Source organism: Kitasatospora sp. NBC_01560 (assembly GCF_045208415.1).
Taxonomy (GTDB): Bacteria; Actinomycetota; Actinomycetes; order Streptomycetales; family Streptomycetaceae; genus Kitasatospora.
Genome location: NZ_CP109364.1, coordinates 2,235,199 through 2,292,869, shown reverse-complemented (window position 1 = coordinate 2,292,869; position 57,671 = coordinate 2,235,199). Strand labels below are relative to the sequence as shown.

Below are 57,671 nucleotides of genomic sequence, written 5' to 3'. Positions count from 1 at the left end.
ACCGGGCCGTCCGGCCGCCCCTCGGCGCGGAGCAGGATCGCGGCCTCGGCCGCCCACCGGTCGACGGCACAGTGCTGCAGCAGCGGCCCCAGCAGCGCGCGCACACCCGCCGGACTGTCCGGACCGTCCGGATCGTCCGGAGGCCGGGTGGCGGGGTCCGAAGGGCCGGTGTCGGCGGGCGGGAGGTCGGCCCCGGAGCGGACCCGCAGATCGGCGGACCGCTGCGCGTCCCACAGGTGGCGGTGCAGGTCGAGCCGGAACCGCCGGCTGGGGTGCGGGTGCGGGTGGTGGCGCAGGCCCGCGGTGGCGCGGGCCGCGTCCCAGAGCGCGAGGCTGACCCGCTGGCCGCCGTCGGCCCAGCCCGGGGGCGTGCGGGCCACCAGGTGCACCCGTCCGAGCCCATCGCCCGAACCGGTCGCGTACCGGGCCAGCGTGATGGTCAGGCCGGGGCGCAGCAGCCCGTCGGGAGCGATGCGTGGCAGGTGCCAGCGCAGCAGGTCGGGGGCCAGCCGGCGCAGGTCGGCCCGGACCCGCGAGGCGAGCTCCTGGCCGTACGTGCGCGCGGTGGTGCGCAGATCGAGGTCGACGTCGAAGCCTGCGGCGGCACACGCCCCCGCCCAGTCACCGACGGATCGGCGGGTGGTCGCAGTCTCGATCATGGAGGGCGGCACGGCGAACTCGCGCACGCGCTGCCAGAGGGAAAGGCGGGAGTCCCTGTTCGCGGTCTCAGTGAGCATCAGCACTCACCTTGCGCGGACAGAACCCCCGATCCGAGGAGGAGTTGAGTCGTCATCGCCGGCGAGCATAGCGGCGGTGGTGATCGACCGCCAGGTGTTTTCGCACCGGCCGGCACCGGCCGGCACCGGGTGAGCCCCGCCGGCCCCGGGCCGTACGGGCGGACGGGGTCGGTCCGGGCGCCCGCCGGTACGGGAGGATGGCCGGATGGCGTGTGCGAGGGACGAACCGGACGAACTGCTGGAGCGGGCGGGCCTGGAGCGGGTCGGGCACCGCGGGGTGCCGGGGACACGGCCGGCCGCGGCGGCCTGGCGGGCGGTCCTGGGCGGCGCCGGCGTGGTGGACGTGGTGCCGGCCGGTCACCCGGACGGGGTGGCCGAGGTGAACCGGCGGTGGCGGCGCCTCGCGGACGGGCTCGGAGTGCCGGACGGGGACGGGGTGTTCCTCGTCCAGGTGCCCGGTCGGGGCTGCGGGTGCGACCGCGGGTGGGCCCGGGTCCGGCTCGCGGAGGCCTGGGACCTCGCGGGGGCGCTCGGACCGGAGCCGGGTGCGCCCGAGTTCGTCACGATGTCCCTCGACGGCGAGCGGGTGGTCGGCTGCCGTACGGAGGCGGGCGTGGTCCGGCTGGTCGCCGTCGGCGGCCTGGGCGCCTGGCTGGAGGAGTCCGCCCGGGCTCGCGTCGCCGCCGCCACCGCCACGGACCTGACGGACGACGCGGCCGGCGCGGCCGGGTCGCCCGCCTGGGCCTCGCTGCTCCGGCGTTCCGATGCCGCACCGCGGCTGCGCACCGAGTGGCGCGACGGGCTCGCCCGGAACCCGTCCGCCGGCGCCGACGTCCTGGCCCGGCTCCTCGACGTCGGCGAGAACGAACGCCTGCCTCACAGCCTGCAGTACCGGGCACTGCCCGAGGAGGTCGTCGACGCCTGGATCACCCACCCCCACCTGCGGGTGCGCAAGCAGGTGGTGGAGCGGTCACTCACGCCCGCCCAGCGCGAGCGGCTCTTCCGGGCGGCGGACACCCGGCTCCGCTGGGTCGCACTGGTGTGCATGGTGGACGGCGGGCCGGAGTTCACCGACGCCACCTTCGACCTCCTTGCCGCCGATCCGGACACCGACGTCCGGGCCGAACTCGTACGCCACCCCGGCCTCCCCGCCCGGCACCTGGCCACGCTGGCCGGCGACCCGGAACCGATGGTCCGCCGGAGCGCGGTGCTCCGTGCCTGGCACCTCCTGGACGAACGGGCCCGGGCGGCGCTGCTCACCGACGCGGACGACACGGTCCGGACGAACGCGCTGCTCGGCCACCACCTGTCGACACCGCTCGCCGCGGCCGAATTCGACGGACTGCCCGCCGACGCGGACCGGCGGTGGGCCGCCGCGCGCTGCGTGCTGACCCGCGAACTCGCCGAGGCGCTCGCCCACGGCCCGGATGCCGAACTGCGCGCCGAGGCGGCCGACAACCCGACGTTGCCCGCCGATCTGGTGGCCCTGCTCGGACAGGACGCCGACCGCCACGTGCGGTTGCGGATCTCGCTGCGGCCCGAACTCGGCGAGGAGGAGCGCTCCCGGATCCCGGTGGAGATCGACCCCGCGGGCCGCCACCCGGTGCTGGACTGGGTCCGCGAGCAGCACGACGACCCCGACGCGATGCGCAGGCTCGCCGCCTCGGGGCACATCCTGGTGCGCCGCAGCGTCGCCTGCGCGAAGACCCTGCCGCAGGACGTGGCCGACCGGCTCGCCGGCGACGAGGACCGCGCCGTCCGGCTGCTGCTGGCCGAGCACTGCGACCGGGCCCCGGCCGGGCTGCTGCTGGAGATGTGGCAGACCTGGGACGGCTACTCCGTCGGCCGGATGCCCGAGCACCCCAACTTCCCGCGCGGGAACGCCGTACGGTACGCCGATCACCCGCACCCGCGGATGCGTCGGCTCGCGCTGGACGACCCGGAGTCGACCGTCGAACTGGTGGAGCGGTTCGGCCGGGACACCGACTACGGCGTCCGGTGGCGGGCGCTGCGGGATCCACGGCTGTCCGCCGCGTCGGTGGTCCGGCTGCTGGACGACCCCGACCGGGGCCTGGCCGCCGCGGCCGCCTCCGATCCGCGGTTGCCGGCGGGCATCCTCGCCGGGCTGCTGGCCGATCCGGCGGCGGCCGCGGCGGCCGCGACGAACCCGGCTCTCCCGGAGGCCCTGATGCACCACCTGCTGGACCTCCCGCCGGCGGACGGCTGACGACGAGCGGAGCCGCCGCCGCGTCGGCCGCGCAGTGCCGGGCGCGCAGTGCCGGGCGCCGCGCTGTGGTAGCACTTGCCGGTATGACGGAGAGGCCTGCCCGGCGGGGCAGTTATCACCACGGGGCGTTGCCGGAGGCGCTGGTCACGGCGGCGTTCGAGGTGCTGGACGAGGCGGGGCCGGGCGCGGTCGGCATGCGGGAGGTGGCGCGGCGCGCGGGGGTGTCGGCGGGCGCGCCGTTCCGCCATTTCGCCGACCGGCAGGCGTTGTTGACGGCCCTGGCGGACCGCGTCCTGGCGGATTTCGAGCAGTGGCAGCGGGCCGAGGTCGAGGGCAGTACCGGGGTGGCGCTGCGGGCGGTCGGGCTGGGGTTCGTCCGGTACGCGCTGCTTCACCCGCACCGGTTCGAGCTGGTCCGCTCGCGGGTGTTCACGGCGGACCGGCAGCCGGAGCTGGCGGAGCGGTTGTCCGGGATCGACGCGGCGTTCACCGGGTTCATCGTCGCCGACCAGGAGGCGGGCCGGCTGCGGCCGGGGGATCCGGCGCTGGTGGGGCTGGCCGGCCAGGCGCTGGTGTACGGACTCGCGCAGATGATCATCGACGGCTACCTGCCGCCCGAGCGGGCCGAGGAGCTGGCCGGGCAGGTGCTGGACACCTTCGGCCAAGGGATCGCCAATCCCGGTGGATCAGTGGGGAATTGAGCGCTGCGCGGAGTATTGACCGGCTTGTCGACCGCTGATGTAATCACCGATTACATGGGGCGAGGGGACAGCTGGAGGCAGACGTGTTCGCCAAACCGACACCGGGCTACACCACCGCGGGGGCCACGGGCGACACCGTGGTGCTGCTGATCGGCATGCGCATCAACCGCTTCTGGGCGGTGCACCACTGGGGGCCGGTGATGCTGGCCATGTTCCGGATGCTCCACGAGCTGGCCAAGGACCCGGCCCGCGGGCTGCGCGGACGCATCCTGCTCACCGCCTCGCCGCGCACCTACTACGTCGTCCAGTACTGGGAGTCGAAGGAGAAGCTCTACCAGTACGCCGCCGCGCCGGACGCCTTCCACCGCAAGGCCTGGGGCATGGTCAACCGCAAGCTCCGGAGCGGCCGGGTGCGCGGGCACGTCGGGCTCTGGCACGAGACGTACATCGTGCCGGAGGGCTCCTACGAGGCGATCTACTTCGACATGCCGCCGTTCGGGCTGGCGGGGGCCACCGGCTCGGTGCCGGTCGAGAACCGCGGGCGGAGCGCGGCTGACCGGCTCTCCTACCGCTCCGAGCCGAAGCCCGGCGCACAGCCCGAGTCGAAGCCCGAGTCGCAGCCCGCCTCGAAGGCAGGGTCGAAGGCGGGGCCCAAGCCGGGGCCCAAGCCGGAGCCCAAGTCGCAGCCCACGGCGGCCTCGGCGGCCGCCGAGCCCGTGCCGGGGAGCACCGGGGCCCCGTAGTGCCGGCCGGCGTGCGGGGGTGCCGGCAGGTCGGCGACGGGGGAGGGGTGTCGCAAAACGGCTGCGCCCGTCCGGCGTGAGAGCGTCGGGGGATGGGGACGGTGGAGCAGGACAGTGGCGGCGGCGCGGCCGTGGTGCACGAGGTGCCCTACTACGCGCAGTGGGAGTCGGCCGGGCTGGTGCGGGAGATCGTGGGCGGCGCGGTCGCCGCGGCGGACGATCCGCGCTGGGGCGAGTCGGGCGCGGCCTCCCCGGAGGAGTACGAGTACTGGTCGTGGCGGCTCTGCGGGGTGGCCTGCCTGCGGATGGCGCTGGACCACTGGTGGGGCGTGGCGCCGGCCGCGGTGCCGCTGGCCGGGGAGTGCCTGGCGGCCGGGGCGTACCAGCGGGACGGCGATCGGCTGCGCGGGCTGATCCACACGCCGTTCGCCGGGTACGTCCGTGAGCGGTGGGGGCTGGCCGCGGAGGCAAGGGAGTTGACGCCGGCGGAGGTGGCGGCGGCGGTGGCCGGCGGCGGGCTGGTGATGCTGTCGGTGCACCCGGCGATCCGTGACCCGGACGGGCCCGATCCGCAGCGGCGCGGCGGGCATCTGGTGCTGGCGGTGGGCACCACGGGCACCGCGCTGGTGATCCACAACCCGTCCGGTTTCGCGGGGGAGTCGCAGGCCTACGCGCACGTGCCGTGGCGGCAGTTCGAGCGGTTCTACGCGGGCCGGGGGATCGTGCTCGGGCCGCCCGGGAGCGACTCGGAGCCGGGCGGCCCCGGCCGGGCCGGGTGATCCGGCCCGGCTCCGACCGGGGGGTGCCGGGCTCCCGGCCCCGCCCCGGGCGCGGACGCCCGGGGCGTGCCGGCCGGCCGCCTACCCCGCGGTCGCGGGCAGCCCGATCGGGTTGATCGGCGGCAGCGCGCTGCGGCAGAGCGCCGAGATCGGCTTGAGCGCGGCGGCGAGCCGGTCGAGCCGTTCGCGCGGGTAGTTCTCCCAGACGCGGGCGGCCGCCAGGTCGGTGGCGGCCTCCAGGGACTGGTGGCGGATCCGCCCGCACTCGGTGATCGTGCCCTGCTCGGTCAGCCAGCCGCGCTCCACCAGCCGGGCGGCGGCCGCGTCCCACTCCTCGTCGGTCCAGCCGCGGAACGGTTGCAGCGCCTCGCGGCGGACGTCCAGGGCGCACCGCACCACCAGGGCCTCGCAGCCGTCCAGCCCGGCGGAGACCAGCGCGGCGACGTGGCCGTCACCCCGGTGCTCGCGCATGACCGTGGCGGTCTGCCAGAGCCGCCCGAAGAGACCGGCCGGGCGGGGGAGCGCGGCGTTGGCGGCGGACAGCACCCGGCCGGCGCAGTCCAGCCGGAGGACGGCCTGCTCCAGCTGGTCGGCGACCAGCTCGATCTGCTGCCGGTCGACGTGCTCCAGCAGCCGCTCCAGTGCCGCCGAGGAGCCCTCGATCCGGGCGGCCAGTGCGGCGTCCGGGTCGGCGTGCTTCCAGATCTCCGGCAGTGCGCGCTCCACCATGGCGGGGGCGAAGCTGAAGAACGCGGCGATCACCGGCGGTGCGTCCACCGCGCCCAGCGGCGCCGCCCGGCCGGCGAAGTAGCCGCGCCAGGCGCCGCGCAGCCCGGCCGCCTCGAAGGCGGCGCGCCCCTCGGGCGAGAAGTAGGTGACGGCGTGCACCGGCTCGAAGAGCCACCACAGGGCGCGGGCGGGATGGACCAGTTCGGCCAACGGAAGACCTTCCTCGGACGAGCACGGAATGCGGGGAGCACGGGGACGGGGCGGCGGTGCGTGGAACGGGGCGGTGCGTGGTGCGCGGCAGTGCGTGGAACGGGGCGGCGATGCGTGGTGCAGGGCGATGCGTGTGGTGCACATGGTGCGCGTGGTGCGGTGGGTCGGGCGGGCCGGCGAGCGGGCGGCCGGCGGAGCGGAAACCGGACGAACGACGGTGCTGCACAGGGCTGATGACCACGGCGGCGGTCACGATAACCCCGCCCGGGGTGTGATGAGGGTCACGGGGAGGTCTCACTGTCCGGAACCCGCCGGATTCGGCCGCGCCCGTTCCCCGCGAGATGATGGGGCGGAGGTGCCCGTACCCGGCACCGGACCCCTCGGACGAAGGCATCGGTAATGGCGCAGATCAACCCCAGCATCCTGTCCGCGGACTTCGCCCGGCTCGCCGACGAGGCCGAGGCCGTGCGGGGATCGGACTGGCTGCACGTCGACGTGATGGACAACCACTTCGTCCCGAACCTGACGCTGGGCGTCCCGATCGTCGAGTCGCTGGCCCGCGCCACCGACATCCCGCTCGACTGCCACCTGATGATCGAGGACCCGGACCGCTGGGCCCCGCAGTACGTCGAGGCCGGCGCCGGCTCCGTCACCTTCCACGTCGAGGCCGCCGCCGCGCCCGTCCGGCTCGCCCGCGAGATCCGGGCCAAGGGCGCCCGCGCCTCCATGGCGCTCAAGCCGGCCACCCCGATCGAGCCGTACGAGGACCTGCTGCCCGAGCTGGACATGCTGCTGATCATGACGGTGGAGCCGGGCTTCGGCGGTCAGGCGTTCCTGGACATCATGCTGCCGAAGATCCGCCGCACCCGGCAGCTGATCGACAAGCACGGCCTGGAGCTGTGGCTCCAGGTCGACGGCGGCGTCTCGGCGAGCACCATCGAGCGCTGCGCCGAGGCGGGCGCGGACGTCTTCGTGGCCGGTTCGGCGGTGTACGGGGCGGCGGATCCCGCCGAGGCGGTGGCCAAGCTGCGCGGCCTGGCGGACGCGGCGACGGCGGACGCCGGGTGGGCCTGCCGGCACTGACCGGCCGGGCGGCCCCGCCCGTCCGCCGGCTGTCCCGCCCGCGCGTCGGCGGTCGCACCGCGCGCCGGTCCGGGGCCGGATCCACGGCCGTGCGGACGACCGGTCATGATCGGTTGTTGATCAGCTGTGACGGATGCGGTGCGAACAGGCGGCCGGACCCGACGTACAGTGCTGGCTGACTGTCGGAGGGGAGAACCGTGGACCTGGACCACCGGGGGAGTGGGTACGCCGGAGTGGGCACCGGCCCGCGGGCGGCGGTGCCGCCACCGCCCGCAGCGCCGCCGCTGCCCCCGGCGCCGCCCGTGATCGGCGCGGCCGCGCCCGGGTCCGCGCTGTCCGGGCTGCTCGCCCGCCGCCGGCTGCTGAAGGCCGGCCTCGGGATCGGCGGGCTGGCCGCCGTCGGCGCCGGTGCCGTGCTGGCGCTGCGCGGCGGTTCGCCGGACGGCGGCGCGCCGGGCGGCGGCGCGCCGGGCGGCCCCGGCACCCCGGGCGCCTCCGCGGGGGACCAGACCGCGGCCGGCTCCGGTACGCCGTCGGCGAGCGCCTCCGCCGCGGTCGTCCCCTCGCTCCGCAACGAGGAGCAGCGTTCCGCGGCCCGCGGCGGCGTCCCGGTGAAGATGATCACGATCGTCCCCCAGGGCATCGCCCGCCCGGCCGACCTGCCGGTCTGCGTCGCCCTGCACGGCCGCGGCGCCACCGCCCAGGCCTGGACCGACCTGGGGCTGCCGCAGATCCTGGTCGCCGCCATCGCGGCCGGCGTCCCCCCGTTCGCGGTGGTCGCCGTCGACGGCGGCGACGCGACGTACTGGCGGCGCACGCCGTCCGGCGACGACCCGCAGAAGATGCTGCTGGAGGAGCTGCCCGGCTGGCTCGCCAAGCAGGGCCTGCGCGCACCCGAGGCCGCGATGGGCATCTCGATGGGCGGCTTCGGCTCGCTCCGCTACGCCCGCAACCGGGGCGCCGGCTTCGGCCCGGTCGCCGTGCTCAGCCCGGCCCTGTTCCGCAGCTGGGGGGACGCCAAGGCGGTCGGCGTCTTCAAGGACGAGGCGGACTGGCGCGAGAACGAGCCGCTGCTCCACCAGGACCAGCCGCACGGCCGCCCGATCGGCGTCTGGTGCGGCACCGAGGACCCTTTCTGCGACGCGGCGCGCAAGCTGACCGGCGACACCGTCCAGGCCCGCTTCACCCCGGGGGTGCACGACGCGGCGTACTGGCGCAAGGTCCTGCCGGACGCGGTCTCCTTCCTCGGCCACGCCCTGGCCGGCCGCGCCACCGGCTGACCGGCCACGTCACCGGCCGGCCGGGCGCCCGCTCCACGCGCCCGCTCCACGCGCCCGCCCGGCCCGTGCGTCCGCCGGCCTGCCCCGCGCGCCCGCCCCACGCGCCCGCCCGCCCCGCCGGGCCTGTCGTCGCCGGGGAACCGCGGCGGGTGGTGGATGATCGTGTCCGACTCCCCGGCCCCAGATCCGTACGGTGGTGGATCCGCGCATGAGCAACCTCGATCCCAGGCCCGCGCCGACCCGCTGCGGCGGCGAGGCCGGCACCGGACCGGTCCACGAGCTGCTGACCGCCCGTCAGGTGCCCCTCGGTGGCAGTACGGTGGTGCGGCGGCTGCTGCCGAATCTGGGACGGCGGATGGTCGGGGCGTGGTGCTTCGTCGACCACTACGGTCCGGACGACATCGCGGGTGAGCCGGGGATGCAGGTGCCGCCGCACCCGCACATGGGCCTGCAGACGGTCAGCTGGCTGCACGAGGGCGAGGTGCTGCACCGCGACAGCCTGGGCAGCCTGCGGACGGTGCGCCCGCGCGAGCTGGGCCTGATGACCTCCGGCCGGGCGATCTCCCACTCCGAGGAGTCCCCCCGTGAGCACGCCCGCCTGCTGCACGGCGCCCAGCTCTGGGTCGCCCTGCCCGACGCCCACCGGCACACCGACCCCGCCTTCGAGCACCACGCCGACCTGCCCGCCGTCACCGCCCCCGGCCTGCACGCCACCGTCATCCTGGGCACCCTCGACACCGCCACCTCGCCCGGCACCACCCACACCCCCCTGGTCGGCGCCGACCTCACCCTCACCCAGGGCGCCGACCTGCGCCTGCCCCTGGAGCCCGGCTTCGAGTACGCCGTCCTCACCATGTCCGGGCGCACCGACGTCGACGGCGCCCTCCTCGACCCCGGCTCGATGCTCTACCTCGGCACCGACCGCCGCGAACTCCCCCTCCACGCCCGCACCGGCAGCTCCCTGCTCCTGCTCGGCGGCGCCCCCTTCGAGGAACACCTCGTCATGTGGTGGAACTTCATCGGCCGCACCCACGACGAGATCCTCCGGGCCCGCACCGACTGGGAGACCACCACCCGCTTCGGCACCGTCCACGGCTACGCCGGCCCCCGCCTGCCCGCACCCCAACTCCCCGCCACCCCGCTCAAACCCCGCGGCCGCATCCGCTGACCCGCGGCGGGCCGGCCCGCGGAGGCCGGGACGCCGGTCAGGGCACCAGCACCAGCTTGCCGGTCACATGGCCCTGCTCGCCCAGGGCGTGGGCGCGGGCGGCCTCGGACAGCGGGACGACCTCCTGCACGTGGGCGCGCAGTACGCCCTTGCCGGCCAGCTCGGCGATGGCCGTCATGCCCGTGCGGTCGTGCTCCACCAGCATCGCGACGTAGCGGATGCCACGGCGGGCGGCCGCGGCGAGTTCGTCCTCGGTCGCGCCGGGCAGCAGGGCGACCAAGGTGCCCCCGGGGCGCAGCACGTCCACCGTGCGGATGCGGGTCTCGTCGATCAGCGGCACCAGCGCCGTGTCGACGTCCCGGACGGCGTCGCGGAAGTCCACCGTCCGGTAGTCGATCACGTCGTCCGCGCCGAGGGAGCGGACGAAGTCGTGCTTGGCGGCGCTGGCCGTGCCGGTGACGCGGGCACCGAGGTGCTTGGCCAGCTGGACGGCGAGGTGACCGACTCCGCCGGCGGCGGCGTGGACCAGCACGTGCTGTCCGGGCCGGACGTCGGCGGTGTCGACCAGGGCCTGGTAGGCCGTGAGGGCGGCCAGCGGCAGGGCGGCCGCCTGGATGTGGTCGATCCCGGCCGGCTTGCGGGCGAAGGCACGGGCCGGGCCGACGGCGTACTCGGCGTGCGACCCCACCCCGTGCGGGTACGGCAGCATGCCGAACACCTCGTCGCCGGGCTGGAAGAGCGCGACCCCGAAGCCCACCTCCTCCACCGTGCCGGAGAGGTCCCAGCCGAGGACCCGCGGGGGCCGCTCGAACCACCCCTTCCGGGCCCGGCCCTTCCAGTCGGTGGGGTTGACGCCCGCGGCCCGTACGCGGACGAGGACCTGGCCGGGACCGGGCTTCGGCACCGGCAGTTCGACCTCCGCGAGGACCTCCGGGCCTCCGTAGACGTCCTGCTGGCTGATCGCGCGCATGGTGCTCCTGTCGTGGTCGGAAGAAACGCGGGAAGGCAACAGTTGCTCAACGTAGGTCCTCGGCGGAGCGCCTGGCTGGTGGCCGTGACACCAGGACCAGCGCCCACCTTTCTGGCCCGTCGGGGCGGCTTCATGATCGCTGCATGAGCCAGTTACTGACAGAGGCGCTGCGGTCGCACGGTGACCGAGAGGCGATCGTCTTCCATGGTCGGACCACGAGTTACCGGACTCTGCTGACCGCCGTCGAGCAGTGGCGGGCCCGACTCGACGAGCACGGGATCCGTGCGGGGCGGGTCGTCGCACTGGAGTCGGCCTACTCCCCGCAGGCCTGCGCCGCGCTCGTCGCCCTCATCGAGGCGGGCGCGATCATCGTGCCGCTGGTCGCGCTGCCGGACGCCAAGCGGGCCGAGTTCCACGAGATCGCCGAGGTCGAGACGGTCATCACCCTCGACGGGGCGGACGCGGGGGTGAGCATCACCGCGACGGGGCGCTCGGCGAGCCACGAGCTCTTCGCCGCGCTGCGCCGTGAGGAGCGGCCCGGGCTCGTCCTCTTCAGTTCGGGCACCACGGGGCGCAGCAAGGCATCCGTCCTGGACTTCACCAAGGTCCTCGCCCGCTACAAGGGCGGCCGCGCGGCGCGCACGCTCTCCTTCCTCAACCTCGACCACATCGGCGGCATCAACACCCTGCTGCACACCATCGTGCACGGCGGTGCGGTCGTCACCGTGGCCGAGCGCACCCCGGACAGCGTCTTCGCGGCCGTCGCGGCGCACCGGGTGGAGGTGCTGCCGACCACGCCGACCTTCCTCACCATGGCCCTGGTCTCCGGAGCCTGCCGCAACCACGACGCCTCCTCGCTGCGCCTGGTCTCGTACGGGACGGAGCCGATGCCCGAGCAGACCCTGCGGGCCTTCCACGAGGCCCTCCCCGACGTGCGTCTCAAGCAGACCTACGGCCTGTCCGAACTGGGCATCCTGCCGACCAAGTCGAAGGACGACTCCTCCCTCTGGGTCAAGCTCGGCAGCGGCAACGGCTTCGACTACAAGGTCGTCGACGGGGTGCTGCGGGTCCGCTCGGAGATGGCCATGCTCGGCTACCTCAACGCGCCGGCGCCCTTCGACGAGGAGGGCTACTTCGACACCCAGGACATGGTGGTGTGCGAGGGCGAGTACCTGAAGATCCTCGGCCGCCGGTCGGAGATCATCAACGTGGGCGGGGAGAAGGTCTACCCGGCCGAGGTCGAGAACGTCGTGCTCGAAGTGGACAACATCGCGGACGTCACCGTCTCCGGCCGGCGCAACCCCGTGACCGGCATGGTCGTCCAGGCCACGGTCAAGCTCGTGCGCCCGGAGGACGAGCAGAGCGTCGCGGCCCGCGTGCAGGAGTACTGCGCCACCCGCCTGGAGCCGTACAAGACGCCCCTCATCGTCCGGGTGTCCGCGGACGAGCAGCACTCGGACCGCTTCAAGAAGCTCCGGACCACGGCGTGAGCGGCGTCGCGCTGGTCAGCGGCGGCAGCCGCGGCCTCGGCCGGACGCTGGTCACCCGCCTGCTCGCGGAGGGCTGGCAGGTCGCCACCTTCAGCCGGAGCACGGGCGACTTCGTCGAGGAGACCCTGAAGGCCGAGCCCGACCGGTTCTTCTGGATCCGGGCCGACCTCCAGGAGCCCGACACCGTGCGGGAGGCGGCCAAGGCCGCGATCCGGCACTTCGGCCGGGTCGATCTGCTGGTGAACAACGCCGGCGTGCTGGACCAGGGCCTGTTCGTCACGATGCCGCCCCGGCAGGTCGAAGCCCTCATCACCGCCAACCTGACCTCACCCGTGGCCCTGGCCCAGGTGGTCGCCCGGTCCATGGTGGCCTCGGGCAGCGGCCAGATCGTCAACGTCTCGTCGGTCAACGCCGTCCGCGGCTACCGCGGTGTGGCCGCCTACAGCGCCGCGAAGGCGGGCCTGGACGGTCTGACCCACAGCCTCGCCCGCGAGCTGGGCCCCGCCGGGATCCGGGTCAACACGGTCGTGCCCGGCTTCTTCGACTCCGACATGACGGCAGTCGTCACCGAGGAGTACCGCGAGCGCATCCGGCGCCGCACCCCGCTCGGCCGGCTCGGCGACCACGAAGAGATCGCCGACGCCGTGCTCTTCCTCGCTTCACCGCGGGCCGGTTTCGTCACCGGCCAGCGACTCGTCATCGATGGAGGAATCACATGCTGACAATTGACGTGCGGACCGTGGTCGTCGAGGAGGTCGCGGCGGTCCTCGACGCGGACATGGCCGACGACCTCGGCGATGTCACCGCCGAGACCGAGCTCAGCGCGCTCGGCCTGAACTCCCTCGCCTTCGCCCGGCTCATCATCCGCCTGGAGACCGCGATCGGTGTCGACCCCTTCGCGGAGGGCGAGGGCTTCGCCGCCCTGCGCACCGTCGGCGCCCTCGCCCAGGCGTACGAGCAGGCGCTGAGAGCCCGCAAGGAGGCCTGAGCGATGTCCACGTCCGCACCCGCCCTGCTGCACCTGTCGTCCGTCGAGGACTACCTCGGCCCCGCCGACACCCGCTTCTTCTCGGCCGGCTACCGCCGCGCCGAGTACACCGTCCAGGATGTGCGTGTCACCCCGGGGGAGCGGCCGGCGGTCACCGCCGTCATCTCGCTCTCCTACCCGCGGGACTGGTCGAAGAAGAAGGCGTCGACCGACCTGTTCCCGCACGTCAGCACCGTCGACATGCTGGTGATCGGGCTCCAGCTGTCCGAGGCGTACCTCGTCCACACGCACCGGCTCGACGTCGGGCAGCGACGTCGGGCCCGCGTCAGGAAGATCACCCTCAAGGCGGGCACCACCCCGCAGGAGGACCTGACCGGCCTGTCCGCGGCGGCCGAGCTCCGGGGCACCCGCGAGGACCCGACCGCCGAGGGCGGCCACGTGTCGACCTTCACCGCGCACGTGGGCGTGATGACGGCCCGGTACGAGATCGAGCACGCGGCGCCGGCCAGGATCACCGAGGAGGGTGCCTACCCCTCGCTCGACGCCGTCCTCGGAGCGGCCGCCGGCCGCTACTACGGCGAGGGCTTCAAGCTGCGCGAGCACACGATCGGCGACGTCCGGGCCGACGTGGGCGAGTCGACCGCCACCGCGACCGTCACCACCCGGAGCCTGCCCGGCTACCAGGCGGTCACCGACGGCCTGGACGGCGACCACCTCGCGGCCGGCCTCTCGCCCGTCGACTGCTTCGTCACGAACCTCCAGCTCATCCAGGTGCTGCTGTACGAACTCGACGGGATCAGCCGCAAGGACAGCAACACCCTCTGGATGCAGAAGACGGTCCTGACCGCGGTGGGCCCCGCCCACCTCGCGGCCCGGCCCGCCGCCGCCCACGTCGCCTTCACCGACAAGTGGCTCGTGCCGCTGCGCGGCGGACTGTGGCGTGACGTCACCGTCGCCGCCCGCCTCGGCGGTTACGAGATGCAGTGCTCCTTCGCCCATGAACTCCCGCAGCACGCAGCGGCGTTCGCCGACGGCCAGACCATCTGAGGGCTGACATGAAGATCTCCGTATCCGGTACCTACTCGGCCGGCAAAACCTCCACGGTCATGGCCCTCTCGCACTACCTGGGCGTTCCGCGCACCCTGGCCCGGACGATCCGCGAGATCCTTCCGGAGGCCGTTCCCGGAAAGGCGCTCGCCGAGGTGACCCCCGCCGAGTTCCTGCACCTGATGCTGCGCCGCCACTGCGGGCGCGCGGTGGAGGAGGCCAAGCTCGGCGACACCTTCCTGTCCGACGGCTCCTCCCTCCAGGAGTGGCTGTACGGCGCCGCCCGCGTCGCCCACGGCATGAACCCCAACGCCACCGCCGCCAACGAGGGCGGCCTCGCCCCCGGGGCCAGTGACGAGATGCGCTTCTTCGGTGAGGTGGTCGACGAGTACGGCAAGGCGTTCCGTGCGCACGTGCGCCAGACCTACGACGTGTTCATCCACCTGGAGCACGAGCTGGAGATCACCTCGGACGGCCACCGCCCGATGAACAAGGGCTTCCGCGACACGATCGACCGGATGCTCCTGGAGACCGTGGAGGAGTTCGGGATCCCCCTGTACCGGGTCAGCGGCACCATGCCCGAGCGCATGGAGAAGATCACCGCCGCCCTCGGCCGCACCCCCGTGATGAGCATCGAGCGCGCCCTCGAACTCGGCAGGCGCGACTACGACGCCCAGGACTTCCGCCTTGAGACCGAACGTTCCTGAGCCCGCCCGGCCACGTACGCACCCATGAGAACGGGACCACCGATGCACCGTAGAACCCTCCTCAGGTCCACCGCGGCCCTGTCCGCCGCCCTCGGCCTCACGGCGGCGGAGACCGGCACCGCCTCCCCCTCGTACGCGGCCGGCGAATCCGCCGCCACGGCGCGGATGAACGAGCGGACGCGGACCGGCCGCGCGCTGCGCAAGGCCGCCGCCGAGCGGGACTATCCGGCCACGCTGCCCGACCACCCGGTGAACGGCGAGGAGTCGTCCCTCCCCGGCAGGCTCGGCAACTACTCGAAGGGCCTGCCGCACAACGATCTCGGCGAGGTCGACCTCCCGGCCTACACGCTGATGCTGAAGGCCCTCACGAGCGGGAAGCCCGCCGACTTCGAGGCGATCCCGATGGCCGGCGAGCGCAAGCAGCTCGGCCCGCAGGGCGGTCTCGTGTACGACCTCGCCGGGCCGGACTTCGCCAAGCTGGTCGTCCCGGCCGCGCCCCGGATGAACAGCGCGCACGTGGCCGCCGAGATGGCCGAGCTGTACTGGCTGGCGCTCCTGCGCGACGAAAAGTTCACCGACTTCGAGGACTCGGCGCTCGCCGCCACGGCGGCCGCCGACCTGTCGACCTTCTCCGCCGGCCGGATGCCCAAGCAGGAGGGCAAGGTCACCCCGCACGCGCTGTTCCGCGGGAACACCCCGGCCGACCTGGTCGGCCCGTTCGTCTCGCAGTTCCTGCTCCGGCCCGTCCAGTACGGCACCCTGCGCGTGCCGCAGCTGCACGACACCGTCCAGCCGGGCGTGAACTACGGCGCGGAGTTCGGTGAGTGGCTCGCGCTCCAGCGTGGCGCCGCGCGCACCACCCAGCGGGACTTCACCCACACCCGCCACATCCAGACCCCGCGCGACCTGGCGCACTACACGCACTTCGACGTGCTCTACCAGGCGTACCTCAACGCCGCGCTGATCATGCTGGCTCTGCCGCAGGCGGACGTCCAGGACCGGGGCAACCCCTACCTGGCCTCCAAGAACCAGATGGGCTTCCCCACCTTCGGGACGCCGCACCTGGTCTCGCTCATCGCCGAGGTGGCCGTACGGGCCATCAAGCACACCGAGTACCAGCAGTTCTTCGTCCACCGGCGCGTGCGGCCCGAGGCGTTCGGCGGGCGGATCGAGGTGCAGCTGCGGCGCAGCCCCGGCCGCTACGCGGGGCTGATCGCCAAGGAGATCCTCGACTCCGAGGTGCTGGACCGGTCCCTGGCGGCGCACGGCTCCTACCTGCTGCCCCAGTCCTTCCCCGAAGGCTCGCCGATGAGCCCGTCGTACCAGAGCGGCCACGCGACCGTCGCGGGCGCGTGCACGACCGTGCTCAAGGCGTGGTTCAACGAGTCGTACGTCCTGACGGACCCGGTCGTGCCGAGCGCCGACGGCACCTCCCTCGTGCCGTACACGGGCGCCGGCAAGGACTCCCTGACCATCGGCGGCGAGCTCGCCAAGCTGGCGGCCAACATCGGTGCGGGGCGCGCCTCTGCCGGCGTCCACTACCGCAGCGACAACACTGAGGCGTACACGCTCGGCGAGTCGATCGCCGTCGAGGTGATGCGGGCCCAGAAGCCGCTCTTCAACGAGCAGGGCAGCTTCTCCCTCACCCGCTTCGACGGCACCACCATCACCATCTGAACCCGGCAGAGAAAAGAAGACAGGAAACGATGATGCGCAGGACACAGCTCGGAAGCCAGGGTCTGAACGTCTCGGCGGTGGGCCTCGGGTGCATGGGCATGACCTTCGGGTACGGCTCCGTCGAGGAGTCGCGCTCGATCGCCACGATCGAGCGGGCCCTCGACCTCGGGGTCGACTTCCTCGACTCCTCGGACCACTACGGCCCGGAGACCAACGAGACGCTGATCGGGCGGGCGATCGCCGGCCGCCGGGCCGAGGTGGTGGTGGCCACCAAGTTCGGCACGTACTCCCCCGAGACCCCGCCGCGGATCCCGGACGGCCGCCCCGAGACGGTGCGCTGGGCCGTCGAGGGCTCGCTGAAGCGTCTCGGCACCGACTACATCGACCTCTACTACCAGCACCGCGTCGACCCGAAGGTCCCGGTCGAGGAGACCGTCGGGGCCATGGCCGAGCTGGTGGCCGAGGGCAAGGTGCGCTACCTCGGCCTGTGCGAGGCCTCGGCGCAGACGATCCGGCGCGCCCACGCGGTGCACCCGCTGACCGCGGTGCAGTCCGAGTACTCGCTGTGGACGCGGGACGCCGAGGGCGACGTCCTGTCGACCCTGGCGGAGCTGGGCATCGGTTTCGTGCCGTACTCCCCGCTCGGCCGCGGGTTCCTCACGGGGGCGATCTCCTCGGTCGACGGCCTCGCCGACAACGACTTCCGGCGGATCGCCCCGCGCTTCCAGGGCGACAACCTCGCGGCCAACCGCAAGCTGCTCGGCCGGCTCCAGGAGATCGCCCTGGAGCGGGGCGTGACGACCGCTCAGGTGGCACTGGCCTGGGTGCTGCGCGCCGGCGAGTCGGTCGTGCCGATCCCCGGCACGACCCGCCCGGAGCGGGTGGACGAGAACACCGCGGCGCTGGAGATCGTCCTGACCGACGCGGAGGCCGAGGAGCTGTCCGCGGTCTTCGCCACGGGAACCGCGGTCGGCGACCGCTACCCGGCCCCGATGATGGCCACGCTCAACGGCTGACGCGGACGGCCGACGGGGTGCTCAGCCGTTTCGGCGGCACCCCGTCGGCCTGCGCGCACTCAGCCGCGGGCGCGCTGGATGATCCCTCTGGTGTCCACGCCCGTCTCCTTCTCGGGCCGCGGCGTGTAGAGGACGATCAACAGGTCGGCGAACTGCGGGATGCGCATCCGCGCGACGTCGAAGTGCAGCTCTCCGAGCTCGGGGTGGTTGAGGATCTTGAAGTTCACGCCCTCGGCCTGCACGTCGTGCCGGGACCACAGTTCGGCGAAATCCGGGCTCTGTTTCATCAGTTCGCCGATGATGATCTCGTATCCGAGGTCGTGCGACCGGTTGATCATTCCGTACCGGTACTGTGCCGCTATCCACGGCGCGAGCTCGCTCCAGTTCACGATTCGTTCACGCAGTCGAGAACTTGTGAAGAAGGCCACTATGGAGTTCCGATAGGTCTTGCGGTACCCGAGAATGTCGTACGTGGCCTCGTTGGCAACCACCAGGTTCCAGTAGGGGTCGACGACGAATGCCGGGTAGGGGGAGTTGTTCTCCACGAGGCGCGCGAGCATGACATCCACTTCGAGGGGTTCGGAATGGAGGGGCACCGGAGGATTCAGGCCGGCCAGCGCGTAGAGGTAGCAGCGTTCGGTCTGGTCGAGGCGGAGCGCCCGCGCGATGGCGTCGAGTACCTGCGGAGACACCGAGATGTCCCGGCCCTGTTCGAGCCACTGGTACCAGGAAGCGCTGACTCCCGCCAGGAAGGCCACTTCCTCCCGTCGTAAGCCGGGTGTTCTCCGGCGTCCGTAGTTCGGGATGCCCACGGCCTCGGGGGTCAGCCGGCCGCGCCGGTTGACCAGGAAGTCCCGCAGCTCCGTGCGGCGTCGGTCCCTCGCCGATGAGCGGCGGCGCACTGCCGAAGCAGGGTCGCCCGATGCCACCGCCGACACGGCCTCCGATGTGGACAGCGTGCTCCGGGCGTCTGTCGACCGGCCGTTGATGGTGTACAGGATGTGCTCCCCTCCTGCCGGCTTCGCCGGCGGTCTGCTTGTCGTGTGACACGGATCAAGACGTACGGGAAACAAAGCAGGTGTGCCCGCCGGGAGGCCAGGCCCCGGACTGAGTTCCGGCACGAGCCACGCGGCTGGGATCAGGGTAGTTGATGGTGTGTCGAAAACAGGTTCGATGGTGATCGGGCTGCACCGGCCGGGCCCGGCGGTGCCACGAGGTCCGGCCGGGGCCGGAGCCGCGTCCACCGGGCCGGAGCCGGAGCCCCGCCGGCCGGGGTCACACGGCGACGGGCGCCTTGATGGCCGGGTGGTGCCGGTAGTCGAGCACCTCGACGTCGGGGTAGGCGTAGTCGAAGAGCGAGTCGGCCCGGCGCAGCCGCAGCCGGGGGAGGTCGAACGGGCTGCGGGAGAGCTGCTCCGTCACCTGCTCGACGTGGTTGTCGTAGATGTGGCAGTCGCCGCCGGTCCAGACGAAGTCGCCCGGTTCGAGGCCGGCCTGCTGCGCCATCATGTGCGTGAGCAGGGCGTAGCCGGCGAGGTTGAACGGGACGCCGAGGAAGAGGTCCGCGCTGCGCTGGTACAGCTGGCAGGAGAGCCGGCCGTCGGCGACGTAGAACTGGAAGAAGGCGTGGCACGGCGCGAGGGCCATCGCGGACAGTTCGCCGACGTTCCAGGCGGAGACGATCATCCGGCGGGAGTCCGGGTCGTCGCGCAGGGTGTCGAGGACGCCGCTGATCTGGTCGATGTGCCGGCCGTCCGGGGTGGGCCAGGAGCGCCACTGGGCGCCGTAGACCGGGCCGAGGTCGCCGTTCTCGTCGGCCCATTCGTCCCAGATGGTGACGCCGTGCTCCTGCAGCCAGCGCACGTTGGAGTCGCCGCGCAGGAACCAGAGCAGCTCGTGGACGATCGACCTCAGGTGCACCTTCTTGGTGGTGACCAGCGGGAACCCCTGCGCGAGGTCGTACCGCAACTGGTGCCCGAAGACGCTCCGGGTGCCGGTGCCCGTCCGGTCGGCCTTGGCCGTTCCGGAGTCGAGTACCAGTCGCAACAGGTCTTCGTACTGGGTGTCCGCCACGGGCATCGATCCTACCCCGCCCGCTGCGCCGTCCCGGCCGTCCGCCCTGGTCACCGGCAGGGCCCGGGCGCGGTCGGCGCGGAGCCGGCGGCCGGTGTCGCCGCCGGGCCGGTCCGGCGTACCGCCCGCCGCGGCGCGCCGGGCGGTACGACCCGGGGGTCAGTCCGTGCGGGGCTTCCAGCCGAGGGCCGGGCCGAGGTGCCCGGCGATGTCGGTGAGGATCTGCACGTAGTCCTCGTGCCCGAAGGTGAACGGGAGCGCGAACGCGACCTCGTCCACCTCCTGGAACGCGGCGTGGGCGGACAGCCGCTCGGCGATCTCCGCGGACGTGCCGACCAGGTCGCGCTCGAACATCAGCCGGGCCGGCCCCTGGGGGGTGGCGGTGCGCGGCGTCCGGGTCTCGGCGTAGGCCTCGTAGCGGGCGCGCTGCTCCGGCGAGGCGCTGTCGGTCGGGATGACGACGAGCCCCTGGGAGACGCGGGCCCGCTCGCCGTCGGGGTGGTGGGCGCGGAACGTCCGGATGTGCGACAGCTGGATCTGCGCGAAGTCCTCGGACTCCTCGGCCTTGACGACGCTGCTGGTGAGCAGGTTCATCCCGTTCTCGCCCGCCCAGCGGGCCGAGCGCAGGCTGCCGCCGCCGTACCACATCCGGCCGGCCAGGCCCGGGGAGTGCGGCTGGACCCGCCGCGAGTAGACCTCGAAGCCCTCGGTGCCCTCGAAGTCGGTGGCCGGCTCGCCGCGGACCAGGCCGAGCAGCCGCAGCGCGCGGTCGTGGCCGAAGTCCTCGTGCTCGCCGGTGCCGGGGTAGAGCGCCTCCCGGACCTGCTCGAAGTGGGCGGGCGGGCCGATGCTGACGCCCGGGTTCAGCCGGCCGCCGGAGAGGAGGTCGACCGTGGCGAGGTCCTCGGCCAGGCGCAGTGGGTTCTCCCAGCCGAGCGGGATGACGGCGGTGCCGAGCTCGATCCGCCGGGTGCGCTGCGAGGCCGCGGCGAGGACGGCGACCGGCGAGGAGATCCCGTACTGCAGGTGCCGGTGCCGCAGCCAGGCGGTGTCGAAGCCCAACTGCTCGCCCAGCTCGATGATTTCGAGGGTCGACTCGTGGCCGCGGCGGGGGTCGGCCTCGTCGAACAGGCCGATGGTCAGGAAGCCCAGCTTCCGTAGCGGGCGTGAGGCCAGTGGCATGAGGTTCCTCCAGGTCGGGTCGCCGGTCGTGCGGGCGTGGCCGCCGGGCCCGTCGGGCACGTCGGATCCGCCGGGCACGACGCTACGCCCGCCCGGGACGGTGCTCCGCCCCGGCCGGCGAAGTGCCCCGGCCGGGGCGGGCGTTGCGCGGGGTGTCCCGCGGCCCGTTACGCGGCCCGTTACGCGGTGCCCGACCAGGAGTGGGTGCCGAGGAGGGTCTTGATGTCGGAGGCGAGGCCGTTGTCGGGGTTCACCCGGAAGCCGAGTTCGTAGAGGGTGTCCTTGTCCCAGCTGGTGGTCAGCAGGCGGACCGGGACGTCGCCGGGGTGGGCCTGGAGGGCGAGCTTGAGTTCGGCGACCGTCCCGGCGGTGATCTTGCCGAGCGGCATGGTGATCTGGACGGGTGGCTTGGTGCCGAGCTCGGCGGAGGAGACGTCGACGGTGGTGAGCTCCTGGCCGAAGATGCTCAGCGAGCCGTCGCGCTCGTTGAGGCGCCCGCGGACCGAGACGACGTTGTCCTCGATCATCTGCTCGGCCATCAGGTTGTAGGTGGCGGGGAAGAACAGCACCTCGACCGAGCCGTCGCGGTCGGCGAGGGTGATGATCGCCCAGGCGTTGCCGGCCTTGTTGATCCGGCGGTCGACGGCGGTGATCAGGCCGGACAGCCGGACCTCGCCCTCGGTGCGGCCGGAGCCGAGGAGCTCGGCGATGGAGCTGTCGCGGTTCTTGGAGAGGATGTGCTCGGCGCCGTCCAGCGGGTGGCTGGAGACGTACAGGCCGAGCATCTCGCGCTCCAGACTGAGCAGTTGGCGGCGCGGCCACTCGCGGTCGGTGAGCACGAAGTCCAGGCCGATGCCGGGGCCGTCGTCGCCGCCGTCGAGGGCGCCGAACAGGTCGTCCTGGCCGATGGCCTGCTGCTTCTTCACCCCGGTCACGGCGTCGATCGCCGATTCGTGCACGGTGCTGAGCGAGAGGCGGGTGTGGCCGAGGGAGTCGAAGGCACCGGCCTTGATCAGGGAGTCGACGGTGCGCTTGTTGCAGACCACCAGCTCGACCTTGTCCAGGAAGTCCGGGAAGGAGGCGTACTTGCCCTTCTCCTTCCGGGTCTTCACCAGGGACTCGATCACCGGCACGCCGACGTTGCGGACGGCCTTGAGGCCGAAGCGGACGTCGCTGCCGATGGCGGTGAAGTCGACGACGGACTCGTTGACGTCGGGGGAGAGGATCTTGATGCCCATCTGGCGGCACTCCGCCAGGTAGACGGCCATCTTGTCCTTGTCGTCGGCCACGGAGGTGAGCAGGGCGGCCATGTACTCGGCGGGGTAGTTCGCCTTGAGGTAGGCCGTCTGGTAGGAGACCAGGCCGTACGCGGCGGAGTGCGATTTGTTGAACGCGTAGCCGGCGAACGGGACGAGGACGTCCCAGACGGCCTGGATGGCCGCGTCGGAGTAGCCGCGCTCCTTGCACCCGGCGTGGAACGGGACGAACTCCTTCTCCAGCACCTCCTTCTTCTTCTTGCCCATCGCGCGGCGGAGCAGGTCGGCCTGTCCGAGGCTGTAGCCGGCCAGCACCTGGGCGGCTCGCTGCACCTGCTCCTGGTAGACGATGAGGCCGTAGGTGGGGCCGAGGACCTCCTTGAGGGGCTCCTCCAGCTCGGGGTGGATCGGCAGGATCTCCTGCTGGGCGTTCTTGCGCAGCGCGTAGTTGGTGTGCGAGTTCATGCCCATCGGGCCGGGCCGGTAGAGCGCCGAGACGGCGGAGATGTCGGCGAACTCGGTGGGCTTCATCAGCTTGAGCAGGGCGCGCATGGGGCCGCCGTCGAGCTGGAACACGCCCAGGGTGTCGCCGCGGGCCAGCAGCTGGTAGGTGGTGGGGTCGTCGATCGGGATCTTCTCGATGTCGACGTCCACGCCGCGGTTGGCTTTGACGATCTTGATGCAGTGGTCGATGATGCCCAGGTTCCGCAGACCCAGGAAGTCCATCTTGATCAGGCCCATGGCTTCGCACGACGGGTAGTCGAAGCCGGTGATGATCACGCCGTCCTTGTCCCGCATGTGCAGCGGGATGAGGTCGAGCAGCGGGGTCGAGGAGAGGATGACGGCGGCGGCGTGCACGCCGGTGCCGCGGATCAGGCCCTCGATGCCCAGGCCGGTGTCGATGATCTTCTTGACATCGGGCTCGTTGTCGTACAGCGCCCGGATCTCGGTGCCCTCGTTGTACCGGGGGTGCTTGTCGTTGAAGAGGTCCGCGAGCGGGACGCCCTTGCCCATCACGTCCGGCGGCATCGCCTTGGTGATCCGGTCGCCCATCGCGAACGGGTAGCCGAGGATGCGGTTGGCGTCCTTGACGGCGGCCTTGGCCTTGATCGTGCCGAAGGTGTTGACCTGCGCGGTGTAGGCGGAGCCGTACTTGTCGGTGACGTAGCGCACCATCTGGTCGCGCTGGCGGTCGTCGAAGTCGATGTCGACGTCCGGGGGGTTGATGCGCTCGGGGTTGAGGAACCGCTCGAACAGCAGGTCGTGCTCCAGCGGGTCCAGCTCGGTGATCCGGGTGAGGTAGGACACCATCGAACCGGCCGCGGAGCCTCGGCCCGGGCCGACCGGGATGCCGTTGTCCCGGGCGTACTGGCAGATGTCGGCGACCACGAGGAAGTAGGCGTCGAACCCCATCGGGGTGATCACGCCCATCTCCAGCTCGACCCGGTCCAGCACCTCCTGGCTGGGGCTGTCGCCGTAGCGGTGCTGGAGGCCGGCGGCGATCTTCTGGCGCAGGAACGAGGCCTGGCTCTCGCCCTCGGGGACGTCGAACTGCGGCATCCGGTCGACGTAGGTGAACACGTCCCCGTACGACTCGACCCGCTCGGCGATCGCCAGGGTGTTGTCGCAGGCCTCCGGCAGCTCGCGGAACAGCTCGCGCATCTCGTCGGCGGTCTTGATGTAGTAGCCGGAGCCGTTGAACTTGAACCGGTTCGGGTCGTCCTTGTTCTTGCCCACGCCGACGCAGAGCAGGCTGTCGTGGGCGTCCGCCTGGTCGGCGGTGACGTAGTGCGAGTCGTTGGTCGCCAGCAGCGGGATGTCCAGCTGCTTGGCGAGGCGCAGCAGGTCCTGGCGGACGTCCTGCTCGATCGACAGCCCGTGGTCCATCAGCTCCAGGAAGTAGTTCTCCTTGCCGAAGATGTCCTGGTAGGCGCCGGCCGCCTTGACAGCCTCGTCGTACTGGCCGAGCCGCAGCCGGGTCTGCACCTCGCCGGAGGGGCAGCCGGTGGTGGCGATGATGCCGGTGGCGTTGGCGGCGATCAGCTCGCGGTCCATCCGGGGCTTCATGTAGTAGCCCTCCATCGACGCGAGCGAGGAGAGCTTGAAGAGGTTCCGCAGGCCGGTGGCGTTCTGGGCCCACATGGTCATGTGGGTGTAGCGGCCGCCGCCGGAGACGTCCTTGCCGCCCTCGCCGTCGGCGCTGGCCGGGCGCTGGCCGCCCGGCGACCAGAACACCTGCTTCTTGTGGAAGCGCGAGGACGGGGCGACGTACGCCTCGATGCCGATGATCGGCTTGACGCCGGTCTTGGCGGCGGCGTGGAAGAACTCGTACGCGCCGAACATGTTGCCGTGGTCACTCATCGCGATGGCCGGCATGCCCAGCCGCTCGGCCTCGGCGAAGAGCTTGCCGTTCTTCGCGGCCCCGTCCAGCATCGAGTACTCGGTGTGGACGTGCAGGTGCGCGAAGGTGTCGGACACGGCGCGGGCTCCTCGTCGGCGGGGGGTGTCCCGGGGCGGGCGCGACCCGGGGCGGAACGGTCCAGGCTAACCGGTCGGCGCCGGCGACTCGCCCGGGCGGGCCTCCGGGCCGCCGGTCCTTGACAGGACGCCCCCGTGCCGTCGGCGGCTCCCCGCCGGGGTCCGCGTGGCGCCGCCGGCGCGCGGCGCCGGACCGGGGGGCGGGGCCGGGGGGGCGGGGCCCGCCCGGACGGTGACGTGGGAGGCCTCAGGAGGTCAGCGCGAGGGCGGAGGTGGCCAGCAGGACGCCCCCGACGGCCAGGACGGCGCTGGTGGCGGCCACCCCGCGCAGCGGTACCCGCAGGCCGGCCGCGCGGCACCGCTCGTACCAGAGCAGGGTGGCCAGCGAGGCCCACGGCGTCACCAGCGCGCCGATGTTGGTGCCGATCAGCAGCGCGAGCAGCTGGTGGTGGTTGCCCGCCGGGACGGCGGCCTCGCCGGCCAGGTACACCGGCAGGTTGTTGAGCAGGTTGGACAGGCCCGCGCCGACCGCGGAGGCGCGGAACATGCCGACCACCCCGCCGTCCGTCCCGACCGCCTCGGCCAGCACCCGGTGCAGCCCGTGCGCGTCGACCGTCTGCACCACCAGGAACATCCCCGGCACCATCACCAGCAGCCGCCACGGGACGAGCGAGGCCCGCAGCGCGGCCGGGCGCCGGACGGCGAAGGCGAGCACGGCCACCGCCGCGGTCGTCCCCGAGGCGACCCAGAGCGGCAGGCCGGTCAGCAGCGTCGCCAGCAGGAAGCCGGTGCAGGCCAGCCCGCAGATCCGGAACAGCACCGGATCGGCCGGCCGGTGGGCCGGCGGCGGCAGGTAGTCGGCGGCGCCCCGGCGGCCGCGCCGCCAGTAGAACCACCAGAGGCAGGCCATCGTCGCCAGGAGGGCGGCCAGCTGCGGCGCCCACATCACCCGGGCCAGGCCGGCGGGGGAGAGCGCGACCCGCTCGGCGGCCAGCAGATTGGTCAGGTTGGAGACCGGCAGCAGCAGGCTCGCCGTGTTGGCCAGCCAGACCGTCGTCATCGCCAGCGGGAGCGGGGCGATGCCGACCCGGGTGGCGAGCGCCAGCATCACCGGGGTGAGCAGCACGGCGGTGGTGTCCAGGTTCAGGGCGATCGTGGTCAGCCCGGCGAAGGCCACGCAGAGCAGGAACAGCCGCGGGTAGCTGCCCCGCCCGACCCGGGCCACCCCCGCCGCCACCACGTCGAACACCTCGGCGGCAGTGGTCAGCTCGGCCAGCACGACGACGGTGGCGAGGAAGGCCAGCAGCGGGGTGATCCGGGCGGCCGCCTCGCCCGCCGGGCCGGTCGGCAGCAGGCCGGTGGCCAGGAACAGCAGCCCGCAGCCGAGCAGCGCGGCGGCCACCCAGTCCAACGGGTGGAGGCGTCGCAGGGTGGTCCGGAGGGCAAACACGCCCGCCAGGGTCGCACAGGGCCGTGCCCACGTCGAAGCCGGGCCGGGCCCGGGGCCGTCCACCCCGGCCCGGCCCGGCGCCCGGCGCCCGGCGCCCGGCGCCCGCGGCTCAGCCCCCGCGCCCGTGGCTCAGCCCCGGCGCCAGACGGTGAAGTTCTGCTGCCGGTCCACCTTCTCGACGCGCCACTCGGCGGGGTGGCCCGACCAGTACCCGTCCGGGGCGGCGTCCTCCGCCGGGGCGGGCGTGATCATCGCGGTGGCCTCCGCCGGGAGCGGCTGCCAGCGCGGGTCGCGGTACCAGATCCGGCCCTGGTAGACCTCGAAGGCCTGCGTGCCGCGCAGGAACCCGTCCACGTCCCAGGCGAAGACCACGCTGTCGTCGGGGCGCAGCCCGGAGCTCTGGGTGAAGCCGGTGGCCAGGCCCTTGCGCCACTTCGAGTGCGGGTGGGCGACCGCCTCGGTGACGGTGGCGGTGGCGAACCCGGCGAACATCGCGAGCGAGAGGCCGAGCGCCCAGGCCACCCGCCGCCCGCCGGTCAGCCGCAGCAGGACGGTCGCGCCCAGCACGACGAGGGCCGCGGAGGTCGAGCGCAGCATGTTGAGCTTGCCCCAGTCCGCGGCCAGGAAGAGGACGTCCGGCATGCCCCAGCTGATGAACACCTGGGTCCTGAGCAGCGGCCCGGCGGACCACATCACCAGCTCGGCCAGCAGCAGGGTGAGCCCGGCGGCCCCGGCCGCCGCCGCGGCGAGCCGGCGCCGCCCGGCCCGGCAGACGACGGCCGCGCCCGTCACGAAGGCCGCCGGGACGAGGTAGGAGGTGTACCGGGCGTACACCCAGTTGTCGATCCGCCCGTCGTCCGGGAGCGCCGCCGCGGCGGCGAACGCGGTGCCGACCAGCAACGCCACCAGGACGCCGCCGACGATCCGGTGCGCGCGCGGGGTGCGCCGGCCGAACAGCACGAACAGGCAGGTGACGATCGCCAGCCCGCCCACCCCCCAGGTGGAGACGGTGAAGTACCAGATCTGCCCGGCCGTCCGGGTCAGCGTGCGCTGCAGGATGTCGGGGTTCAGCAGCCCCTCCCACAGGTACTCGCCGACCTTGCTCGGCTCGACGGTGAACTGCCGGTTCAGCCAGCCGGCCAGCGCCTCGGCGAAGGCCACCCCGGCGCCCAGCGCGGCCAGGCCGGCCACGGTGCTCCGCCACGGTGCCCGGCGCAGCAGCAGCACCCCGGCGAACACCGCGGCGGTCACCGCGACCACCACGCCGCCACGGTCGTGGGTCGCCATCGTGTACGCGGCGGACGCGCCGGCCCCGGCCGCGTACCACGCGCGGCGGCCGGCCGGGCCTTCGGAGAGCCAGCCGTGCAGGCAGAGCAGCCAGGCCAGGACCAGCACCGGCAGGACGGCGTCGGTCAGTACGAACTCGGCGTAGAACACCACCGGCGGCAGCAGCGCGGTGGCGGTGGCGAAGACGTACGCGGGCAGGCCGCGCACACCGAGCCGGCGCAGCGCCAGGTAGGCGAGCGGCAGGACCAGCGCGTTGATCAGCGCGTTGATCCCCATCACCAGGTGGTAGGCCGTCACCGGGTCGTCCGCGATCCGGAACGCCGGGGAGATCAGCAGCGGGTAGCCGCCCGGGATCACCACGCCGACCGGCATCTCGGTCGTCCCCCGCCCGGCCAGCACCCGGGCCAGCACCAGGTACGAGTCCTCGTCGGGGTGGACGGAGGGGTAGCTCAGGTGCCGGACGAGCAGGAACCGGAACAGCACGGCCCCGGCGTACCCGGCCAGCACGGCGCCGGTCCGGAACCGGCGCCGGCCGCAGGCCCGCCCGAGCCACTGCACGGCCCGCCCGGACCACTGCACGGCCCGGCCGGCCGGGGGAGCGTGCTCCCGCGGAGCGTCGGCGGCCGGCGGCGCGGTGCTCCCTCCGACGGTCGCTGTCGAGGTCTGCTGCATGGGGGTGGACTCCTGACGGTACGGCGGAGCGGCGTGCCCCGGGGCAGGGCCCGGGGCACGCCGTCCGAAGGGAACGGGCTTCAGCCGAGGCGGCGGGTGAGCCGGAGACGGGAGCGGGTGAAGAGAGCGGCGAGCAGACCGGCCAGCAGGGGGAGGACGAGCGCGGTGAGCGCGATCCCGGTCCAGGGGACGACGACCGGGTTGGTCACGCCCGGATAGTCGACGGCCTTCACCTTGAGCAGGGCGATCGCGGGCACGAAGCCGTTGACCGTCCCGAGCACCGCGCCCAGCAGCGCGATCAGCGCGCACTGGACGCCGGAGAGCCGGCGGCGGATGCCGGGCGGCGCGCCGACGGCGGCCAGGGTGGCCCGGTCGCGCCGGGAGTCCGCGGCGGCGAGGCCGGTGGCGATGCAGGCCGCGCCGAGCACGACCACGCCGGCGAAGCCGGTCAGGGCGAGGGACGGCAGGTCGCTCTTGGGCCGGAAGCCGCGTTCGACGTCGAACTGGGCCATCGGCGCCAGCCGGTCGGCGGTGGCGGCGGCGCGCTGCTCCGCCCGGTGGTCCGGTGCGGTGGCCGGCAGCCAGACCGCCCCGACGGGCCGGACACTGAGGCCGAGGCGCTCCATCGCCGCGGCGCCGACCACCCCGGCCCCGTAGCGGGCCGCGTCCGGGTTGTCGATCAGGACGGCGTCGACACCGAGCTCCTTGACCTCCTGGGTGGGGGCGGAGCCGGGCTGCGCACCGCCGGTGAAGCCACCGGTGAGCTGGAGCAGCACCTTGCCGTCGTGGATCCGGCCGGCGTCGAAGACGACCGCCTTCCCGGCGGCCAGCGCCTGTTCGGCGGCCGGGTCGCGCAGCGCGAAGGCGTTGCGGAGCACGGCGGCGTCGCCCACGACGAGGGTGTTCTTCCCGTGCAGGCCGCCGCCGGTGCCCTTGACGGTCACCTGGCTGGAGCATTCCTTGCACCACGAGTAGAACGCCTGGGAGAGGTCGGCTCGTTCACCGAGCCCGGGAACGTCCTGCTCGACGGCCGACCGCAGCCGCGGGAGCTGCGGGTCGTCCGGCGTGACGGCGAGCGTGACGGCGTTGACCGGGGTGAACGGGCGGTAGGACTCGCGGTCCCGGGCCTCGGTGCTGGCGGTGTAGAGGCCGACGGCGACGGAGCCGGCGACGGCGGCCATCACGGCGGCGACGGCGGGGGCGGTGCGCCCGCGGTGCCGGGCGGAGTCGCGCAGCGCGAGCCGGCCGCTGAGCGGCAGGTGGCGGGCGAGCCGGCCGAAGAGGGCGATCAGCACCGGGGTGAGGGCGAGCAGCCCGAGTTCGGCGGCGACGGAGCCGGCCAGCACCATCAGGGTCATCCGGTCGAGACCGGCGATGACGGGGATGCCGCGCCCGGTCCCGTCGCCGGTGCCGACGGCGAGCAGGGCGGTGGCCGCACCCGCGACGAAGAGCACGGCGCCCAGGGCGGTGGTCCGGCGGCTCGGCGGCTTGATCGTGTCCCGGTCGTTGAGACCGGCGGTGATGCTCTGGCGGGCCGCCTGGAGGGCGGGCAGCGCCGCCGCGAGCAGGGCGGTGGCCAGGCCGACGGCGCCGATCGCCACCAGGTCGGTGAGCTGCAGGCCGAAGTGGCCGAACCGGCTGCCGGCGGTCTCCTCGATCCACGGGCGCAGCAGCGCCACCAGACCGGTGCCGAGCGCGACGCCCGCGGCCGCACCGGTGAGGCCGAGCACCAGGCCGGCGCCGAGGACGACGGAGGCGACGTGCCCGCGGCTGCCGCCGCCGGCCGCGAGCAGCGCCAGCTGCCGGCGGGAGCGGCGGGCGCCGACGGCGAAGGCCGGCCCGGCGAGCAGGGCCACCTCCAGCAGCGCCATCCCCGCGACGACGGCCACCACCACGGCGGTGTCCCGGCGCGTGGAGTCGGTGAGGCCCGCCGACCGGTCGTAATCGGCGGCCGCCCCGGCGGGCGGGTCGATCGCCACGGCGCGGGAGGTGGCGGTGAAGCCGTACGCGTTGAGCCGTCGGACCGCGGCGAGGTCCATGGTCTTTCCGGCGGGGAGCCGGACCAGCCAGGACGCCTTGTCGGCGGCCTGCTCGGAGACGCCGGTCGGCAGCTTGGCGGCCGGGGCGAGCGCGGCCAGCGGCGCGGTGACCTCGCCGGGGCGCCCGACGAACTCGACCTTGTCGAGGTCACCGGCGTGCTCCACCACACCGGTCAGCGTGAACGGCGTCTTCTCCAGGCCCTTGAGGGTGGTGGTGGAGCCGAGGCCGAGGCCGGACTCGCGGAGGAACGCCCGGGTGACGGCCGCCTCGTGCGCGGCCTTCGGCGCGCGGCCGTCGACCAGGGTGATCCGGCCCTTCCAGACCGGGTCGGCCAGATCGGCTTCGGCGGTGTCGGTCTGGAGCAGGCCGTCCCGGGAGGCGGCGCTCGCGGTGGGGCCCGGCCCGGCCGGCAGCAGGACGGCGCCGGGCAGCAGCTCCGTCAGCAGGTCGGCGGGGACGGAGGTGGCGCCGCGGGCCTGCTCCGGCGTCGGGGCCTGGTCCTGCCGGGGCGCGACGGCGTAGGCGCCGTCCTCGGCGAACGGGGCCTGGTGCACCGTACTGCCCGGTGCGTACGCGGTGACGTACGCGTCGGCGCCGCCGAGCAGCCGCTCGGCCCGCTCGGCCGGGGTGAGCTGGCCGCTGCGGTAGACCACGTCGGCGCCGGCGACGCCGAGGACGGGCAGCGCGACCATGGCGACGACGAGGGCGCTGCGGCCCTTGGCGCGCAGGGCGTCGCGGCGCGCGATGCGCAGCGCGACCTTGAGTGAACGCAGCTTCATCGGGTGGCCCCGATCCCGTCGTTGCGGCCGGTGCGGCCGTGGCGGGCCGCCATCCGCAGCAGCGTGTCTGCGTCCTGGCCGATGCTCTCGTCCACGATCCGGCCGTCGCTGAGAAAGACGACGCGGTCGGCCCAGGCGGCGTGGCGGGGTTCGTGGGTGACCATCATGGCGGCGGCGCCGGCGTCGCAGCGGGCGCGCAGGACCGTCAGGACGGCCTCGCCGGTGGTGGAGTCGAGGGCGCCGGTGGGTTCGTCGGCGAGGACGAGGCGGCGGTCGCCGATCAGGGCGCGGGCGATGGCGACGCGCTGCTGCTGGCCGCCGGACATGTCGTCGGGGAACCGGTCGGCGAGCTCGGGGATGCCGAGCTCCTCCAGGGCGGCGAGCGCCTCCCGGCGGGTCACCCGCCCCGAGGCGCCGTCGAGTTCGCGCGGGAGGGCGATGTTCTCGGCGGCGGTGAGGGCCGGGATCAGGTTGTAGTCCTGGAAGACGTAGCCGACGGAGCGGCGCCGCGCCTCGGCGAGCTTCCCGCGGCTGAGGCCGCCGAGCGCGACCCCTTCGACGAGGACCTGGCCGGTGGACGGGGTGTCCAGGCCGCCCGCGAGGGTCAGCAGGGTGGACTTGCCGGAGCCGGACGGGCCCATCACGGCGACGAACTCGCCCGGGTGGACCAACAGGTCGACACCGCGCAGCGCCTGGACCTCGCCCGCACCCCGCCCGTGGGTGCGGGTGACGTGGTCGAGGTGCAGCACCGGACGGGCGGCGGCCCGGCTGGGACTGGTCTGAGGCATGGGTGGTCCCCCTCTGGAGATGGCAACGCGTCGGAATGCCCGCGGTCGGCGGTGGGGGCGTCCCCTGGCCCGACCGGGCTTGCATACCGAGTATGTATACCCCACCCGTCGGGTAAAAGTATATGCAGTCCGCCGACATATGAAGGTGGACTGGTCCGGATCGGGGCCCGGGGCGGGTGCGGGCGGCGGAAAAACGTTTGGCGCGCGGCCGCCGGGGCGGAAGAATCCGGCCGTCGGACGGCAGTGGGGAGCGGATTTTGGCGGACGTGTTCGGGTGCCGGCAGTGCGGCGTCGCGCTCACCGCCCCACTGGCCCGGGTCGCACTGCCCGACCACGCGCGCCAGTCCTACGGCCACGGTCTGCTCCCCGTCCTCATGGAGGCCGGGACGTACGCCGTCGACCCCGAACCCTGGGGACCGCCCTGGCGGCTGTGGAGCGATCTCGGTGCGGGCGAGGCCGAGGCCCGGGGAGTGTTCGCCCCCGTCCCCGCGCTGTCCTACGGCGTGCCCGGGGCTATCGTCGTCGCGCCGGGCGATGTGCACGGCACGGTCCTGATACCGGGCAGGTGCGGTGGACACTGCTGCGGGCTGACCGGCCGGGACGGCCCGAACCTGGCCTGCGCGCACTGCGGGCGGGAGGTGGCGACCCGCATTGACGACTGCTCGCTCTGGCAGTCCGTCCGGCTCGACCCGGGTGCGGTGCGCCGTCTCCCCGGCGAAGCACCTGACGAGTCGCCGGCCGGCTGGGAGGCGCTGGCACGTGAACGGCGGAGCACGCCGCCGCTCGAACCGGCCGGGTACTGGGACCCGCGCTGGGAGGCCGCCGCCGGGGTGACCCTGGCCCACCTGCTGGTGGCGGCGGAGGGCAGCCCGGTGGCCCTGCCCGGCGGCCTCGTCACGGACCTCTTCGGCCGTGCGCTCGACGGCTTCCTCCCGCCCGGTCCGGCACCGAAGACCCTCGCCCTCGCCGGTCCGGGCCTGCCGGACCCCGATCCGGCCTCCCATCTCGCGCTCGTTCCGCGGCATCCGCGGACCGGAGAGACCTGGCAGTCGCCCGGTCGCGCGGTCGCGGTGCCGATCGCCGACGACGTGTGGATGCACCTCGCCTTCCACAACGACCGCTTGCTCGTCCCCGCGACGGGCGTCCTGCCCCGGGGCGTCCTGCGCGACGATCCGCCGCCGAGACGCCCGGCGCGGTTGTTCACGCCCGACCGGAGGGTCTTCCTCGACACCCTCGCCCGACTGCCCGCCCTGCGCGAGCCCTGGCTGCGCAGGGTCTACGACGCTCAGTCCGGCTGACCCGGGCCGGCCCGGCCGAGCCTGGCCGGGCCCGGGGGAGTCGGTGCACGCAGAGGTGCGCGCGGGGCCTGCTCGGGTGCTGGACGGTGAGGAAGCGGGGCTCGGGGAGCCGCCGGAGGTACTCGGGCTTGGTGGTCCACGCGCAACCGCCCGGCAACTTGATCCGACGGCAGGCCCCTGGGCGCCGTTCGGTGTGCAACTTCGCAGGTCGCGCGAGGCGAGAGGGCTCACGCAGGCCCAGCTGGCGAGGAAGGTCGGATACGATCCGTCCTACGTCTCGTATGCCGAACTTGCAACGCGTGAACCACCGAGCGAGAAGTTCGCGAGCCGGGTGGACGAGGCGCTGGAGACCGGCGGCACGCTGCTGTTGATGTGGTTGCAGAACAAGCACTCGGCCCTGTTGGAGGGCTTTCCCGAAACGCGAGTTACGAGGCCAGGGCCACCGAGATACGGATCTACGAATCCGGAGTCGTGCCGGGGCTGTTCCAGACCGAGGCGTACGCAACTGCGCTGGCCATGGCCGACGTTCGCCGCGGGACCATCACGCGGAGGCAGGCCGAGGAGCGAGTGACCTTCCTGCTTGCGCGCCAACAGTTGCTGAGGCGGGGCAGTCCGCCGCTCGTGCACGCGGTGCTGGACGAGAGCTGCCTGCGCCGTCCGATCGGCGGATCGGCCGTCATGGAGCAGCAGTTCAGTACCCTGGAGGAGCAGTTCGACGCGAGCCACGTGATTCTCCAGGTGGCCCGTTCGCTATGGCGGAGCACCGGCCGTTTGCGCTGCCCATGCGTCTCCTGACGCTCGCCGATCACTCTCTGCTCGGCTACTCGGAGTCGGAAGGTCGCAGTCATCTTGAGCGTGATTCAGACAGGCTGGCAGTTTGGAAGAGACACTACGATCGACTGCAAGTAGGAGCGTTGGCCGAAATGGCGACTCTTCAATGGATTCGCGCTGCTCGGGAGGGAACCCCATGTCCGACACTGACTTGACACGCGCGTCGTGGACGAAGTCCAGCTACAGCCAGCAGGGTGGCGACTGCGTCGAGGTGGCGCCGGGGCTCCCCGGTGTCCTTCCGGTCCGCGACTCCAAGGATTCCGAGGGTCCCGCGCTCGTCTTCCGCGCCGAGGCCTGGCGGTCGTTCGTCGCCGCCGTCCGGTCCGGCGAGTTCGGCACTGTCTGACGGTCGGTGCATGACGCGGCCCCCGACCGGTTGAAACCGGGCGGGAGCCGTGGGCGTGTGCGGGGCCGGGCGGAGCTTGGGGAAACGTCCGTGCCGGTGCCATTGCAGTGTTACGGTCTGAATCATGTCCAAGGTCGAGATTGACGCGCTGACGGCCGAGTTCTTCGGGTCCTTCGACAACCGGGGCGGTCGGCCCGCTGACGTGGCCCGGCTCCGCCGGCTGCTGCTGCCGGGGGCGGTGATCGTCGTGACCGCGCCCGCCTTCACCGTCTACACGGTGGACGAGTTCATCGGGCCGCGCGAGCAACTGCTCAGTGACGGAAGGCTGGTGGAGTTCTCCGAGTGGGAGACCGCCGAGCGGACCGAGATCGTGGGCGACCTCGCCTCGCGGTTCGGCGAGTACCGCAAGTCGGGGATCCTGAACGGCGAGCCGTACGAGGGCAGCGGCACCAAGACGATCCAGTTCGTCCGTACTCCGGAGGGCTGGCGGATCGCCGCCTTCTCCTGGTTCGACCAGCCCTGACCGCCCGCCCCCGGGGTGCCCCCGGGCAAGGTCAGCGCCGGACCATCCGCACCCCGGCGACCTCCAGCAGGCCGTCCAGCTCGACCTTCCCGACGGTCTGCTCCGGGTTCACCACGAGGCCGTCGCGGCGCACGATGTCGAGCAGCCGCTCGGCCAGCGGCATGACCATGTGGCGCCCCCAGCAGCGTTCGTTCGCGTGGCCGAACGGGAGGTAGCCGGGCTGCTCGTCGGGGTCGAGGCCGGTCCAGCGCTCCGGGCGGAACGCGTCCGGGTCCTCCCAGAGCCGGGGATCACGGTGGCTCAGCAGCGGGAACATCAGGACGTCGTCCCGGACGCCGATCCGGTCGTCCACGACGGGATACTCCGGAGATGCCATCCGCAGGATGTTCCAGGAGGGGGGCAGCAGCCGCAGCGCCTCCAGCAGGATGTCGCGGTTCGGCACGCTCTCGTCGAGGTCCGGGCTCAGCCAGAGCGCATTCGTCACGAGCGCGGAAACGGTGAAACAGACCGGCGCGGCCACCCGCCGGTAGAGATACATGGCATAACGCCGGTCGTCGTACGTCTCGGCATTCAGTACGCGCGCCGCCAGATTGGACAGCGGAATTTCCGAGCCCGGTTTCCCGAGCATTGCCGTGCCGGCCGCGACCGCCATCCAGGTCAATTTCGGGGTGAGTTCCAGCCGGCGGTCCACGAGGACGCGGAAACGGAAACTCTCGCGGCCGAAGACGAGATCCCGGAGGTAGACGTGCGCGACGTGGGGCCACCGCCCGGTGAGGTCGACGTCGTCGCCCAGGGGCTTCTTCAGCGCGGCCCGGACGTCGGCGGAGACGGCCTGCATGAGGGCGGCGGCGTCGGGCCGGGTGACCGGCCTGCCCTGTACCGGCTTGAACGTGGGCCGCTCCTCGGTGTTGGCCGGCCGGCTGCGGAGCAGGCTGTCCATCAGGTCGACGCCGGCGACCCCGACGGTGTCGTCCTCCAGGCGGAAGAGGTCCGCCCCGCGGTACTTGCGGAGCAGCTCGTCGATGCGCGGCGCGAATACGGTGGCCCGGGCGCTCCGGCCCGTGCTGGACACAGCCATCGGTGAACTCCAAGGGTGGGGGCGGGGGTGAGCGGCCCGGGCCCGGCGGGAGGATTCCCGCCGGGCCCGGCCCGGGCAGAGAACTACCCGATCAGATCCAGCCGTACCAGGCGTAGGCCTTCAGGCTCTTCTCCGGCATGACCTTCTTCACGAAATGCACGAGCTTCATGACAGTACCTCCGTCGGACGATGGAACGGATGAATCCTGCAATGGCCGGACGAGGGCGGTCGGGGATTTCCTAGAATTTCCCGTTCCGCTTCCCGGTGCCGCAAAAAGTGAATCCCAGCCCGAAATTGGCGTCAAGTGACGCAGGTCACTCCCGCCTCACCGGCCCCGGCGGGTTTCAGCTTTCACCGCGACCGATTGATGGCGAGGCGGGCGCAATGCCCGACTTGGCCTGAACATGCCCATCGGGGCGATTGCAGGGTACGGCCGGCCCCGCGACGATGCTGGTCAGCGGCCTGCCGCCGGACGGCGCGCGGGTGAACGGCGCGCGACCGCCGCGTGAGCGGGGAGGGGGTGGGGAGGTCCGGGAGGGGTCCCGAGGTGCAGCGACTCGGACCGACAGAACGTTCGGTATGCCCTTTGAGGCAGCGCGCCGGCCCGGTTCGGCCGCGGTGGGCGGCTCCGCTCCCGGGGCCGGGGCGGGCGAGGTGGCCGGTCGGCGGGCCCGCCGCCGGTCGGACGCGCCGCCGGCCGGAGGGTCACGACGGGTGCGGTGCGGTGCGGCGGCGCGGGCGGCGCGGTGGTGTGCCGGGGCGCGGCGAGTGGCCGGGTGGCCCGCGGGCGGCGCGGGTGTCAGCGCCGCCGGCGCGTAGCGCGCCGTGTCCGGTGCGGCAGGGCCGGACGGGCCGGCGCACCGCCACCAAGTGGCGGTGCGGCTCGGCCGGTACCTGCGCCGGTGCGCCTCCCGGCCGGGCCGTCGGGCCCCACGGCCGGGGTGGCGCTCCCGGGCCGGAGCGGTGCTACCGGGCCCGGTCGGTTCTTCCTGTCCGGGTCAGCGCTTCTTGGCGGGCGCGGCCGGGGCGGCGGCAGCGGCCGCCTGCTTCTTCTGCTCCTTCTCGTGCTTCTCCTTGACGCGCACGGCCTCGTTGCGGACCTCGGCCTGAATGGTGCGCTCGCGCCCCAGCCACTCCGGGTTGGCCTCCTTGAGGGCGTCGATCTGCTCCGTGGTGAGGGCCTCGCTGACCCCGCCGCGGGCCAGGCCGGCGATGGAGACGCCGAGCTTGGAGGCGACCACCGGGCGCGGGTGCGGGCCGTTGCGGCGCAGGTCCTGGAGCCAGGCCGGCGGCTCGGCCTGCAGGGCGGTCAGCTCCTCGCGGGAAACCGGGCCCTCCCGGAAGTCGGCGGGGGCGGCGTCGAGGTAGATGCCCAGTTTCTTGGCCGCCGTGGCCGGCTTCATGGTCTGGGTGGTCTTCGGCTTGAGCGATGTCATGGTCATAAGGGTAAGCGAGTGCGTGGCGGCCCCGATCACGGTCGGTAGCCTTGCTGTGTGACAGAGATGCAGGCGAACCCCTCGTTCCGGCTGGTGTACGTTCCCGGCGTGACGCCCGGTAAGTGGGTGCGGGTCTGGGAGCAGCGGCTTCCCGACGTCCCGCTGACCCTGGTGGCGGTGCCGGTGCAGGAGGGCCAGTCGACGCTGCTGGACGGGGGTGCGGATGCCGGACTGGTCCGGCTGCCGGTCGACCGGGACAGCCTCAGTGCGATCCCGCTCTACGCCGAGACCACGGTGGTCGTCTTCCCCAAGGACCACTGGCTGGCGGCGGCCGAGGAGGTGCCGGTCGCGGACCTGGTCGACGAGGTCGTCTTCCACCCGATGGACGACTGCCTCGATTGGCAGGCCCTGCCGGGGCGCCCGGCGATCGAGCGGCCGGCCACGACGGCCGACGCGATCGAGCTGGTGGCGGCGAACGTCGGCGTGCTGCTCGTGCCCCAGTCGCTGGCCCGGCTGCACCACCGCCGGGACCTCGCCTACCGCCCGGTGCCGGATGCGCCGCAGTCGCAGGTGGTGCTCTCCTGGCCCGAGGACCGGACGAGCGAGCTGGTGGAGGAGTTCATCGGCATCGTCCGCGGCCGGACGGTGAACAGCTCGCGCGGCCGCGCGCAGGCGGCCCCGGAGGCCGGGGCGAAGCAGCAGCAGGCCGGGGGCAAGGGTGCGGGCAAGCCGGGTGCCGGAAAGGCCGGCGGGAAGAGCACGGGGGGGAGGCCGACCGGTGGCAAGGCGGTCGCGGGCCGCGGCGGCGCCGGCAAGTCGGGGAGCGGCAAGGCGGCCGGCGGCCGGTCGGGCGGGGCCAAGCCCGGTGCCCGCCGTGGGCGGCCCGGGCGCTGATGGGCGACGGCCGGGTGATGCCCCGGTCCGACTGAGGCGATGTGGCCCAGGGCTCCCGACGGGGGAGCCCTGGGCCGCAGGCATGTCCGGCTGTGGGCGCGGGTGTGGGCGCGGGCGTGGGCCTGCGCGGTGTGCACCGCCTACGCCGCTCCTGGGTCGTACTGCTTGCCGTTGATACCCCCTGGGGGTATAAAGGAAGTGCGGCCAACGGATACCCCTAGGGGGTATCAAGAGATCGCAACCATCGCTCATGGCGCCGCCCACCACCGGAGGAACCCATGTCCTGCTGCTCCACCAACGCCACCAACGCCACCGGTTCTGCCGCCGCCACCGCTCCTGCCGCCGTCGTGACGGCCGGGCCGGTCGTGGTCACCACCGTCTACGCGGTCGCCGGGATGACCTGCGGCCACTGTGAGCAGTCCGTCACTGCGGCCGTCTCCGCCCTGCCCGGGGTCACCGCGGTCGGCGTGGACGTCGCGGCCGGCCTGGTCACCGTCTCCGCCGAGTCCGCGCCGGACGAGGCGGCTCTGCGCGCCGCCGTCGACGACGCGGGCTACGAGCTCACCGGCCGGGTCTGACCACCGCTCCGGGACCGTCGGGGCCCGGACGGACAACCCCCTAGGGGTATCCGGCCCCGCCCTGGACGCCCCGGTACCCCGAACGCCCAGCCATCCGACGAACCGACGAACCGACGAACCGACGACCCGAGAGGAGCCCCAGATGATCACCCAGGCACCCGCCTCCACCGAGGTGGAACTCCAGATCGGCGGCATGACCTGCGCCTCCTGCGCGGCCCGCATCGAGAAGAAGCTCAACCGGCTGGACGGTGTCGAGGCCACGGTCAACTACGCCACCGAGAAGGCCCGGGCGATCGTGGCGGCCGGCGTCGAGGTCACCGAGCTGATCGCCGCCGTCGAGGCCACCGGCTACACCGCGGCCCTGCCCCGGCCGGCCGTCCCCGAGGCCCCCGGCGAGGAACCCGCCGCGCCCGACGAACTCGCCCCGCTGCGACAGCGGCTGATCACCGCCGTCGTGCTCGCCGTCCCCGTGATCGCGATGGCGATGGTGCCGGCCCTGCAGTTCGACAACTGGCAGTGGCTCTCGCTCACCCTCGCCGCGCCCGTCGTCACCTACGGCGCCTGGCCCTTCCACCGCGCGGCCTGGACCAACCTCAAGCACCGCGCGGCCACCATGGACACCCTGGTCTCGCTCGGCACCGGAGCCGCCTTCCTCTGGTCGCTCTGGGCCCTGTTCTTCGGCCACGCCGGCAAGCCCGGCATGCGGCACGGCTTCGAGCTCACCATCTCCCGCAGCGACGGCTCGTCCAACATCTACCTGGAGGCCGCGGCCGGGGTCACCGCGTTCATCCTGGCCGGCCGCTACTTCGAGGCCCGGTCCAAGCGCCGGGCCGGGGCCGCGCTGAAGGCGCTGCTGCACCTCGGCGCGAAGGACGTCGCCGTGCTGCGCGACGGCACCGAAGTCCGCATCCCGACCGCCGAACTCGCCGTCGGCGAGCTGTTCGTGGTCCGCCCCGGCGAGAAGATCGCCACCGACGGTGTGGTCGAGCGGGGGGCCTCCGCCGTGGACGCCTCGATGCTGACCGGCGAGTCCGTCCCGGCCGAGGTCGCGGTCGGCGACGCCGTCACCGGCGCCACCGTCAACGTCGGCGGCCGGCTCGTCGTCCGCGCCACCCGGGTCGGCGCCGACACCCAACTCGCCCGGATGGCCCGGCTGGTCGAGAACGCCCAGAACGGCAAGGCCGCCGCGCAGCGGCTCGCCGACCGGATCTCCGCCGTCTTCGTCCCGATCGTGATCGTGCTCGCCCTGGCCACCTTCGGCTTCTGGCTGGGCACCGGCGAGGGGTGGAGCGCCGCCTTCACCGCGGCGGTGGCGGTGCTGATCATCGCCTGCCCGTGCGCGCTCGGCCTGGCCACCCCGACCGCCCTGATGGTCGGTACCGGCCGCGGTGCCCAGCTCGGCATCCTCATCAAGGGCCCCGAAGTCCTGGAGACCACCCGCCGGATCGACACCGTCGTCCTCGACAAGACCGGCACCGTCACCACCGGACAGATGACCCTCCTCGCCGTCCGCACCACCGACGACACCACCGAGAACGAAGCCCTCCGCCTCGCCGGCGCCCTCGAACACGCCTCCGAACACCCCATCGCCACCGCCATCGCCACCGCCGCCACCGAGAAGTTCGGCACCCTGCCCGCAGTCGACGGCTTCGAGAACATCCCCGGCCTCGGCGTCCAGGGCCTGGTGGACGGCCACACCGTCGTCGCCGGCCGCGAGCAACTGCTCGCCGACCGGGCGCAGCACCTGCCGGAGCCGCTCGCCGAGGCCAAGCGCACCGCCGAGGCCGCCGGACGCACCGTCGTCGCCGTCGCCTGGGACGGCACCACCCGCGCCATCCTCGAAGTCGCCGACGCCGTCAAACCCACCAGCGCCGAAGCCATCACCCGGCTGCGCGCCCTCGGCCTGCGACCCATCCTGCTCACCGGCGACAACGCCACCGTCGCCGCCACCGTCGCCGCCGAGATCGGCATCGCGGCGGAGGACGTGATCGCCGAGGTGCTGCCGCAGGACAAGGTCGCCGTCGTCCAGCGGCTCCAGGCCGAGGGCCGCTCGGTGGCCATGGTCGGCGACGGCGTCAACGACGCCGCCGCCCTCGCCCAGGCCGACCTGGGCCTGGCCATGGGCACCGGCACCGACGCCGCCATCGAGGCCGCCGACCTCACCCTCGTCCGCGGCGACCTGCGCGCCGCCGCCGACGCCATCCGCCTCTCCCGCCGCACCCTCACCACCATCCACGGCAACCTCTTCTGGGCCTTCGGCTACAACATCGCCGCCCTCCCCCTCGCCGCCACCGGCCTCCTCAACCCCATGATCGCCGGCGCCGCCATGGCCTTCTCGTCGGTCTTCGTGGTCGGCAACAGCCTCCGGCTCCGGTCCTTCCGCTGACGCACCCGCCGGGCAGCACCCGCCCGCCCCGCATCCCGCGCCCCGCGCCCCTCGCCCACCCGGACGCGGGGCGCGGGGCGCGTTCGGGGTGCGGGCGGGTGCTCCCCGGCCGCTGCCGGGCGGCTGTGGCCGTGGGCGTGGGCGTGGCCGTGACGGGAAAAGTGCTGGCCGTCGCCCGCCGCCCGCTGGCATGCTGGCCGGGTGGAGAGACCGGAGATCTGGCTCAGCTTCGCCCCCGACCTGCAGCTCTTCCTCGCCGCGGCGAGGCGGGGCGGGAGAACGGCCGTGCGCACCGACGGCGCCTCGACGCTCGGGCACGTGGTGGAGTCGCTCGGCGTCCCGCTCACCGAGGCCGGTGCGCTGCTCGCCGACGGGCGGCGGGTGGACGAGTCGCACGTCCCCGTGAACGGCGAGGAGATCTCGGTGCAGGCCGTCCAGCGGCCGCAGCCCGTCCCCGTACCGGCCCGCTTCCTGCTCGACGTCCACCTCGGCACGCTCGCGCGCCGGCTGCGCCTGCTGGGCATCGACGCCGCCTACGAGAACCCGGACATCGGCGACGCCGCACTCGCCGCGCGCTCGGCCGCCGAGCAGCGCGTCATGCTCTCGCGGGACCGGGGCCTGCTGCGGCGCCGCGAACTCTTCGCCGGCGCCTACGTCTACAGCCACCGGCCCGCCGAGCAGCTCCGGGACGTCCTGTCGCGGTTCGCGCCGCCGCTCGCCCCGTGGAGCCGCTGCACCACCTGCAACGGGACGCTGCGCAGCGTGGCCAAGACGTCGGTGCAGGAGCAGCTGCGGGACGGCACCGAGCGCTCCTACGACGCCTTCGCGCAGTGCACCGACTGCGGGCAGGCGTACTGGCGCGGCGCCCACCACGCCAGCCTGGAGGCCATCGTGGCCGATGCCGTCCGCGAGTTCGGCACCCCGGGCACCCCGGGTACTCCGGGCAGTCCAACTACTCCGGGCACCCCGGCGCTCTCGGAGGCGTGAGCCGCCCGGCGCCCGGCGCCCCGGAACCCCGGACTCGCCGGAGGGCCGCCCCGGACGTAGGTTCGAGGTGTCCGCACGGAAGGCGTCCGGCACATGCGCGAACTGCGTGTCCGCCTCCTCGGCGGCTTCCGGGTACGGGTGGGCCCGCGGGAGACCGCCGCCGACGCCTGGCGCCCGCGCAAGGCCCGGCACCTGGTCGAACTGCTCGCGCTGGCCCCCGGCCACCGGCTGCACCGGCACCGGGTGCGGGACGCGCTCTGGCCCGAACTCCCGCCCGGGGACGGCGCCGACCGGCTGCAGCAGGCCCTGGACGAGGCCCGGCGCATCCTCGCACCCGACCCGGCCGCCCCGCACCACCACCTGGAGCACGTCGAGGCGGACGACAGCCTCGCCCTGCGCGGTGCGCCGCTGCTGGTCGACGTCGACGCCTTCGAATCCGCCGCGCTGCACGCCCGCCGCAGCCGCGACCCCGCCGCGTACGAGCGGGCCGTGGCCCACTACGGCGGCGACCTGCTGCCCGGGGACCAGTACGAGCAGTGGGCGGTCGAGCGCGAACGCGCCCTGCACGCCGAGTACCTGGCGCTCCTGGTCGAACTCGGCGCCCTGCGCGAGGCCCGTGCCGACCTCGACGGCGCGGCTGCCGTGCTGCGGCGCGCGGTGCTGGCCGACCCGCTGCACGAGGACGCCTCGCGCGCGCTGATGCGGGTGGACGCGCTCGCCGGGCGACGGCTGGAGGTGCTCTCCGAGTACGGGCGGCTGGCGGCGGCGCTGGACGGCACCCCCGGCCGCTCCGGGGCGCCGGGGCCCGCCGCCCGGCGGCTCCGCGAACAGGTCCGGACCGGCGGCGACGTCCGGGCCGAGCTCGGCGGCGAACTGTGGGAGCACGTCGGTGACCTGCGGCTGGCGGCCGGGGACACCGTGGGCGCCGCCACCGCGTACGGCAGCGCCCTCGCGGCGGGCGTGGTGGACCTGCCGGCCTCACCGGGCGTCCTCACCGGGCGGATCGCCGACGACACCGGCCTGCGGGCGGTGCGGCTGCACCGCAAGGCGGCGACCGCCCGCCTCGCCGGCGAAGCCGCCGGCGCCTGCCCGGCCGGCGAGGCCGTCACCGCGGCCGAACCGCACCTCGACGCCGCCGGGGCGGCGCTCGCCCGGACCGGCGGACACCCCGCCGAGACCGGCCGGCTGCTCGCCGTCCGCGCGGACTGCGAGACCGGCCGGCTGCTCGCCGTCCGCGCGGACTGGCTGCGGGTGTCCGGCCGCGCCGAGGAGGCCCGGCACGCGGCGGAGGCCGGGCTGCACCTCGCCCAGGAGCACGGCACCGCCGAGGACGTGGCCGCCGCACGGGAGGTGCTCGCGCTCGCCCATCACACGCTCGGCAGCTGGCGCGAGGGCCTGCGCTCCGAGGTCGACGGCCCGACCGCCGCCCCGGACGCCCCGCCCGCCGGGTTCACCGCCCTCCACCACTGCCTCGGCCAGTACGAGCTTTACGGCGACGGGCCGGGCGACGGGTCGGGGGACGGGCCGGCCGACGGCATCGAGGAGTACGCCCGGCAGCTCCTGGATCTCGCGGGCGCGCGTGGCGCCCGCCGGGCCGAGGCGTTCGCCTGGTGCCTGCTCGGTGAGGCGTTGCTCCTGCACGGTCACTGGGACCAGGCGCCCGGATGCCTGGAGCGCAGTGCCCATCTGGCCGAGGAGGACGCGGGGGGCGAGGAGTTCGGCGGGCACTGCGCGGCGCCGGCCTGGCAACGGCTCGCCGAGTACGCGGCCGCGCGCGGCGACAGTGCCGAGGCCGCAGCCTGCCTGCGCCGGGGCCTGGCTGCCGCCGAGGGCTCCCCGCTCGCCCGGCACACCGTCGGACGGCTCTGGGCGGCCGCCGCCCTGGACGCTGTCGAGCGGGGCGAACCGGGTGAGGCCGTCCGTGCGGTGCGGGCCGCCTCGGTGGCCGCGGCCCGCCGCGGCGAGTGTCCGACCTGCACGGCTCCGCTCCACCCGGTGGCGGCCGAGGCGTGCGCGGCCCTGGGCGACGCCGACGGCGCGGCCGAGTACGCCGGGGCGGCACAGCGGGTGGCGGCCAGGGCCGGCAGCCCGGCGTGGCGGGCGATGGCGCAGTCCGCGCTCGGCTCGCTCGCTTCGGCCCGGGGCGACGCCGCGGGCGCCCGCGCCCTGCACCTGGCGGCGGCCGGCCTGTACGCGCGGGCCCGGCAGCCGTACTGGACGGCACGCGCCCAGGCCCAGGCGGTGGTGGCGGGGGGAGGAGTTCCGGGCGTGGCGGCGGAGGACCACCGCCTGCGGGCGGAGGCGGCAGCGGTGTTCGAGCGGCTCGGTGCGCGCCGCGCGCTGGCGCGGATCCGCGCGGCGCAGCCGGCGGCGGGCCGGGGTGACGGCGGGGGTGCGGGCGGTGCGGTGCGGTGCAGGGCCAGGACGGGCGGGCCGGGCGGGCCGGGCGGGCCGGGCGGGGTGCTCCTGCTCCCGGCCCGGCCCAGCCCGGACCGGCGGACGCGGCGCCCGCGGGGCGATGTGTGATGCGGGGGCGGCGCTGGGCGGTGTGCCCGGTGGTGTCCGGTGGTGTCCGGCTCGCGGGTCTCAGCCCAGTCGGCGGAGCAGCTCGGCGGCGAGCGGGACGGAGGAGGCCGGGTTCTGACCGGTGACCAGGTTGCGGTCGACCTCCACGTGCGGGGCCCACGGCTCGCCCTCCCGGAAGTCCGCACCGGCCTCCACCAGGCGGCTCTGGAGCAGCCACTTCGCCTTGTCGGCCAGGCCGGCCTGCCGCTCCTCGGCGTCGGTGAAGCCGGTCAGGCGGTAGCCGGCGAAGGCGTTGCTGCCGTCCTCGCGGGTGGCGGCCAGCAGGGCGGCCGGGCCGTGGCAGACCACGGCGAGCGGCTTGCCGGAGTCCAGCGTCTCGACGAGCAGCCGTCCGGAGACGGCGTCGACGGCGAGGTCCTCCATCGGGCCGTGGCCGCCGGGGTAGAACACGGCGTCGTAGTCGGCCAGGTCCACGCCGGCGAGCTCGACCGGGTGGGTGAGCTCGGTGAAGGCCTTCAGGCCGGCCACGATCCGCTCGGCCCCTTCCGGTCCGCCGTTCACCTCGGGCGCCAGGCTGCCCTGGTCGACCGTCGGGATCACGCCGCCCGGGGTCGCGACGGTGACGTCGTGGCCGGCGGCCCTGAAGGCCTCGTACGGGGCGACGGCCTCCTCGGCCCAGTAGCCGGTCGGGTGCTCGGTCCCGTCGGCGAGCGTCCAGGTGGTGGCGCCGGTGACGACGAAAAGGATCTTCGACATGCGAGGGTGCTCTTCTCTGCAGGCGGACCCGGCCGGGGCCCTGGGGGAGCGGTGCGGCGCCCAGGTCCGCGGGTGTGGCGGGCGGACGGGGGCACCGGCTCTGCGGTGGATCCGACGATAGGCCGGGAGCTCGGCGGCCCACCAATGGCAGAGCCGATGTCAGCCATAGGAATACGGATGGGTGGAGCGGAATAGGCTTGCCGGGTGAGTCCCAGCCGTCCCGCCGAACCGAGGCCGGAGCCGGCCGCGCCCGCCGCCGCCCCTACCCGCGGGCCCGCGCCCGGGCCGCCGCTCCCCGTGCCCGCCGACCTCAACCTGCTGCGCACCTTCCTCGCCGTCCACCGGGCCGGATCGTTCACCGCGGCCGCCCAGGTACTGGGCCTGTCCCAGCCGACGGTGACCGCCCAGATCCGAACGCTGGAGCGGCAGGGCGGCCGTGAGCTGTTCGAGCGGTTGCCGCGCGGGGTCGCGCCGACGGCCGTCGCGGAGGATCTGGCGGCCCGGATCGCGGGGCCGCTCGACGCGCTGGCCGCCGCCGCGCCCGGGGCGGGGCCCGGGGCGGGCGCGGAGCCGGTCCACCTGGCCGGCCCGGGCGAGCTGCTCTGCACCCGGGTGCTGCCCGCCCTCGCCCCGCTGGTCGCCGACGGTGTCCGGCTGCGGGTGACGGCGGGGCTGACCGACCCGCTGCTGGAGGAGCTGCGGGCGGGCCGTCACGACCTGGTCATCGCCACCGCCCGCCCGCGCGGCCGGACGCTGACCGCCGTGCCGCTGGGGGACGAGGAGTTCGTGCTGGTCGCCGCTCCCGTCTGGGCCGACCGCCTGGCCGGCCGGCTGGAGACCGAGGGACCGGCCGCCCTGCACGAGGTGCCGCTGGTCGCGTACGCGGAGGACCTGCCGATCGTCCGCCGCTACTGGCGGCACGTGTTCGGCCGCCGCCTCAACTGCCGTGCCGCGCTGACCGTGCCCGACCTGCGCGGGGTCGTCTCCGCGGTGGCCGCGGGCGCCGGGTTCGCGGTCGCCCCGCGCTACCTCTGCGCACCCCTGCTCGACTCCGGTGCCCTCGTGCAGCTGGACGATCCCGAGGACCTGCCGATCAACACCGGCTACCTCGTCCAACGCCCCGGCACGCCTGCCAACCCCGACCTCACCCGCGTCCGGGACCACCTCCTGGCGGCCGCCCGCAGCTGGTGAGCGCCCCGCCCGCCGGGCCGCGGGAGAGCGCTGCGGCCCGATCACCGGTCCGTGACCTTCTGCCGAGCCGCCCCGGCCAGGAAGGCGGCGGCCAGCAGGGCCAGCGCCCCGGAGGCCACGAGCAGCGGGGCGGGGCCGGCGGGGTGGCCGCCGGTGCGGACGGCGCCCATGAAGTCGAGCCCGGCCACCTGGTTGACCACCAGGTACCAGAGCGGGAGGTAGAGGGCCTGGAAGACCCGGTGGGTGCGGGAGAGGACGCCGAGGGCCAGGGCCAGCGAGGGGACGAAGAGCGCGCCCGCCGCCCAGGCGGCGATCCCGGAGGCGTCGCCGCCGGCGGCGAGGCGGAGCAGCGGCGCCGCGCCGGTGACGGCGCTCAGCACCACCCCGGAGGCCCATGCGGCGAGCAGTCGGCGGCGGGCGCTCGGGTAGGCACCGAGCAGGACCTCCAGGTCGCTCTCAACCGCCCGGCAGCCGAGCCGGGACCAGAGCAGCACCGGCCAGAGCCAGAGCGCGGGCAGCACGGCGCCGGTGACGGTCCCGAGCGGGACGGCCAGCCCGGCCGTGCTCAGCCCGCCGACGACCAGCCACCACCACCGCGACACACCGCCGAGCGTGATCCGCACCTCGCCGGCCAGCAGCCGGCCGAAGGTGCGGCCGAAGGCGGGCGCCGTCCGGGGCAGGGTCACGGCGGCCGGAGGCGGGACGGGTGGAGCGGCGGCCTCCCCGGCGGCAGCCCGGCCGGCTGCGGTGCGGTCGGCGGCCCGCCCGTGGCCGCGGGCCGGATCGAAACGGCCGAACCAGAGTGCCGGGAGCGCCGCCAGTACCACCGCGAGCAGGACGAGCAGCAGCCGCTGGTTCACGAAGGCGCCGTCGAGGCCGGCGCCCTCCCAGCGGAACGGCAGCAGCGGCGCGTCCACCTTGGTGAGCCCGAGGCTGAAGTCCTCGCCCTCGACGGAGCCGCCCCCGGCGGTCAGCGCGGTCCGGAGCGACCGGGCGGCCTGCCCGACGCCCAGCCCGCCGAACGGCGCCCCCGGCGACTGCCCGCCGACGGTCACGGCCAGCGCGACCACGAACCAGACCACGTTGCCCACGCCGCCACGCAGCAGCGGCAGCGTCTCGAAGAGGACGGCCGCCGCGGCCGTCACGGCGATCAGCGGGAGCGCCGTCACCACGAACGGGGTGAGCAGTGCCACCGGGTCCAGCGCTCGGTGCTCGCCGCGGACGAGCTGCATGGCGACGGCGGTCAGCGCGAGCACACCCAGCATCGAGCCGAGCACCAGCAGGTTGCTGACGAACTTCGCCAGCAGGTAGCCGGAGGTGCGCAGCGGCGTGGCCGCGAGGATCTGGCCGACCCGGGTCTCCTCGTCCCGGCCGATGCCCTTGCGGACCACGTAGAAGCCGCCGACGGTGAGCCAGAGCGCTCCGGCCAGCGCGGTCGCGAGCCCGACGTAGGCGCTGTTGTACTCGCCCCGGTAGCGGCCCAGGGCCAGGATCGTCCACCGCCCGTCGGCCGGCGGGACGGCCAGGTAGCCGAGGCCGACGGCGGCCAGCAGCGTGACGGCGTAGGCCGGGCGCCGCACCCGGTCGCGGAAGTCGCCCACCGCCAGGCGGACGAGCGGGAGCGCCGTCATCGCCGCACCGCCGGGCGCCACGCCGCGTCCGCGGAGGAGGGAGCGCCGGGCGGGACGGCCGCGGACTGCCGGACGATCCCCAGGTAGGCGTCCTCCAAGTCCGCCGCGACCGGGACGGCGTCGTCGGACGGGGGCCCGTCGGCGAGCAACCGGAGCCGGACGCCGTCGGCCGTCCGGACCGTCCGGCTGACCGGGTACCGGCTCTGCAGCGCGGCTGCGGTGCCCGGGTCGACCGCCAGCTCCCAGACCCGCCCGGAGAGCTCGCCCGCCAGCTGCTCGGGTGTGCCGCGCCGCAGCAGCCGGCCGCCCGCGAGGACGGCGATGTCGGAGGCGACGGACTCGATGTCCGGGACGATGTGGGTCGAGAGCAGCACCAGCCGGTCCGCGGAGAGCTCGCTGAGCAGACTGCGGAACCGGACCCGCTCCTCCGGGTCGAGCCCGGCCGTGGGCTCGTCGACCACGATCACCTCGGGGTCGGCCAGCAGCGCCTGCGCGATGCCGACCCGGCGCAGCATGCCGCCCGAGTAGGCGCCGAGCGGGCGCTTCACCGCCTCGGTCAGGTTGACCAGGACGAGCAGCTCCTCGATCCGGGCCCGGGCCGAGCGGGCCGAGAGCCCCTTGGCGGCAGCGAGGTAGCCGAGGAACTCGCGCGAGGTCAGGTGCGGATGGACGCCGAAGTCCTGCGGCAGGTAGCCGAGCCGGCGGCGCAGTTCGTCGGGCCGGGCGAGCACGTCGACGCCCCGGTAGCGGACCCGGCCGGACGTCGGCCGCGTCACCGTGGCGACGATCCGCATCAGCGAGGACTTGCCCGCGCCGTTGGGGCCGAGCAGGCCCAGCAGGCCGGGGCCCAGGTGCAGGCTGAGGCCGTCGACCGCCCGCTTACCACCCTTGTAGACCTTGGTGACGTCGATCAGTTCGAGCATGTGCTCCGCTTCCCGGTCGGTCCCGAAACGACGTGGTGACGCGGTCGAGCCTCCCGGATCCGGGCTCCGCTGCCATCTGCCGTTCGGCATAGATCCGCGGACCGTTCTCGGCGCGGCCCCTGCCGAACGGCAGCCCTTGACAGGCGGTTCGGCTCCTGGATTACTTGGCCTTGTTCGATCACTTACCGAATGGTCGGTCGGTGGATTCTCGGTCGACGGCCGGGCCGACGGCCCGGGCGCAGGCCCCGAGCGCCGGCTCCGGACGGCGGCCCCGGACGGTGGAGGAGACGCGATGAGCAGCAGACCGACCGGCCGCCCGGCGCCCGCGCCGACCCGGCGGGGCGAGCCGCTCCCGGCCGCCCTGCTGGACGCGGGCGAGCGGATGACCCGCGAGGAGCTGCGGGCCCACCAGCTGACGCACCTGCGCCGCACGCTGCGCCACGCGTACGACAACGTCGAGCTCTACCGGCGGAAGTTCGACGCGGCCGGCGTGCGGCCCGAGGACTGCCGGACCCTCGCCGACCTCGCCCGGTTCCCCTTCACCACCAAGGCCGACCTCCGCGAGAGCTACCCCTTCGGTATGTTCGCCGTCCCGATGGAGCAGGTCCGCCGCGTCCACGCCTCCAGCGGCACCACCGGCCGGCCCACCGTGGTCGGGTACACCGAGTACGACCTCTCGGTCTGGGCCGACGTGATGGCCCGTTCGATCCGGGCGGCCGGCGGCCGGGCCGGTCACAAGGTGCACATCGCCTACGGGTACGGGCTGTTCACGGGCGGCCTGGGCGCGCACTACGGCGCCGAGCGGGCGGGTTGCACGGTGATCCCCGCGTCGGGCGGTATGACGGCCCGGCAGGTCCAGCTGATCCAGGACTTCCGGCCCGAGGTCATCATGGTCACGCCGTCCTACCTGCTCACCCTGCTCGACGAGTTCGAGAAGCAGGGCGTGGACCCGCGCGGCACCTCGCTGCGGATCGCCGTGCTCGGCGCCGAACCGTGGACGGAGGAGATGCGCCGCGAGATCGAGGAGCGGATGGACCTCGACGCCGTCGACATCTACGGCCTCTCCGAGGTGATGGGCCCGGGGATCGCCCAGGAGTGCGTGGAGACCAAGGACGGGCTGCACATCTGGGAGGACCACTTCTACCCCGAGACGGTGGACCCGCTGGCCGACGAGGTGCTGCCGGACGGCGAGCGCGGCGAGCTCGTCCTCACCTCGCTCACCAAGGAGGCGCTGCCGGTCGTCCGCTACCGCACCCGCGACCTCACCCGGCTGCTGCCCGGCACCGCCCGTCCGGCGTTCCGGCGGATGGAGAAGGTGACCGGCCGCAGCGACGACCTGATCATCCTGCGCGGGGTGAACGTCTTCCCCACCCAGATCGAGGAGATCCTGCTCCGCACCCCGGCCGTCGCGCCGCACTTCCAGCTCCGGCTGACCCGCCGGGGCCGGCTGGACCACATGACCGTCCGGGTGGAGGCCCGCCCGGACGCCGGGCCGGGTCAGCGGGAGGCGGCCGCGGAGGCGATCGTCCGCGCGGTCAAGGACGGGGTCGGGGTGACGGTCGAGGCGGAGGTGCTCGACCCGTACACCCTGGAGCGCTCGGTGGGCAAGATCCGCCGGATCGCCGACCTGCGCGGCGAGGAGTAGCCGCTCCCACGGGGGCCCGCGGCAAACAGCCCGGTACCCGCGGCAAACAGCCCGGTACCCGCAGCCCCGACCCCGGTCCCCGGCGCGCAGCCCGGGACCCCCGCCCTGCGGCGGAGGCCGGGCCGGGCGGGCGGCACCGGACGTACCGCCCGCGCGCCGCGGCCCGAGGGGGTGGAGGGCCCCCGCGGGCCGCGGGCGCCCGCACCCGGGCGGTCAGTCCGCCGCGTGGACCAGCTGCCCGCCGACGTACGTCCGCAGGACGCGGGCCTCGGCGATCTCCCCGGCCGGGGCGGTGAGGATGTCGCGGTCCAGGACGACCAGGTCGGCGAGGTGCCCGGCCCGCAGGCTGCCCGCGTCGTCGTGGCCGTTGACGTGGGCGGAGCCCGCCGTGTAGGCGGCCAGGGCGGAGACCGGGTCGAGCCGCTGCTCGGGCAGGAAGACGCGCCCGTCGGTGGCCTCCGGCTCCATCCGGTTGACCGCCACGTGGAGCCCGGCCAGCGGGTCGGGGCTGCTGACCGGCCAGTCGCTGCCGGCGGCCAGGGTGGCGCCGGCCCGCAGCAGGTCGCCGAAGGGGTACTGCCAGGCGGCGCGCTCGGGGCCGAGGAAGGGGATGGTCAGCTCGTCCATCTGCGGCTCGTGCGCCGCCCAGAGCGGCTGGATGTTGGCGATCGCGCCGATCCGGGCGAACCGCGCGACGTCCTGCGGGTGGACCACCTGGAGGTGGGCCAGGTGGTGCCGGTTGCCGCGGCGGCCGTTGGCGGCGACCGCGGCCTCGACGGCGTCCAGGGCCTCGCGCACGGCGCGGTCGCCGAGCGCGTGGAAGTGCACCTGGAAGTCGAGCGCGTCCAGCGCGGTGACGTGGTCGCGCAGCGCCGCGGGGTCGACGAAGCTCAGACCGCTGTTGCCGGTCGCGCAGCCGCAGCCGTCCAGGTAGGGGCTGGTCATCGCGGCGGTGAAGTTCTCCGCGATGCCGTCCTGCATGATCTTGACCGAGCCGGCCCGGAACCGGCCGTGCTCCAACTCCTTGCGCCGGGCAACGAGTTCGGGGATCTGCTCGGCACCGCGGGCGCGGTCCCACCAGAGCGCACCGGTGACCCTCGCCGTCAGCGTGCCGGCCCGGGCGGCGGCGAGGTAGGCGTCCGAGGGGTCGGGCTGGCCGTTGAACTCGCCGAGCAGCGCGTCCTGCCAGCCGGTGATGCCGAGGGAGTGGAGCAGCTGCTGCGCGCGGAGCAGCCCGGCGAGCCGGTCGGCGGCGGTGGCCGGCGGGACGAGCTGGGCGACCAGCTTGGTGGCGCCCTCCTGGAGGACCCCGCTGGGGGAGCCGTCCGCCTCGCGCTCGATCCGCCCGTCGGCGGGGTCCGGGCTCTCCCGGGTGAGACCGGCGAGTTCGAGGGCCCGGGAGTTGGCCCAGGCGCCGTGGTGGTCGCGGTTGACCAGGTAGACCGGGCGGTCCGGGACCACCGCGTCGAGCAGCTGCCTGGTCGGCAGGCCGCCCTCGAAGCTCTCCATCGACCAGCCGCTGCCGATGATCCAGGCCTGGTCGGGGTTGGCCTCGGCGTAGGCGCGGAGCCGGTCGAGGTAGTCGTCGACGCCGACGGTGCCGGTGAGGTCGCAGCCGGCCAACTCCGTGCCGCCGTAGACGGCGTGGACGTGGGAGTCCTGGAACCCCGGGATCAGCAGCTTGCCGGTGAGGTCGACGACCTCGGTGCCCGGTCCGATCAGCTCGCGCACCTCGTCGTGGCCGACTGCGGTGATCCGCTCGCCGGTCACGGCGAGTGCGCTCGCCCGGGTGCGGGCGGGGTCTCCGGTGTGGACGGGGCCGTGGGTGAAGACCAGGTCGGCCTTGCTCATGGGCGGTGCTCCAGACGGGTCGGGTGCGGGTAGTGCGGGTAGTGCGGGTGGTGCAGGTCGTGCAGGTGGTGCGGGTGCCGCAGGTCGTGCGGGTGGTGCGTGGCGTGCGGGCACGGCAGCCCTCGACGGGCCGGGCCGGGTACCGCCCGACGGCCCGCGGAACGGCCGGTCGTCGGTGCGGTACCCACCCCGGTGGCCGCTCAGGCGGTTGCTCGCGCGGTTGCTCGGGTGATTGCTCAGACGGCTCCGCCGGCGGTGGGTGCCGCCGGGTCGAGGTCGGCGGGCCGGAGGAAGTAGGCCGAGCGGCGCCGCCACCGGGCCCAGGCCGCGGCGACCAGCCCGCTGGCGATCATCAGGACCGGCACCAGCAGCTCGAACCACCCGTTGTCGGCGGAGAGTTCGAAATGGTCGGCGGAGTCGTAGAAGGTCCAGGCGAGGTAGCCGCCGACGAGCAGCAGCGCGGCTGCGCCGAGCAGCGGGCCGACCACCGCGCGCAGGCCCTCCAGCGGCGCTGTGCGCAGCAGGTGGCGGAAGTGCACGGCCGCGGCGATCGCGGTGAGCGCGTAGTAGAGCGCGACCACGATGCCGATCGCGTTGACCGCGGCGGAGATGAGGTCGCCGACGGTGGGGATGGCGATCGAGAGCAGGGCGACGACGCAGGAGATGCCGGTGATCAGCAGCGTGCCGGCCGCCGGCGTGCTGTGCCGGGGGTGCAGGCGCGTCCAGACCGGGCCGAACACGCCGTCCCGGCCCATCGCGTACAGGCCGCGGGCGGTGGGGATGACCGCGGCCTGGAGCGAGGCGACGGCGGAGAAGGTCAGGGCGATCAACGGCAGGGCGGCCAGTGGCTGGTCGGCCAGCTTGGTGCCGAAGTAGGCGAGGCCCTGGGCGCCGTTGTCGGCCAGTTCGTCGAGCGGCAGCACGCGCTGGAACGCCGTGCCCGCGAGCAGGAAGAGCAGCATCATCACGATCAGGGCGATCATGCCGCCGCGCGAGGCGTCCTTGGGGTCGCGGACCTCCTCGCCCACGCTGAACACGGACTCGAAGCCCCAGTAGCAGAACACCGCGAGGACCATGCCCTGGGCGAGCGCGCCGAGCGAGGGGATGTCGAAGGGGTTGTACCACTGGAGCGAGAACGGCTGGTCCCCGGCGAACAGGCCGTAGCCGCAGAACGCGAGCAGGACGCCGTACTCGAAGACCAGCAGATACTTCTGCAGCCGGGCGGCGAGGTCGAGGCCGCGGACGGCCACCAGCGCGGCCGCGATCAGGACGGCGAGCCCGAGCAGCGTGCACTGGAGGGTGGAGTCGGGATCCAGGCGCAGGCCGGCCACGGAGTGGACGGTGGCCTGGCCGAGGAGCTGGATGATCGCGGAGCCGGTCACCGTGGTGGTGTACGCCATGAAGACGACGGTGCCGACGACGTTGACCCAGCCGGTGAGGAAGCCCAGCCAGGGGCTGAGGATCCGGCCGACCCAGCGGTAGCTGCTGCCGGCGTCGGGGTCGACCCGGTTGAGCCGGCCGTAGCCGCCGGCGATGGCGAGGACGGGGAGGAACGCGAGCAGCATGATCGCCGGGAGGTGGAGGCCGACGACGCCGGCCGTCAGGCCGAGGCCGATGCCGATGCTGCTGGTGGCGGCCGTGCTGGAGGCGGCGATTGCCGCCCCGTCGAGCAGGCCCAGGGACTTGCGCATGGAGACGGGGGAGTCGGTGGGGTGGACTCTCGGACCGGTACCCGCGTCCTGGACGGTTTCTGCCAACGGAAGACCGCCTTGCCTGTGGGGGGAGGAGGAGGTGACCGGCCGAACGGCCGGTGGCTGGCCATGAAACCGTCGCGCCCGTTGCACGTCAATGCTGTTGTCATAAGGCCGTCCCGGCCGTTCCCGGGTCGGCTGCCACCGGCCGGGACCGGCGGCCCTGATCGGCCCGGATGGAACCCTCCCGATGCGACCCGAGTGAGTCGAGTGGCCTGAGTGACTCCAGTGACCCGAGCGGCTTGGGTGGCCCGAGCGGCCCGAGCGGCCCGGGTGCTTCAAGTGGCCCGGAATCCGGGCGCCGAAGTGGCCCTGTCCGGCGGTCCACCTGCCTCCTAGGCTGCATGCGTGACCAACAAAGTCGAGTTCTACTTCGATCCCATCTGTCCGTTCGCCTGGATCACCTCCCGCTGGATCCTGGAGGTCGAGCGCCACCGCGAACTCGACCTCACCTTCCGGGTGATGAGCCTCTCCGTCCTCAACGAGGGCCGCGAGGACCTCCCCGAGCGCTACCGCCGGCTGCTGGACACCGGGTGGGGCCCGGTACGGGTCTGCATCGCCGCTGCCGAGGAGCACGGGGAGCACGTCCTGCGGGGCCTCTACACCGCGCTCGGCACCCGCCTGCACGACCAGGACCGCGCCGCCGACGACACCGTCCTGCGCGAGGCCCTCGCCGAGGCCGGCCTCCCCGAGTCGCTGGCCGACGCGGCCCACAGCACCGCGTACGACATCGCGTTGCGCAAGAGCCACCACGAGGGCATGGACCCGGTCGGCGAGGAGGTCGGGACGCCCACCATCCACGTCGACGGCACCGCGTTCTTCGGGCCGGTGCTCAGCGCGATCCCGCGCGGGCAGGACGCGGTGAACGTCTTCGACGGTGTGCGGCTGCTGGCCGGCTATCCGAAGTTCTTCGAGCTCAAGCGCACCCGCACGGGATCGCTGGACTTCTCCTGATGCCCACCGGCATGCGTGCGGGCTCGCGCACGGGCTCGCGCACCGGCTCGGGTGCGGCACGAGTACGGGGGCGCGCGTCCGCGGTGAAAGCGCCGTGCGGGGGAGGCGGTCCGGCGCACCGGGCCCTCTACGATGGGCCCATGAGCGGGAGCCTTCAACTGTCAGGTGCACATTTGTCGCAGCAGGCCGACGGCCTGCGCGCGGGGGGCGACGCCGGGGCGGGGAACGACGAGCGGCTGGAGCAGGCGGCCGGGATCCTCGCGCTGCTCGCCGACCGCACCCGGCTCGCGGTGCTGCAGCGACTGAGCGAGGGCGAGGCCGACGTGACGACGCTGACCGAGGCCTGCGGCGCGGCCCGCCCCTCGGTGAGCCAGCACCTGGGCAAGCTGCGGCTGGCGGGCCTGGTCACCACCCGCAAGGACGGGCGGCGGGTCGTCTACGCGCTGCGGCACGGGCACCTGCGCCGGCTGGTCAACGAGGCGTTGAACGTCGCCGACCACCAGATCAGCGGGCTGCCGCCGCACGACTGAGGCCCGGGCCGGCCCGCCACGGGCCGGGGGTCGGCGCCGGATTCCCGTCAATAGGTGCACACGTATGCACATGTTGTCCTATGCTGGTCGCACTGCTCCGGCGACCCCGGCCCCCGGGCCCGCGCGCCGGTGCCCTGTCGTCCTGTGCGCCGCCGTCCGGCGGGCCGAGTCCGAGCGGGGTCCCCATGCTGTCCGTGCTGCGCGACCGCACCTACCGGCACCTGTTCACCGCCCAGGTCGTCGCCCTGCTGGGCACCGGCCTGGCGACCGTCGCCCTCGGGCTGCTCGCCTACGACCTCGCCGGGGCGGACGCCGGCTCGGTGCTCGGCACCGCACTGGCCGTCAAGATGGTCGCGTACGTCGGGATCGCGCCGGTGATCGGAGCACTGGCGCACCGGATCCCGCGCCGGCGCCTGATGGTCGCCTCCGACCTGATCCGGGCGACGGTCGCCCTCGCACTGCCGTTCGTCACCACGGTCTGGCAGGTCTACCTGCTGATCTTCCTGCTCCAGTCGGCCTCGGCGGCGTTCACGCCGGCCTTCCAGTCGGTGATCCCCGAGGTGCTGCCCGCCGAACGCGACTACACCCGCGCGCTGTCGCTGTCCCGGCTCGCGTACGACCTGGAGAGCGTGGTCGGCCCGGTGCTCGCCGCCGGGCTGCTGGCGCTGACCGGCTACCACTGGCTGTTCTGGGGCACCACCGCCGGGTTCCTCGGCTCGGCCGCCCTGGTGCTCTCCGCCGTCCTCCCGAAACCGGTGCGGGGCGTGGGAGCCGGCCGCGGTGGCGCCGGATCCGACGTCACCGCAGACACCGGCGCGGGAGCCGACGCCGACGCCGGATCCGCTGCCGACGGTGCCGTACCCGGCGCGTTCGCGCGCTCCGTCCACGGCCTGCGCCTCTTCCTGGCCCGTCCGCGGTTGCGCGCACTGCTCGCGCTCGACCTCGCGGTTGCCGCCGGCGGCGCCATGGTGATCGTCAACACCGTGGTCTACGTCCGGGACCGGCTCGGCCGCCCGCCCGGCGACGTCCCGCTCGCACTCGGCGCCTACGGGGCCGGCTCGATGGTGGTCGCCCTGCTGCTGCCCCGCGTGCTCGACCGGGTCGGTGACCGCGCTGCGATGCTCCCGGCGGCGTTCGGCACCGCCGGACTGCTCGGCGCACTGGCCGGGTTGACGGCGGCGGGGCCGGCGGACTGGCGCTGGCCCACCCTGCTGCTGCTCTGGGCGGCACTCGGCGCGGCGGGCTCGCTGATCCTCACCCCGACCGGCCGCGTCCTGCGCGACGAGGTGCCACCGGCCGACCTGCCCGCCGCCTTCGCCGCCCAGTTCTCCCTGTCGCACGGCTGCTGGCTGCTCGCCTACCCGCTGGCCGGCCGGCTGGGCGCCGCCGCCGGCCTGCCCACCGCGGCCGCCGCCCTCGCCCTGCTCGCGCTCGCCGCCGGTGCGGCGGCCGCCCGGGCCTGGCGCCCGGCCCCGGCGGACCGCGCCGTGCGGGGCCAGGTCGCGGGGGGCCACGCCGCGGAGGCTCCGGTGCGCCCGCCGGTGAGCGCACCGACCCCCGGCCGCCCGGCAGGGCTCCGGTACCGGCGCCGGGGGCCGTCGCGGGTGTGACGACCGGAGGCGTCCCGGCAGGTGGTGGGGCCGGCGTGCGGCGCCGCGATGGCGGGAGCAGGAGGGTGGCCCCCGCAGACCCTGGTTGCAGCGGGCCTGGTTGGCGGGCCGGGCGGCCGCGAGGGTGGAGCCATGGACTCCACGAAGAAGACCTCTGCGCACGAGAACGGCCACCATCCGGACAGCGCCCGCGAGTTCGACGACCGGGTGGTGCTGATCACCGGCGGTGGCAGCGGAATCGGCCTGGCCACCGCGCGGCTGCTGGTGGCCGGCGGCGCGAAGGTGGTGATCACCGGGCGGGACGAGGCCAAGCTGGCCCGGGCCGCGGCCGGGCTGGGTGCGGGCGACCGCGTCCTCCCGGTCCGCGCCGACGCGGCCGTGCCGGCCGA

Annotated in this window: 47 protein-coding genes and 2 pseudogenes (2 of these 49 only partly in view); 30 read left to right on the top strand and 19 right to left on the bottom strand. The window is 74.1% G+C overall.

Translation table 11 applies throughout. The annotated features are described in order from the left end of the window. Positions 1-737 carry the 5' portion of a hypothetical protein gene (locus OH807_RS09470; protein WP_406196309.1) on the bottom strand. Its footprint begins 751 nt before the window's first position, so the window shows 737 of its 1,488 coding nt (coding positions 1-737); its start codon is at positions 735-737; its stop codon lies beyond the left edge, outside the window. A 205-nt stretch (positions 738-942) separates the two neighbouring features. Here OH807_RS09470 and OH807_RS09465 point away from each other — a divergent pair, with 205 nt between their 5' ends. The 4 genes and pseudogenes from OH807_RS09465 (at position 943) to OH807_RS09450 (ending at position 5,187) form a co-directional block, all read left to right on the top strand. Continuing rightward, positions 943-2,964 (top strand): PE-PGRS family protein, encoded by a 2,022-nt coding sequence (locus OH807_RS09465; RefSeq protein ID WP_406196307.1) that lies wholly within the window; start codon positions 943-945, stop codon positions 2,962-2,964. 83 nt (positions 2,965-3,047) lie between these two features. Next, positions 3,048-3,665 (top strand): TetR/AcrR family transcriptional regulator, encoded by a 618-nt coding sequence (locus tag OH807_RS09460; protein ID WP_406196305.1) that lies wholly within the window; start codon positions 3,048-3,050, stop codon positions 3,663-3,665. Positions 3,666-3,748: 83 nt separating this feature from the next. Continuing rightward, positions 3,749-4,243 (top strand): annotated as a pseudogene (locus tag OH807_RS09455) (DUF4188 domain-containing protein); the annotation flags it as partial. Positions 4,244-4,509: 266 nt separating this feature from the next. After that, complete coding sequence (locus OH807_RS09450) at positions 4,510-5,187, top strand: C39 family peptidase (protein ID WP_406196303.1); 678 nt, start codon at positions 4,510-4,512, stop codon at positions 5,185-5,187. A gap of 81 nt (positions 5,188-5,268) precedes the next feature. Here OH807_RS09450 and OH807_RS09445 read toward each other — a convergent pair whose 3' ends face one another. Beyond that, entirely contained in the window at positions 5,269-6,126 is an 858-nt protein-coding gene (locus OH807_RS09445; protein ID WP_406196301.1) for an SCO6745 family protein, read from the bottom strand. Positions 6,127-6,525: 399 nt separating this feature from the next. Here OH807_RS09445 and rpe point away from each other — a divergent pair, with 399 nt between their 5' ends. The 3 genes from rpe (at position 6,526) to OH807_RS09430 (ending at position 9,657) form a co-directional block, all read left to right on the top strand. After that, positions 6,526-7,209, top strand: coding sequence for a ribulose-phosphate 3-epimerase (rpe, locus tag OH807_RS09440; RefSeq protein WP_406196298.1), 684 nt, complete (start codon positions 6,526-6,528; stop codon positions 7,207-7,209). A 197-nt stretch (positions 7,210-7,406) separates the two neighbouring features. Continuing rightward, entirely contained in the window at positions 7,407-8,489 is a 1,083-nt protein-coding gene (locus OH807_RS09435; protein ID WP_406196296.1) for an alpha/beta hydrolase, read from the top strand. Between the two features lie 208 nt (positions 8,490-8,697). Next, positions 8,698-9,657: a pirin family protein gene (locus OH807_RS09430; protein WP_406196293.1), complete on the top strand. Its 960-nt coding sequence runs from the start codon at positions 8,698-8,700 to the stop codon at positions 9,655-9,657. A 37-nt stretch (positions 9,658-9,694) separates the two neighbouring features. Here OH807_RS09430 and OH807_RS09425 read toward each other — a convergent pair whose 3' ends face one another. After that, positions 9,695-10,627, bottom strand: a complete 933-nt coding sequence (locus OH807_RS09425) for an NADP-dependent oxidoreductase (protein ID WP_406196291.1) — start codon at positions 10,625-10,627, stop codon at positions 9,695-9,697. A 143-nt stretch (positions 10,628-10,770) separates the two neighbouring features. Here OH807_RS09425 and OH807_RS09420 point away from each other — a divergent pair, with 143 nt between their 5' ends. The 7 genes from OH807_RS09420 to OH807_RS09390 are packed head-to-tail and all read left to right on the top strand — an operon-like array spanning position 10,771 to position 17,552. Then, positions 10,771-12,117: a class I adenylate-forming enzyme family protein gene (locus tag OH807_RS09420; protein WP_406196288.1), complete on the top strand. Its 1,347-nt coding sequence runs from the start codon at positions 10,771-10,773 to the stop codon at positions 12,115-12,117. After that, positions 12,114-12,839, top strand: a complete 726-nt coding sequence (locus tag OH807_RS09415; protein WP_406196285.1) for an SDR family NAD(P)-dependent oxidoreductase — start codon at positions 12,114-12,116, stop codon at positions 12,837-12,839. Before OH807_RS09420 ends, OH807_RS09415 begins: the two co-directional genes overlap by 4 nt. Continuing rightward, positions 12,833-13,105 (top strand): phosphopantetheine-binding protein, encoded by a 273-nt coding sequence (locus OH807_RS09410; protein ID WP_406196282.1) that lies wholly within the window; start codon positions 12,833-12,835, stop codon positions 13,103-13,105. Before OH807_RS09415 ends, OH807_RS09410 begins: the two co-directional genes overlap by 7 nt. A gap of 3 nt (positions 13,106-13,108) precedes the next feature. Then, positions 13,109-14,152: an AvrD family protein gene (locus OH807_RS09405; RefSeq protein ID WP_406196279.1), complete on the top strand. Its 1,044-nt coding sequence runs from the start codon at positions 13,109-13,111 to the stop codon at positions 14,150-14,152. Between the two features lie 8 nt (positions 14,153-14,160). Further along, complete coding sequence (locus OH807_RS09400; RefSeq protein WP_406196277.1) at positions 14,161-14,859, top strand: AAA family ATPase; 699 nt, start codon at positions 14,161-14,163, stop codon at positions 14,857-14,859. A gap of 42 nt (positions 14,860-14,901) precedes the next feature. Then, positions 14,902-16,536: a vanadium-dependent haloperoxidase gene (locus tag OH807_RS09395; RefSeq protein WP_406196275.1), complete on the top strand. Its 1,635-nt coding sequence runs from the start codon at positions 14,902-14,904 to the stop codon at positions 16,534-16,536. 32 nt (positions 16,537-16,568) lie between these two features. Next, entirely contained in the window at positions 16,569-17,552 is a 984-nt protein-coding gene (locus OH807_RS09390; RefSeq protein ID WP_406210851.1) for an aldo/keto reductase, read from the top strand. 59 nt (positions 17,553-17,611) lie between these two features. On the opposite strand, the gene OH807_RS09385 is transcribed toward OH807_RS09390, so the two are convergent. From OH807_RS09385 to OH807_RS09350, 8 genes are all read right to left on the bottom strand, one after another. Beyond that, on the bottom strand, positions 17,612-18,490 hold the full coding sequence (locus OH807_RS09385) for a helix-turn-helix transcriptional regulator (RefSeq protein WP_406196273.1): 879 nt from the start codon (positions 18,488-18,490) through the stop codon (positions 17,612-17,614). Between the two features lie 337 nt (positions 18,491-18,827). Continuing rightward, positions 18,828-19,631 carry a thymidylate synthase gene (locus tag OH807_RS09380; protein WP_406196271.1) on the bottom strand — a complete coding sequence of 268 codons (804 nt, stop codon included), beginning with the start codon at positions 19,629-19,631 and terminating at the stop codon, positions 18,828-18,830. Between the two features lie 153 nt (positions 19,632-19,784). Further along, entirely contained in the window at positions 19,785-20,807 is a 1,023-nt protein-coding gene (locus OH807_RS09375) for an LLM class flavin-dependent oxidoreductase (RefSeq protein ID WP_406196268.1), read from the bottom strand. Positions 20,808-20,986: 179 nt separating this feature from the next. After that, complete coding sequence (dnaE, locus tag OH807_RS09370) at positions 20,987-24,541, bottom strand: DNA polymerase III subunit alpha (RefSeq protein ID WP_406196266.1); 3,555 nt, start codon at positions 24,539-24,541, stop codon at positions 20,987-20,989. 247 nt (positions 24,542-24,788) lie between these two features. Then, on the bottom strand, positions 24,789-25,991 hold the full coding sequence (locus tag OH807_RS09365) for an SLC13 family permease (protein WP_406196264.1): 1,203 nt from the start codon (positions 25,989-25,991) through the stop codon (positions 24,789-24,791). 129 nt (positions 25,992-26,120) lie between these two features. Continuing rightward, a complete protein-coding gene (locus tag OH807_RS09360; RefSeq protein ID WP_406196261.1) occupies positions 26,121-27,950 on the bottom strand; it encodes a hypothetical protein in 1,830 nt (609 codons plus the stop codon). Positions 27,951-28,030: 80 nt separating this feature from the next. Further along, positions 28,031-30,769 carry an FtsX-like permease family protein gene (locus tag OH807_RS09355; RefSeq protein WP_406196258.1) on the bottom strand — a complete coding sequence of 913 codons (2,739 nt, stop codon included), beginning with the start codon at positions 30,767-30,769 and terminating at the stop codon, positions 28,031-28,033. Next, a complete protein-coding gene (locus OH807_RS09350) occupies positions 30,766-31,557 on the bottom strand; it encodes an ABC transporter ATP-binding protein (protein ID WP_406196255.1) in 792 nt (263 codons plus the stop codon). The genes OH807_RS09355 and OH807_RS09350 overlap by 4 nt, the downstream gene beginning before the upstream one ends. Before the next feature lie 266 nt (positions 31,558-31,823). Here OH807_RS09350 and OH807_RS09345 point away from each other — a divergent pair, with 266 nt between their 5' ends. From OH807_RS09345 to OH807_RS09325, 5 genes and pseudogenes are all read left to right on the top strand, one after another. Continuing rightward, positions 31,824-32,855 carry a hypothetical protein gene (locus OH807_RS09345; protein ID WP_406210848.1) on the top strand — a complete coding sequence of 344 codons (1,032 nt, stop codon included), beginning with the start codon at positions 31,824-31,826 and terminating at the stop codon, positions 32,853-32,855. A 43-nt stretch (positions 32,856-32,898) separates the two neighbouring features. Beyond that, on the top strand, positions 32,899-33,426 hold the full coding sequence (locus OH807_RS09340) for a multiprotein-bridging factor 1 family protein (protein ID WP_406196253.1): 528 nt from the start codon (positions 32,899-32,901) through the stop codon (positions 33,424-33,426). Next, a pseudogene (locus OH807_RS09335) lies at positions 33,327-33,841 on the top strand (DUF5753 domain-containing protein). Before OH807_RS09340 ends, OH807_RS09335 begins: the two are co-directional and overlap by 100 nt. Further along, complete coding sequence (locus OH807_RS09330; protein ID WP_406196250.1) at positions 33,823-34,032, top strand: DUF397 domain-containing protein; 210 nt, start codon at positions 33,823-33,825, stop codon at positions 34,030-34,032. The pseudogene OH807_RS09335 and the gene OH807_RS09330 overlap by 19 nt, the downstream one beginning before the upstream one ends. 124 nt (positions 34,033-34,156) lie before the next feature. After that, positions 34,157-34,555, top strand: coding sequence for a DUF4440 domain-containing protein (locus OH807_RS09325; RefSeq protein WP_406196247.1), 399 nt, complete (start codon positions 34,157-34,159; stop codon positions 34,553-34,555). A gap of 31 nt (positions 34,556-34,586) precedes the next feature. On the opposite strand, the gene OH807_RS09320 is transcribed toward OH807_RS09325, so the two are convergent. The 3 genes from OH807_RS09320 to OH807_RS09310 form a co-directional block, all read right to left on the bottom strand. Further along, positions 34,587-35,633 carry a cytochrome P450 gene (locus tag OH807_RS09320; protein ID WP_406196243.1) on the bottom strand — a complete coding sequence of 349 codons (1,047 nt, stop codon included), beginning with the start codon at positions 35,631-35,633 and terminating at the stop codon, positions 34,587-34,589. Between the two features lie 91 nt (positions 35,634-35,724). Further along, positions 35,725-35,802, bottom strand: coding sequence for a tryptorubin family RiPP precursor (locus OH807_RS09315; RefSeq protein WP_350540985.1), 78 nt, complete (start codon positions 35,800-35,802; stop codon positions 35,725-35,727). Positions 35,803-36,631: 829 nt separating this feature from the next. Beyond that, a complete protein-coding gene (locus OH807_RS09310) occupies positions 36,632-37,069 on the bottom strand; it encodes a DUF5997 family protein (RefSeq protein ID WP_406196241.1) in 438 nt (145 codons plus the stop codon). A 57-nt stretch (positions 37,070-37,126) separates the two neighbouring features. On the opposite strand from OH807_RS09310, the gene OH807_RS09305 reads away from it, so the two are divergent. The 5 genes from OH807_RS09305 (at position 37,127) to OH807_RS09285 (ending at position 44,440) form a co-directional block, all read left to right on the top strand. Beyond that, on the top strand, positions 37,127-37,963 hold the full coding sequence (locus OH807_RS09305; protein WP_406196238.1) for a LysR family substrate-binding domain-containing protein: 837 nt from the start codon (positions 37,127-37,129) through the stop codon (positions 37,961-37,963). Positions 37,964-38,241: 278 nt separating this feature from the next. Next, complete coding sequence (locus OH807_RS09300) at positions 38,242-38,541, top strand: heavy-metal-associated domain-containing protein (RefSeq protein WP_406196235.1); 300 nt, start codon at positions 38,242-38,244, stop codon at positions 38,539-38,541. Positions 38,542-38,683: 142 nt separating this feature from the next. Next, the gene (locus OH807_RS09295) at positions 38,684-40,927 is read left to right on the top strand and encodes a heavy metal translocating P-type ATPase (protein ID WP_406196232.1); all 2,244 of its coding nucleotides are present in this window, start codon (positions 38,684-38,686) and stop codon (positions 40,925-40,927) included. A 201-nt stretch (positions 40,928-41,128) separates the two neighbouring features. Continuing rightward, positions 41,129-41,914: a Mut7-C RNAse domain-containing protein gene (locus OH807_RS09290; RefSeq protein WP_406196229.1), complete on the top strand. Its 786-nt coding sequence runs from the start codon at positions 41,129-41,131 to the stop codon at positions 41,912-41,914. A gap of 93 nt (positions 41,915-42,007) precedes the next feature. Further along, positions 42,008-44,440 carry a BTAD domain-containing putative transcriptional regulator gene (locus OH807_RS09285; protein ID WP_406196226.1) on the top strand — a complete coding sequence of 811 codons (2,433 nt, stop codon included), beginning with the start codon at positions 42,008-42,010 and terminating at the stop codon, positions 44,438-44,440. Between the two features lie 60 nt (positions 44,441-44,500). Here the strand turns inward: OH807_RS09285 and OH807_RS09280 are convergent, their stop codons facing one another. Next, on the bottom strand, positions 44,501-45,196 hold the full coding sequence (locus OH807_RS09280) for a type 1 glutamine amidotransferase domain-containing protein (protein ID WP_406196222.1): 696 nt from the start codon (positions 45,194-45,196) through the stop codon (positions 44,501-44,503). A gap of 297 nt (positions 45,197-45,493) precedes the next feature. Between OH807_RS09280 and OH807_RS09275 the strand changes: the two genes are divergently transcribed. After that, positions 45,494-46,387 (top strand): LysR family transcriptional regulator, encoded by an 894-nt coding sequence (locus tag OH807_RS09275; protein ID WP_406210845.1) that lies wholly within the window; start codon positions 45,494-45,496, stop codon positions 46,385-46,387. 41 nt (positions 46,388-46,428) lie between these two features. Here OH807_RS09275 and OH807_RS09270 read toward each other — a convergent pair whose 3' ends face one another. Beyond that, positions 46,429-48,018, bottom strand: a complete 1,590-nt coding sequence (locus OH807_RS09270; RefSeq protein WP_406196219.1) for a hypothetical protein — start codon at positions 48,016-48,018, stop codon at positions 46,429-46,431. Then, positions 48,015-48,941: an ATP-binding cassette domain-containing protein gene (locus OH807_RS09265; RefSeq protein WP_406196217.1), complete on the bottom strand. Its 927-nt coding sequence runs from the start codon at positions 48,939-48,941 to the stop codon at positions 48,015-48,017. Before OH807_RS09265 ends, OH807_RS09270 begins: the two co-directional genes overlap by 4 nt. Before the next feature lie 292 nt (positions 48,942-49,233). On the opposite strand from OH807_RS09265, the gene paaK reads away from it, so the two are divergent. Further along, positions 49,234-50,586 carry a phenylacetate--CoA ligase PaaK gene (paaK, locus tag OH807_RS09260; protein WP_406196215.1) on the top strand — a complete coding sequence of 451 codons (1,353 nt, stop codon included), beginning with the start codon at positions 49,234-49,236 and terminating at the stop codon, positions 50,584-50,586. A 213-nt stretch (positions 50,587-50,799) separates the two neighbouring features. Here the strand turns inward: paaK and OH807_RS09255 are convergent, their stop codons facing one another. Beyond that, a complete protein-coding gene (locus OH807_RS09255) occupies positions 50,800-52,437 on the bottom strand; it encodes an amidohydrolase (RefSeq protein WP_406196212.1) in 1,638 nt (545 codons plus the stop codon). Positions 52,438-52,673: 236 nt separating this feature from the next. Next, the gene (locus OH807_RS09250) at positions 52,674-54,128 is read right to left on the bottom strand and encodes an APC family permease (protein WP_406210842.1); all 1,455 of its coding nucleotides are present in this window, start codon (positions 54,126-54,128) and stop codon (positions 52,674-52,676) included. A gap of 408 nt (positions 54,129-54,536) precedes the next feature. On the opposite strand from OH807_RS09250, the gene OH807_RS09245 reads away from it, so the two are divergent. The 4 genes from OH807_RS09245 to OH807_RS09230 all read left to right on the top strand — a co-directional run. After that, positions 54,537-55,142, top strand: coding sequence for a disulfide bond formation protein DsbA (locus tag OH807_RS09245; RefSeq protein ID WP_406196210.1), 606 nt, complete (start codon positions 54,537-54,539; stop codon positions 55,140-55,142). 140 nt (positions 55,143-55,282) lie between these two features. Next, a complete protein-coding gene (locus OH807_RS09240) occupies positions 55,283-55,672 on the top strand; it encodes an ArsR/SmtB family transcription factor (RefSeq protein WP_406196207.1) in 390 nt (129 codons plus the stop codon). A gap of 185 nt (positions 55,673-55,857) precedes the next feature. Beyond that, positions 55,858-57,282 carry an MFS transporter gene (locus OH807_RS09235; RefSeq protein ID WP_406196204.1) on the top strand — a complete coding sequence of 475 codons (1,425 nt, stop codon included), beginning with the start codon at positions 55,858-55,860 and terminating at the stop codon, positions 57,280-57,282. A 132-nt stretch (positions 57,283-57,414) separates the two neighbouring features. Continuing rightward, positions 57,415-57,671, top strand: partial view of an SDR family NAD(P)-dependent oxidoreductase gene (locus OH807_RS09230; protein WP_406196201.1) — the 5' portion only. The gene runs 556 nt beyond the window's last position; the window shows 257 of its 813 coding nt (coding positions 1-257); its start codon is at positions 57,415-57,417; its stop codon lies beyond the right edge, outside the window.

Coding starts and splice junctions, on each gene's coding strand:
- OH807_RS09465 (WP_406196307.1), top strand. CDS start 943: ATGGCGTGTGCGAGGGACGAACCGGACGAACTGCTGGAGCGGGCGGGC.
- OH807_RS09460 (WP_406196305.1), top strand. CDS start 3,048: ATGACGGAGAGGCCTGCCCGGCGGGGCAGTTATCACCACGGGGCGTTG.
- rpe (WP_406196298.1), top strand. CDS start 6,526: ATGGCGCAGATCAACCCCAGCATCCTGTCCGCGGACTTCGCCCGGCTC.
- OH807_RS09430 (WP_406196293.1), top strand. CDS start 8,698: ATGAGCAACCTCGATCCCAGGCCCGCGCCGACCCGCTGCGGCGGCGAG.
- OH807_RS09425 (WP_406196291.1), bottom strand. CDS start 10,627: ATGCGCGCGATCAGCCAGCAGGACGTCTACGGAGGCCCGGAGGTCCTC.
- OH807_RS09420 (WP_406196288.1), top strand. CDS start 10,771: ATGAGCCAGTTACTGACAGAGGCGCTGCGGTCGCACGGTGACCGAGAG.
- OH807_RS09410 (WP_406196282.1), top strand. CDS start 12,833: ATGCTGACAATTGACGTGCGGACCGTGGTCGTCGAGGAGGTCGCGGCG.
- OH807_RS09405 (WP_406196279.1), top strand. CDS start 13,109: ATGTCCACGTCCGCACCCGCCCTGCTGCACCTGTCGTCCGTCGAGGAC.
- OH807_RS09400 (WP_406196277.1), top strand. CDS start 14,161: ATGAAGATCTCCGTATCCGGTACCTACTCGGCCGGCAAAACCTCCACG.
- OH807_RS09395 (WP_406196275.1), top strand. CDS start 14,902: ATGCACCGTAGAACCCTCCTCAGGTCCACCGCGGCCCTGTCCGCCGCC.
- OH807_RS09390 (WP_406210851.1), top strand. CDS start 16,569: ATGCGCAGGACACAGCTCGGAAGCCAGGGTCTGAACGTCTCGGCGGTG.
- OH807_RS09380 (WP_406196271.1), bottom strand. CDS start 19,631: ATGCCCGTGGCGGACACCCAGTACGAAGACCTGTTGCGACTGGTACTC.
- OH807_RS09375 (WP_406196268.1), bottom strand. CDS start 20,807: ATGCCACTGGCCTCACGCCCGCTACGGAAGCTGGGCTTCCTGACCATC.
- OH807_RS09360 (WP_406196261.1), bottom strand. CDS start 27,950: ATGCAGCAGACCTCGACAGCGACCGTCGGAGGGAGCACCGCGCCGCCG.
- OH807_RS09355 (WP_406196258.1), bottom strand. CDS start 30,769: ATGAAGCTGCGTTCACTCAAGGTCGCGCTGCGCATCGCGCGCCGCGAC.
- OH807_RS09350 (WP_406196255.1), bottom strand. CDS start 31,557: ATGCCTCAGACCAGTCCCAGCCGGGCCGCCGCCCGTCCGGTGCTGCAC.
- OH807_RS09330 (WP_406196250.1), top strand. CDS start 33,823: ATGTCCGACACTGACTTGACACGCGCGTCGTGGACGAAGTCCAGCTAC.
- OH807_RS09325 (WP_406196247.1), top strand. CDS start 34,157: ATGTCCAAGGTCGAGATTGACGCGCTGACGGCCGAGTTCTTCGGGTCC.
- OH807_RS09320 (WP_406196243.1), bottom strand. CDS start 35,633: ATGGCTGTGTCCAGCACGGGCCGGAGCGCCCGGGCCACCGTATTCGCG.
- OH807_RS09315 (WP_350540985.1), bottom strand. CDS start 35,802: ATGAAGCTCGTGCATTTCGTGAAGAAGGTCATGCCGGAGAAGAGCCTG.
- OH807_RS09310 (WP_406196241.1), bottom strand. CDS start 37,069: ATGACATCGCTCAAGCCGAAGACCACCCAGACCATGAAGCCGGCCACG.
- OH807_RS09300 (WP_406196235.1), top strand. CDS start 38,242: ATGTCCTGCTGCTCCACCAACGCCACCAACGCCACCGGTTCTGCCGCC.
- OH807_RS09295 (WP_406196232.1), top strand. CDS start 38,684: ATGATCACCCAGGCACCCGCCTCCACCGAGGTGGAACTCCAGATCGGC.
- OH807_RS09285 (WP_406196226.1), top strand. CDS start 42,008: ATGCGCGAACTGCGTGTCCGCCTCCTCGGCGGCTTCCGGGTACGGGTG.
- OH807_RS09280 (WP_406196222.1), bottom strand. CDS start 45,196: ATGTCGAAGATCCTTTTCGTCGTCACCGGCGCCACCACCTGGACGCTC.
- OH807_RS09270 (WP_406196219.1), bottom strand. CDS start 48,018: ATGACGGCGCTCCCGCTCGTCCGCCTGGCGGTGGGCGACTTCCGCGAC.
- OH807_RS09265 (WP_406196217.1), bottom strand. CDS start 48,941: ATGCTCGAACTGATCGACGTCACCAAGGTCTACAAGGGTGGTAAGCGG.
- paaK (WP_406196215.1), top strand. CDS start 49,234: ATGAGCAGCAGACCGACCGGCCGCCCGGCGCCCGCGCCGACCCGGCGG.
- OH807_RS09255 (WP_406196212.1), bottom strand. CDS start 52,437: ATGAGCAAGGCCGACCTGGTCTTCACCCACGGCCCCGTCCACACCGGA.
- OH807_RS09250 (WP_406210842.1), bottom strand. CDS start 54,128: ATGCGCAAGTCCCTGGGCCTGCTCGACGGGGCGGCAATCGCCGCCTCC.
- OH807_RS09240 (WP_406196207.1), top strand. CDS start 55,283: ATGAGCGGGAGCCTTCAACTGTCAGGTGCACATTTGTCGCAGCAGGCC.
- OH807_RS09235 (WP_406196204.1), top strand. CDS start 55,858: ATGCTGTCCGTGCTGCGCGACCGCACCTACCGGCACCTGTTCACCGCC.